At 71.8% G+C, this 55,252-nt stretch carries 53 protein-coding genes and 2 pseudogenes (1 of these 55 only partly in view); 23 read left to right on the top strand and 32 right to left on the bottom strand.

Going from position 1 to position 55,252, the window contains the following annotated elements:
• Window positions 1-308 carry the beginning of a translational GTPase TypA gene (typA, locus tag ACZ4YL_RS26535; protein WP_266380445.1) on the bottom strand. 1,597 nt of this gene lie to the left of the window's left edge, so 308 of the gene's 1,905 nt are visible here — the first part of the coding sequence; the start codon lies at window positions 306-308; the stop codon falls past the left edge of the window.
• Between the two features lie 334 nt (window positions 309-642).
• On the bottom strand, window positions 643-2,964 hold the full coding sequence (locus ACZ4YL_RS26530; protein ID WP_468119885.1) for an ABC transporter family substrate-binding protein: 2,322 nt from the start codon (window positions 2,962-2,964) through the stop codon (window positions 643-645).
• Between the two features lie 346 nt (window positions 2,965-3,310).
• On the opposite strand from ACZ4YL_RS26530, the gene ACZ4YL_RS26525 reads away from it, so the two are divergent.
• The 7 genes from ACZ4YL_RS26525 (at window position 3,311) to ACZ4YL_RS26495 (ending at window position 13,409) form a co-directional block, all read left to right on the top strand.
• The gene (locus tag ACZ4YL_RS26525; RefSeq protein WP_030011281.1) at window positions 3,311-3,535 is read left to right on the top strand and encodes a hypothetical protein; all 225 of its coding nucleotides are present in this window, start codon (window positions 3,311-3,313) and stop codon (window positions 3,533-3,535) included.
• 102 nt (window positions 3,536-3,637) lie between these two features.
• Window positions 3,638-4,462 carry a hypothetical protein gene (locus tag ACZ4YL_RS26520; protein ID WP_468119883.1) on the top strand — a complete coding sequence of 275 codons (825 nt, stop codon included), beginning with the start codon at window positions 3,638-3,640 and terminating at the stop codon, window positions 4,460-4,462.
• 1 nt (window position 4,463) lies between these two features.
• Entirely contained in the window at window positions 4,464-6,389 is a 1,926-nt protein-coding gene (locus ACZ4YL_RS26515) for a fumarate reductase/succinate dehydrogenase flavoprotein subunit (protein ID WP_468119881.1), read from the top strand.
• A complete protein-coding gene (locus ACZ4YL_RS26510; protein WP_468119879.1) occupies window positions 6,386-7,162 on the top strand; it encodes a succinate dehydrogenase/fumarate reductase iron-sulfur subunit in 777 nt (258 codons plus the stop codon). Before ACZ4YL_RS26515 ends, ACZ4YL_RS26510 begins: the two co-directional genes overlap by 4 nt.
• Window positions 7,163-7,206: 44 nt before the next feature.
• Window positions 7,207-10,320, top strand: coding sequence for a protein kinase domain-containing protein (locus ACZ4YL_RS26505; RefSeq protein WP_468119877.1), 3,114 nt, complete (start codon window positions 7,207-7,209; stop codon window positions 10,318-10,320).
• 220 nt (window positions 10,321-10,540) lie between these two features.
• Complete coding sequence (locus ACZ4YL_RS26500; RefSeq protein WP_468119875.1) at window positions 10,541-12,652, top strand: TPM domain-containing protein; 2,112 nt, start codon at window positions 10,541-10,543, stop codon at window positions 12,650-12,652.
• Between the two features lie 37 nt (window positions 12,653-12,689).
• A complete protein-coding gene (locus tag ACZ4YL_RS26495; protein WP_468119873.1) occupies window positions 12,690-13,409 on the top strand; it encodes a PspA/IM30 family protein in 720 nt (239 codons plus the stop codon).
• On the opposite strand, the gene ACZ4YL_RS26490 is transcribed toward ACZ4YL_RS26495, so the two are convergent.
• The 7 genes from ACZ4YL_RS26490 to ACZ4YL_RS26460 form a co-directional block, all read right to left on the bottom strand.
• Window positions 13,406-13,714, bottom strand: a complete 309-nt coding sequence (locus ACZ4YL_RS26490; protein ID WP_468119871.1) for a hypothetical protein — start codon at window positions 13,712-13,714, stop codon at window positions 13,406-13,408. The two genes, ACZ4YL_RS26495 and ACZ4YL_RS26490, sit on opposite strands and share 4 nt — an antisense overlap.
• Before the next feature lie 92 nt (window positions 13,715-13,806).
• On the bottom strand, window positions 13,807-16,425 hold the full coding sequence (locus ACZ4YL_RS26485; protein WP_468119869.1) for a SpoIIE family protein phosphatase: 2,619 nt from the start codon (window positions 16,423-16,425) through the stop codon (window positions 13,807-13,809).
• 200 nt (window positions 16,426-16,625) lie between these two features.
• Window positions 16,626-17,054, bottom strand: a complete 429-nt coding sequence (locus tag ACZ4YL_RS26480; protein WP_468119867.1) for an ATP-binding protein — start codon at window positions 17,052-17,054, stop codon at window positions 16,626-16,628.
• Window positions 17,055-17,207: 153 nt separating this feature from the next.
• Window positions 17,208-17,618: a (deoxy)nucleoside triphosphate pyrophosphohydrolase gene (locus ACZ4YL_RS26475; RefSeq protein WP_033218473.1), complete on the bottom strand. Its 411-nt coding sequence runs from the start codon at window positions 17,616-17,618 to the stop codon at window positions 17,208-17,210.
• A 39-nt stretch (window positions 17,619-17,657) separates the two neighbouring features.
• On the bottom strand, window positions 17,658-17,843 hold the full coding sequence (locus ACZ4YL_RS26470; RefSeq protein WP_030012541.1) for an SPOR domain-containing protein: 186 nt from the start codon (window positions 17,841-17,843) through the stop codon (window positions 17,658-17,660).
• A gap of 442 nt (window positions 17,844-18,285) precedes the next feature.
• Window positions 18,286-19,038, bottom strand: coding sequence for a GntR family transcriptional regulator (locus ACZ4YL_RS26465; RefSeq protein ID WP_468119864.1), 753 nt, complete (start codon window positions 19,036-19,038; stop codon window positions 18,286-18,288).
• A 137-nt stretch (window positions 19,039-19,175) separates the two neighbouring features.
• Window positions 19,176-20,351, bottom strand: coding sequence for a DUF4190 domain-containing protein (locus tag ACZ4YL_RS26460; RefSeq protein ID WP_468119862.1), 1,176 nt, complete (start codon window positions 20,349-20,351; stop codon window positions 19,176-19,178).
• A gap of 238 nt (window positions 20,352-20,589) precedes the next feature.
• Here ACZ4YL_RS26460 and ACZ4YL_RS26455 point away from each other — a divergent pair, with 238 nt between their 5' ends.
• The 3 genes from ACZ4YL_RS26455 to ACZ4YL_RS26445 all read left to right on the top strand — a co-directional run bounded on the left by ACZ4YL_RS26455 (window position 20,590) and on the right by ACZ4YL_RS26445 (window position 23,654).
• The gene (locus ACZ4YL_RS26455; protein ID WP_468119860.1) at window positions 20,590-21,684 is read left to right on the top strand and encodes a pyridoxal-phosphate dependent enzyme; all 1,095 of its coding nucleotides are present in this window, start codon (window positions 20,590-20,592) and stop codon (window positions 21,682-21,684) included.
• A 159-nt stretch (window positions 21,685-21,843) separates the two neighbouring features.
• Window positions 21,844-22,665 (top strand): isocitrate lyase/phosphoenolpyruvate mutase family protein, encoded by an 822-nt coding sequence (locus ACZ4YL_RS26450; protein ID WP_468119858.1) that lies wholly within the window; start codon window positions 21,844-21,846, stop codon window positions 22,663-22,665.
• Window positions 22,666-22,709: 44 nt separating this feature from the next.
• On the top strand, window positions 22,710-23,654 hold the full coding sequence (locus ACZ4YL_RS26445) for an EamA family transporter (RefSeq protein WP_468119856.1): 945 nt from the start codon (window positions 22,710-22,712) through the stop codon (window positions 23,652-23,654).
• A 23-nt stretch (window positions 23,655-23,677) separates the two neighbouring features.
• Here the strand turns inward: ACZ4YL_RS26445 and ACZ4YL_RS26440 are convergent, their stop codons facing one another.
• The 4 genes from ACZ4YL_RS26440 to ACZ4YL_RS26425 form a co-directional block, all read right to left on the bottom strand.
• A complete protein-coding gene (locus ACZ4YL_RS26440; protein ID WP_468119854.1) occupies window positions 23,678-24,469 on the bottom strand; it encodes a trypsin-like serine peptidase in 792 nt (263 codons plus the stop codon).
• On the bottom strand, window positions 24,466-25,560 hold the full coding sequence (locus tag ACZ4YL_RS26435) for an alpha/beta hydrolase (protein ID WP_468119852.1): 1,095 nt from the start codon (window positions 25,558-25,560) through the stop codon (window positions 24,466-24,468). The genes ACZ4YL_RS26440 and ACZ4YL_RS26435 overlap by 4 nt, the downstream gene beginning before the upstream one ends.
• A 163-nt stretch (window positions 25,561-25,723) precedes the next feature.
• Window positions 25,724-26,956 carry an alpha/beta hydrolase gene (locus tag ACZ4YL_RS26430; protein WP_468119850.1) on the bottom strand — a complete coding sequence of 411 codons (1,233 nt, stop codon included), beginning with the start codon at window positions 26,954-26,956 and terminating at the stop codon, window positions 25,724-25,726.
• Between the two features lie 135 nt (window positions 26,957-27,091).
• Window positions 27,092-27,529, bottom strand: a complete 438-nt coding sequence (locus tag ACZ4YL_RS26425; RefSeq protein ID WP_468119848.1) for a MarR family winged helix-turn-helix transcriptional regulator — start codon at window positions 27,527-27,529, stop codon at window positions 27,092-27,094.
• A gap of 79 nt (window positions 27,530-27,608) precedes the next feature.
• Between ACZ4YL_RS26425 and ACZ4YL_RS26420 the strand changes: the two genes are divergently transcribed.
• Window positions 27,609-28,637: an SMP-30/gluconolactonase/LRE family protein gene (locus ACZ4YL_RS26420; protein ID WP_468119846.1), complete on the top strand. Its 1,029-nt coding sequence runs from the start codon at window positions 27,609-27,611 to the stop codon at window positions 28,635-28,637.
• Window positions 28,638-28,643: 6 nt separating this feature from the next.
• Here ACZ4YL_RS26420 and ACZ4YL_RS26415 read toward each other — a convergent pair whose 3' ends face one another.
• From ACZ4YL_RS26415 to ACZ4YL_RS26380, 8 genes are all read right to left on the bottom strand, one after another.
• Window positions 28,644-29,843 (bottom strand): FAD-dependent monooxygenase, encoded by a 1,200-nt coding sequence (locus tag ACZ4YL_RS26415; RefSeq protein ID WP_468119844.1) that lies wholly within the window; start codon window positions 29,841-29,843, stop codon window positions 28,644-28,646.
• 96 nt (window positions 29,844-29,939) lie between these two features.
• The gene (locus ACZ4YL_RS26410) at window positions 29,940-30,515 is read right to left on the bottom strand and encodes a hypothetical protein (protein WP_468119842.1); all 576 of its coding nucleotides are present in this window, start codon (window positions 30,513-30,515) and stop codon (window positions 29,940-29,942) included.
• Entirely contained in the window at window positions 30,512-30,892 is a 381-nt protein-coding gene (locus ACZ4YL_RS26405) for a PadR family transcriptional regulator (protein ID WP_373040886.1), read from the bottom strand. Before ACZ4YL_RS26405 ends, ACZ4YL_RS26410 begins: the two co-directional genes overlap by 4 nt.
• Window positions 30,893-30,943: 51 nt before the next feature.
• On the bottom strand, window positions 30,944-33,115 hold the full coding sequence (locus ACZ4YL_RS26400; protein ID WP_468119840.1) for a DEAD/DEAH box helicase: 2,172 nt from the start codon (window positions 33,113-33,115) through the stop codon (window positions 30,944-30,946).
• A gap of 142 nt (window positions 33,116-33,257) precedes the next feature.
• Window positions 33,258-34,616: a DUF4407 domain-containing protein gene (locus tag ACZ4YL_RS26395; RefSeq protein WP_468119838.1), complete on the bottom strand. Its 1,359-nt coding sequence runs from the start codon at window positions 34,614-34,616 to the stop codon at window positions 33,258-33,260.
• The gene (locus ACZ4YL_RS26390) at window positions 34,606-36,330 is read right to left on the bottom strand and encodes a hypothetical protein (protein WP_468119836.1); all 1,725 of its coding nucleotides are present in this window, start codon (window positions 36,328-36,330) and stop codon (window positions 34,606-34,608) included. The genes ACZ4YL_RS26395 and ACZ4YL_RS26390 overlap by 11 nt, the downstream gene beginning before the upstream one ends.
• Entirely contained in the window at window positions 36,327-38,666 is a 2,340-nt protein-coding gene (locus ACZ4YL_RS26385) for a hypothetical protein (protein ID WP_468119834.1), read from the bottom strand. Before ACZ4YL_RS26385 ends, ACZ4YL_RS26390 begins: the two co-directional genes overlap by 4 nt.
• A gap of 87 nt (window positions 38,667-38,753) precedes the next feature.
• Window positions 38,754-39,605: a hypothetical protein gene (locus ACZ4YL_RS26380; RefSeq protein ID WP_468119832.1), complete on the bottom strand. Its 852-nt coding sequence runs from the start codon at window positions 39,603-39,605 to the stop codon at window positions 38,754-38,756.
• A 286-nt stretch (window positions 39,606-39,891) separates the two neighbouring features.
• Between ACZ4YL_RS26380 and ACZ4YL_RS26375 the strand changes: the two genes are divergently transcribed.
• Entirely contained in the window at window positions 39,892-40,428 is a 537-nt protein-coding gene (locus tag ACZ4YL_RS26375) for a Pycsar system effector family protein (RefSeq protein ID WP_468119830.1), read from the top strand.
• Here ACZ4YL_RS26375 and ACZ4YL_RS26370 read toward each other — a convergent pair.
• From ACZ4YL_RS26370 to ACZ4YL_RS26355, 4 genes are all read right to left on the bottom strand, one after another.
• Window positions 40,408-41,112: a Crp/Fnr family transcriptional regulator gene (locus tag ACZ4YL_RS26370; RefSeq protein ID WP_468119828.1), complete on the bottom strand. Its 705-nt coding sequence runs from the start codon at window positions 41,110-41,112 to the stop codon at window positions 40,408-40,410. The two genes, ACZ4YL_RS26375 and ACZ4YL_RS26370, sit on opposite strands and share 21 nt — an antisense overlap.
• Before the next feature lie 327 nt (window positions 41,113-41,439).
• Window positions 41,440-41,694, bottom strand: a complete 255-nt coding sequence (locus ACZ4YL_RS26365; RefSeq protein ID WP_468119826.1) for a Txe/YoeB family addiction module toxin — start codon at window positions 41,692-41,694, stop codon at window positions 41,440-41,442.
• Window positions 41,691-41,972 carry a type II toxin-antitoxin system Phd/YefM family antitoxin gene (locus ACZ4YL_RS26360; RefSeq protein ID WP_267032894.1) on the bottom strand — a complete coding sequence of 94 codons (282 nt, stop codon included), beginning with the start codon at window positions 41,970-41,972 and terminating at the stop codon, window positions 41,691-41,693. Before ACZ4YL_RS26360 ends, ACZ4YL_RS26365 begins: the two co-directional genes overlap by 4 nt.
• A gap of 186 nt (window positions 41,973-42,158) precedes the next feature.
• Window positions 42,159-42,368 carry a hypothetical protein gene (locus ACZ4YL_RS26355; RefSeq protein ID WP_468119824.1) on the bottom strand — a complete coding sequence of 70 codons (210 nt, stop codon included), beginning with the start codon at window positions 42,366-42,368 and terminating at the stop codon, window positions 42,159-42,161.
• A gap of 130 nt (window positions 42,369-42,498) precedes the next feature.
• On the opposite strand from ACZ4YL_RS26355, the gene ACZ4YL_RS26350 reads away from it, so the two are divergent.
• Together ACZ4YL_RS26350 and ACZ4YL_RS26345 are read left to right on the top strand one after the other, a co-directional pair.
• Window positions 42,499-42,768 (top strand): type II toxin-antitoxin system Phd/YefM family antitoxin, encoded by a 270-nt coding sequence (locus ACZ4YL_RS26350; protein WP_468119822.1) that lies wholly within the window; start codon window positions 42,499-42,501, stop codon window positions 42,766-42,768.
• Window positions 42,761-43,024 carry a type II toxin-antitoxin system RelE family toxin gene (locus ACZ4YL_RS26345; protein WP_468119820.1) on the top strand — a complete coding sequence of 88 codons (264 nt, stop codon included), beginning with the start codon at window positions 42,761-42,763 and terminating at the stop codon, window positions 43,022-43,024. Before ACZ4YL_RS26350 ends, ACZ4YL_RS26345 begins: the two co-directional genes overlap by 8 nt.
• Window positions 43,025-43,298: 274 nt before the next feature.
• On the opposite strand, the gene ACZ4YL_RS26340 is transcribed toward ACZ4YL_RS26345, so the two are convergent.
• Both ACZ4YL_RS26340 and ACZ4YL_RS26335 read right to left on the bottom strand, forming a co-directional pair.
• On the bottom strand, window positions 43,299-43,766 hold the full coding sequence (locus ACZ4YL_RS26340; protein ID WP_468119818.1) for a hypothetical protein: 468 nt from the start codon (window positions 43,764-43,766) through the stop codon (window positions 43,299-43,301).
• Window positions 43,763-44,311 carry an ArsR family transcriptional regulator gene (locus ACZ4YL_RS26335; RefSeq protein ID WP_468119816.1) on the bottom strand — a complete coding sequence of 183 codons (549 nt, stop codon included), beginning with the start codon at window positions 44,309-44,311 and terminating at the stop codon, window positions 43,763-43,765. The genes ACZ4YL_RS26340 and ACZ4YL_RS26335 overlap by 4 nt, the downstream gene beginning before the upstream one ends.
• Before the next feature lie 321 nt (window positions 44,312-44,632).
• Here ACZ4YL_RS26335 and ACZ4YL_RS26330 point away from each other — a divergent pair.
• Window positions 44,633-44,713, top strand: a pseudogene (locus ACZ4YL_RS26330) (CPCC family cysteine-rich protein); the annotation flags it as partial.
• 52 nt (window positions 44,714-44,765) lie between these two features.
• On the top strand, window positions 44,766-45,848 hold the full coding sequence (locus ACZ4YL_RS26325) for a hypothetical protein (protein WP_468119994.1): 1,083 nt from the start codon (window positions 44,766-44,768) through the stop codon (window positions 45,846-45,848).
• A gap of 103 nt (window positions 45,849-45,951) precedes the next feature.
• Here ACZ4YL_RS26325 and ACZ4YL_RS26320 read toward each other — a convergent pair whose 3' ends face one another.
• Together ACZ4YL_RS26320 and ACZ4YL_RS26315 are read right to left on the bottom strand one after the other, a co-directional pair.
• Window positions 45,952-46,518 carry a hypothetical protein gene (locus ACZ4YL_RS26320; RefSeq protein WP_468119814.1) on the bottom strand — a complete coding sequence of 189 codons (567 nt, stop codon included), beginning with the start codon at window positions 46,516-46,518 and terminating at the stop codon, window positions 45,952-45,954.
• Window positions 46,519-46,756: 238 nt separating this feature from the next.
• Window positions 46,757-47,065 (bottom strand): annotated as a pseudogene (locus ACZ4YL_RS26315) (hypothetical protein); the annotation flags it as partial.
• A 54-nt stretch (window positions 47,066-47,119) separates the two neighbouring features.
• Between ACZ4YL_RS26315 and ACZ4YL_RS26310 the strand changes: the two are divergent.
• Complete coding sequence (locus ACZ4YL_RS26310; protein WP_328927440.1) at window positions 47,120-47,389, top strand: type II toxin-antitoxin system Phd/YefM family antitoxin; 270 nt, start codon at window positions 47,120-47,122, stop codon at window positions 47,387-47,389.
• The gene (locus ACZ4YL_RS26305) at window positions 47,382-47,645 is read left to right on the top strand and encodes a type II toxin-antitoxin system RelE family toxin (protein WP_468119812.1); all 264 of its coding nucleotides are present in this window, start codon (window positions 47,382-47,384) and stop codon (window positions 47,643-47,645) included. The genes ACZ4YL_RS26310 and ACZ4YL_RS26305 overlap by 8 nt, the downstream gene beginning before the upstream one ends.
• Window positions 47,646-47,729: 84 nt before the next feature.
• Here ACZ4YL_RS26305 and ychF read toward each other — a convergent pair whose 3' ends face one another.
• The gene (gene ychF / locus ACZ4YL_RS26300; RefSeq protein WP_327737152.1) at window positions 47,730-48,818 is read right to left on the bottom strand and encodes a redox-regulated ATPase YchF; all 1,089 of its coding nucleotides are present in this window, start codon (window positions 48,816-48,818) and stop codon (window positions 47,730-47,732) included.
• Window positions 48,819-49,030: 212 nt separating this feature from the next.
• Here ychF and ACZ4YL_RS26295 point away from each other — a divergent pair, with 212 nt between their 5' ends.
• Window positions 49,031-49,474, top strand: a complete 444-nt coding sequence (locus ACZ4YL_RS26295) for a DUF6542 domain-containing protein (RefSeq protein ID WP_468119810.1) — start codon at window positions 49,031-49,033, stop codon at window positions 49,472-49,474.
• A 9-nt stretch (window positions 49,475-49,483) separates the two neighbouring features.
• On the opposite strand, the gene ppgK is transcribed toward ACZ4YL_RS26295, so the two are convergent.
• Together ppgK and ACZ4YL_RS26285 are read right to left on the bottom strand one after the other, a co-directional pair.
• Entirely contained in the window at window positions 49,484-50,248 is a 765-nt protein-coding gene (ppgK, locus tag ACZ4YL_RS26290) for a polyphosphate--glucose phosphotransferase (RefSeq protein ID WP_468119808.1), read from the bottom strand.
• Between the two features lie 21 nt (window positions 50,249-50,269).
• The gene (locus tag ACZ4YL_RS26285; RefSeq protein ID WP_382542278.1) at window positions 50,270-51,274 is read right to left on the bottom strand and encodes a 4-hydroxy-3-methylbut-2-enyl diphosphate reductase; all 1,005 of its coding nucleotides are present in this window, start codon (window positions 51,272-51,274) and stop codon (window positions 50,270-50,272) included.
• 106 nt (window positions 51,275-51,380) lie between these two features.
• Between ACZ4YL_RS26285 and ACZ4YL_RS26280 the strand changes: the two genes are divergently transcribed.
• From ACZ4YL_RS26280 to ACZ4YL_RS26265, 4 genes are all read left to right on the top strand, one after another.
• Window positions 51,381-52,760 carry an APC family permease gene (locus ACZ4YL_RS26280; protein WP_468119805.1) on the top strand — a complete coding sequence of 460 codons (1,380 nt, stop codon included), beginning with the start codon at window positions 51,381-51,383 and terminating at the stop codon, window positions 52,758-52,760.
• 33 nt (window positions 52,761-52,793) lie between these two features.
• Entirely contained in the window at window positions 52,794-54,080 is a 1,287-nt protein-coding gene (gene xseA, locus ACZ4YL_RS26275; RefSeq protein ID WP_468119803.1) for an exodeoxyribonuclease VII large subunit, read from the top strand.
• Window positions 54,081-54,134: 54 nt separating this feature from the next.
• Window positions 54,135-54,353: an exodeoxyribonuclease VII small subunit gene (locus ACZ4YL_RS26270; protein ID WP_189732883.1), complete on the top strand. Its 219-nt coding sequence runs from the start codon at window positions 54,135-54,137 to the stop codon at window positions 54,351-54,353.
• Window positions 54,354-54,505: 152 nt separating this feature from the next.
• A complete protein-coding gene (locus ACZ4YL_RS26265) occupies window positions 54,506-55,099 on the top strand; it encodes a malonic semialdehyde reductase (protein ID WP_301366916.1) in 594 nt (197 codons plus the stop codon).
• Window positions 55,100-55,252 lie beyond the last annotated feature (153 nt).

Raw genomic sequence — 55,252 nt, 5'->3', positions numbered from 1 at the left:
ACGGCGTCCACCATCGACAGACCGCGCTCGACCTCACCACCGAAGTCGGCGTGGCCGGGGGTGTCGATGATGTTGATCGTGATCGGGGCCCCGCCGTCCTTGGGGTGATACTTCACCGCCGTGTTCTTGGCGAGGATCGTGATGCCCTTCTCACGCTCCAGGTCGTTCGAGTCCATCATGCGGTCGTCGAGGTGCTGGTGGGCGGCGAAGGCACCGGCCTGCTTGAGCATGGCATCGACGATGGTCGTCTTGCCATGGTCGACGTGGGCGACGATGGCGACGTTACGGATGTCGTGGCGCGTGGGCACTTCGGCGCTTCTCCCGGGATCGTGGATGGCGTCGCGTACGGTCCGGCACGCGCGCCTCGGCCGGGCGAAAACCTGCCACGGCCTTACCCCATGGTACGTCGAGTGGCGGGAACCGCCTGCCGGGGGTCTGTCAAGAGGCCGGATGTATGAGTGCGGCCGAGGGTTGCGTGGGGTGCCCCGGCCGCCGATCCTGCCGGTATTCACGCGGGTCAACGGGTATGCACGACCTTGCCCGCCGGGGGATCCGGCGGGCAAGGGACTTGAGTCACATCTGAGCTTGTGACCCGTCGGTCAACCAGACAGGCACCGCTTTGTCACCACTTCTTCTCCCGCGCTACTTCTTCTTGTCCTTCGCGGTCGGTGCCTTCTTCCAGCCGATGTCCTGGTAGCGGGGGGCGCCGAGGCCGAAGGCACCGGCGTTGGCGAGACCCGGCTTGACCGCCACCAGCTCGGGGCGCTGGAAGAGGGGGATGGAGCCGGCGGCGGCCCAGATCCGGGCGTCCGCCTTGCGCATCAGCTCGCGGGACTGCTCCTCGTCCAGCTCGCCGACCGCCTGATCGAACAACTGGTCGATGTGATCGGTGCCGACCCGTGTGTAGTTCTGTTCGACGAGGAGCGAGCCGTCTGCGGCCGGCTCCGGCTTGGCGAAGATCGGCCGGGCGTCGGTGGCCGGGTAGGCCGTCGCGGGCCAGGAGTACAGGGCCAGGTCGTACTGGCCGGAGGCGATGTGGTCCTTGAAGAAGCTGTCGTCGGCCACCTTGATCGTCTCGGTGTTCACGCCGATCTTGCGGAGCATTCCGGCGATCCGCTCGCCGACCGTGCGCAGGGACTCCGAGCCGGGGCCCGCCGGGAGGACGAAGCGCAGGCTGAGCGCCTTGCCGTCCTTAGCGAGCATGTTCCCGGAGGTGCGGACGGGCTGCTTGGCGGGGGCCGGGGCCGGGGAGGCCTTGGCGGGGTCGGCCGCGTCGCCTTCGCGGGCCGGGGCCCCCTTGCCGTCGTCGGCGGCCTCCGCCCGGGCGGCCCGGGCGGCCCGGGCGGCCCGGGCGAGCAGGGACGCCCGCTGCTCGGCCCCGAAGGGGGCCGGGGCGAGCACCGGGGACGGCCCGTCCTGGGCTCCCGCCGGGGCGGTGTCGCTCTCCGGGCGGTCGGCGGCCGCCGACCTCGGCTCGCCGTTGGCCCCGTCGTCCTGGCCCACGATGTAGAGCCCGTCGTTTCCGGTGCCCGGGCCCGACGGGGTCTTCGAGTCGTCCTGCGGCGCGCTCTCCGGGCCGGCCTTGGCGCCCGCGGGCTCGGTGATCTTGCCGCCCTTGCGCCAGCCCGCGTCCGCGAGCAGGGCCTGGGCCGCGTGGGTGTCCCGGCCGCCGAGCGCGTCGCTGTTGTCGGCGTACGCCCGCTGCCCGGCCAGGGCCAGGTGGCTGCCGACCGGCTTCGCGGGCAGGCCGAGCGGCCCCAGGACGGCCTCGGCCAGCGCCTTGCGGTCCAGGGCCCGGGCCACCGCCCGGCGCACCCGCTCGTCCGCCAGCGGGCCGGAGGCCCCGTTCATCGCGAGCTGGGTGTAGGCCGGCTCCAGGGACTTCCGTACGGTGAAGGCCTTCAGGGCCGCCTGCTCGTCCGCGTACCGCTTGACCGAGGCGAGGTGCTTCTGGCGGCTCTCCGTCTCCGCCGCCGCCTTCTCCTCGTCCGCACCGAAGGCGGTCGCCCACGACAGCGTGGCCTGCGCCGGGGTCAGCGCGGCCTCCGGGCCGTGGGCCGGGGCACCGCCCGTGCCCGGGCCGTTCTTGGCGGCCGCGTCCCGGCGGGCCAGTGCGATCCGGTCGGCCCCGGCCCGGTCGATCTCCGCCAGATCGAGCTTCCCGGCGGCCAGCGCCGCCGGGCGCTCGGCCCGCGGGACCGCCGTCAGGACGAGCGTGTCCAGCTTGGCCTGCCGGCCCCACCAGCGGGCGTTGCGGGTCAGGGCGGCGGTACCGGTCTTCTTGTCGATCGCGCCGAGCGCGAAGGGTCCGGCGGTGATCTTGAGCGCGCCGCGGGCGCCCTCGTTGAAGGCGTCCGGGGTACCGGTGACCTGCTTGGGGTAGAGCGGGGTGAAGAGGGAGCGCCAGTCGGCGTACGGCTTGTTGAAGGTGACCCGGACCTCCAGGTCGGTCTTGCCCTTCTCGATCTTCTCGATCCGCTCGTAGCCGGCGTTGCGCGCCGTCCAGTACGCCGAGTCCTTGCCGTTCAGGGCCCGCCACTGCGCCACGAAGTCTGCGGCGCCGATCTCGCGCCCGTCGCTCCACACCGCCTTCTGGTTCAGCTTGTACTGGACGACCTGCTTCGGCTCCCGCTCGATGACCTCGGCCTTCTCCAGGTAGTCCGGGTTGACCACCGGCCGCCCCTTGGCGTCCAGCACGAAGAGCTGGGGCAGTACGGCGCCGGCGATCCTGTTGGTGGTGGCGTCCGCGTCGGCCTGGAAGGTGTTGAGGGTGTCCGGGAGCGTGTCCACCGCCCAGCGCAGCACACCCCCGTCCGCGACCTTGTCGCGGGTGGTCGTGGCGATGTCCTGTCCTGCGGCGGCCTGGCCGCCCTCGTCGTCACCCGCGCCGCAGCCCGTGAGCAGCGGCAGTGCGAGGACTCCCGAGGTCAGGAGCGCCAAGGACCTGCGCCTTCTCTGGGACATGGGTGGTACCTCCGGGGCGGGGCGTGGGGGAAGCATGATCACGTTCGGCGGTATATGGAGCTGATCACACCGGTTGCCGGAACCCACTGAAATAGACGGTCCGCCGCACCCCTCGCAGCCGCCTCTCGCCACGCCGCGAACCCCACCCGTGCGGACCAATCCCGCTTGCGCGACAGGAGGCGTTCCCCCGGGAGAGGGATGAGAATGGGGGGCAGGGAGGGGCGCACGGTTCACGCCTGCGCGCCTGCAATCGCTGCACGTCCCTTCACAACGGGGGACGGGAAGCGCGACACTCGCAGGCGCACATGAGCGTTGCCACCGCACCTGGCGGAAGTGAGGGCAAATCATGTCCCTGCAAGACGATCTGAGTGCCGTACGGCGCAACCTGGACGAGCTGACGCGCAAGGTCGAGCGGCTGGAACAGCGGGCTGCCCGGCAGAAGCCGTCGACGACGGCGGCGGGTCCGGACCCGTCCCGGATGGTGACGGTCCCGGACACCCCGTACGACAGCTCCCTGTGGACGGACTCCGACGACGAGGGCCTGGGCGCCCGCGACCGCCGCGCCCCCTGAGGCAGCCCGTCACGGACACGCATCCACCCACGCCCCGTCCGGTCCGGCCGTCCGCGGCCGGACCGGACGGGGCACCCCTCATCACTCCTCCCGGAGTCTTCTTTGGCCACAGGCACGGAACGACCCCAGCAACGGCCCGGCGGCGTCCACGACGCCTCACGGGCCGCGATCGCGGCCCGGCACCTGCGGACCGACCGGTGGTGGCTGGCCCCCGCCGGCACCGCGGCCGGGCTGTTCGCCTTCATCGTCTACTCGACCTGGCGGGCCTTCGCGAACGCCGACTACTACGCGGCCCCGTACGTCTCCCCCTTCTACTCCCCGTGTCTCGCGGAGAACTGCGTCCCGATGAAGGGCGGGCCCAACTGGGAGATCTTCGGCAGCTGGTGGGTCCTCTCCCCCGCCCTGCTGATCCTGATCTTCCCGCTCGGCTTCCGGCTGACCTGCTACTACTACCGCAAGGCCTACTACCGGGGCTTCTGGGCCTCGCCGCCCGCCTGCGCCGTCGCCGAACCGCACACGAGGTACACCGGCGAGACCCGCTTCCCGCTGATCCTCCAGAACGCGCACCGGTACTTCTTCTACGCGGCGGTCCCGGTCGCGGGCATCCTCACGTACGACACGGTGCTGACCTTCCGCGACGAGCACTACGCCTGGGGCCACATGGGCCTCGGGACCCTGCTGTTCCTGGTCAACATCACGCTGATCTGGGCCTACACCCTGTCCTGCCACTCCTGCCGCCACATCATGGGCGGCCGGCTCAAGCACTTCTCGAAGCACCCGGTGCGCTACCGGCTCTGGGGCTGGATCAGCCGGCTCAACGCCCGCCACATGCAGCTGGCGTGGGCCTCCCTGATCAGCGTGGCCCTGTGCGACTTCTACGTGTACCTGCTGGCCAGCGGCGCGTTCACCGACCCGAGGATCTTCTGAGATGGCTCAAGTGGAACGGCAGCAGTGGGACGTGGTCGTGGTCGGCGCGGGCGGCGCCGGGCTGCGCGCCGCGATCGAGGCCCGCGAGCGCGGCGCCCGTACGGCCGTGATCTGCAAGTCCCTGTTCGGCAAGGCCCATACGGTGATGGCGGAGGGCGGGATCGCCGCCTCCATGGGCAACGTCAACGAGGGCGACAACTGGAAGGTGCACTTCCGCGACACCATGCGCGGGGGCAAGTTCCTCAACCAGTGGCGGATGGCGGAACTCCACGCGAAAGAGGCCCCGGACCGGGTCTGGGAGCTGGAGACCTGGGGCGCCCTCTTCGACCGGACGCCCGACGGGAAGATCTCCCAGCGCAACTTCGGCGGGCACGAGTACCCGCGCCTCGCGCACGTCGGCGACCGCACCGGCCTGGAGCTGATCCGCACGCTCCAGCAGAAGATCGTCCAGCTCCAGCAGGAGGACTTCAAGGAGTACGGGGACTACGAGGCCCGGCTCAAGGTCTTCCAGGAATGCACGGTCACCAGGGTTCTGAAAACCGAGTCCACCAGCGGCTCCGCCGCGGAGCAGCGGGTCTCGGGGACCTTCTGCTACGAACGCGAGTCCGGCCGCTTCTTCGTGCTGGAGGCCCCGGCGGTCGTCCTCGCCACGGGCGGGATCGGCAAGTCCTTCAAGACCACCTCCAACTCCTGGGAGTACACGGGCGACGGCCACGCGCTGGCCCTGCTCGCAGGCGCGCCCCTGCTCAACATGGAGTTCGTGCAGTTCCACCCGACCGGCATGGTCTGGCCGCCGTCGGTCAAGGGCATCCTCGTCACCGAGTCCGTGCGCGGCGACGGCGGGGTGCTGCGCAACTCCGAGGGCAAGCGGTTCATGTTCGGCTACGTCCCCGACGTCTTCAAGGAGAAGTACGCGGAGTCGGAGGCGGAGGGCGACCGCTGGTACGAGGACCCGGACCACAACCGGCGCCCGCCCGAGCTGCTGCCGCGCGACGAGGTGGCGCGGGCGATCAACTCCGAGGTGAAGGCGGGCCGCGGCTCCCCGCACGGCGGGGTCTTCCTCGACGTGTCCACCCGGATGCCGGCCGAGAGGATCAAGCGGCGGCTCCCGTCGATGTACCACCAGTTCAAGGAGCTGGCGGACGTGGACATCACGGCGGAGCCGATGGAGGTGGGCCCGACCTGCCACTACGTGATGGGCGGGATCGCGGTCGACTCGGAGTCCGCCGCCACCGTCGGGGTGCCGGGGCTGTTCGCGGCGGGTGAGGTCGCGGGCGGGATGCACGGCTCGAACCGGCTCGGCGGCAACTCCCTCTCCGACCTGCTGGTCTTCGGACGGCGGGCCGGACTGCACGCGGCGGAGCACGCCGCGGCCAGCGGTGAGCGCCCGGCGGTCGCCCAGTCGGAGATCGACGCGGCGGCGGCGGAGGCGCTGGCCCCCTTCCACGCCGCCGAGGGCGCGGAGAACCCGTACACGCTCCACCAGGAACTGCAGACGACCATGAACGACCTCGTCGGCATCATCCGGCGCGCGGGCGAGATGGCCGAGGCGCTGGAGAAGCTCGCGACCCTGCGCGTACGGGCCTCCCGGGCCGGTGTCGAGGGACACCGGCAGTTCAACCCCGGCTGGCACCTCGCCCTGGACCTGCGGAACATGCTGCTGGTCAGCGAGTGCGTGGCCCGTGCGGCGCTGGAGCGCACCGAGAGCCGGGGCGGGCACACTCGCGAGGACTGCCCGTCGATGGAGCGCGACTGGCGTCCGGTGAACCTGCTGTGCCGGCCGGTGGACCCGCCCCCGGCGGACCCCGCAGCCGACCGGATCGCCCTGGTCCGCACGCGCACCGAGCCCATCCGTCCCGACCTGCTCGCGCTCTTCGAGAAGGAAGAGCTGGTCAAGTACCTCGCCGAAGAGGAGTTGCACCAATGAGTACGTACGACGCGAGCTTCCGGATCTGGCGGGGCGACGCGGAGGGCGGGGAGCTGCGCGACTTCACCGTCGAGGTGCACGACGGGGAGGTGGTCCTGGACATCGTCCACCGGCTCCAGGCCACCCAGGCCTCGGACCTGGCGGTGCGCTGGAACTGCAAGGCGGGCAAGTGCGGCTCGTGCAGTGCGGAGGTCAACGGCCGGCCGCGGCTGATGTGCATGACGCGCATGTCGACCTTCGAGCGGTCCGAGACGATCACGGTCACCCCGCTGCGCGCCTTCCCCGTCGTCCGGGACCTGGTGACGGACGTGTCCTTCAACTACGCCAAGGCGCGGGAGGTCCCGGCCTTCGTACCGCCGGAGGGGGTGGCCCCGGGCGCGTACCGGATGCAGCAGATCGATGTGGAGCGCTCGCAGGAGTTCCGCAAGTGCATCGAGTGCTTCCTGTGCCAGGACACCTGTCACGTGGTGCGTGACCACGAGGAGAACAAGGGCGCCTTCGCCGGGCCGCGCTTCCTGATGCGGGTGGCGGAGCTGGACATGCACCCGCTGGACGCGGCGGCGGAGGCGGGCCTGGACCGCAAACGCACCGCGCAGGAGGAGCACGGGCTCGGCTACTGCAACATCACCAAGTGCTGTACGGAGGTCTGCCCGGAGGGCATCAAGATCACCGACAACGCGCTGATCCCGCTGAAGGAGCGGGCGGTGGACCGTAAGTACGACCCGCTGGTGTGGCTGGGCAGCAGGATCCGGCGCCGTTCCGATCCCGCATAGCCCGTTCGCGATGGACAATGCTCCCTGGAAGAACGTCGGTTGACGTGGCGTCAGGGGGCTTCGCGGTGCGGATGGGGGACGTGCTGGCCGGCCGGTACCGGCTGGACCGGCAGCTCGGGCACGGCGGCATGGGCCAGGTGTGGCGCGGGCACGACCTGACGCTGGACCGGTCCGTGGCGGTCAAGGTACTGCTGGAGGCGGCGACGAGCGACGAGGTCGTCACCCGCTTCCGGCGCGAGGCCACCATCGGGGCGCGGCTCCAGCACCCCGGGATCACGGTGGTGCACGACGTGGGGCAGCAGGAGGGGCGGCTCTTCATCGTGATGGAGCTGCTCGCGGGCGAGGACCTGGGGTCGGTACTGGCCCGCGAGCGCGGCGGGCTGTCGGTCGCCGCCGCGCTCGGGATGGCCGCCCAGACGGCGGAGGCCCTGGCCGCCGCGCACGAACAGGCGGTGGTGCACCGGGACCTGAAACCGGCCAACCTCTTCCTGCTGCCCGGCGGCCGGGTCAAGATCTGCGACTTCGGCATAGCGCACTCCTCGGACGCGACGGCGGGCTGGACGGTCACCGGCCGGATGTTCGGCACCCCGGCGTACATGGCCCCCGAGCAGTGGCGGGGCGAGCACGTGGACGCCCGGTGCGATCTGTACGCGCTGGGGTGCGTGCTGTACGCCCTGCTGAGCGGGGAGCCGCCGTTCGGGGCGGCCGAGCAGATGTACGTCCTGATGCGCAGGCACATCGAGGACGCCCCGCGCCCGCTGGGCGTCTCCCCCGAACTGAACCGGCTGGTCCTGGCGCTGCTGGCGAAGGCCCCGGCGGACCGGCCGGAGTCGGCGGAGGCGGTCGCCAAGGACCTGCGGGGGCTGATCGGAGCGGGCGGCGCCACCCCCGCGTACGTGCCCACCGTGATCGACCCGGCCACCTCGGCCCCGGACGCCGCAGCCCCGGACGTGCCGGAGCCCGCCTGGGAGTTCGTACGGGAACTGCTGCGCGAGGCGGAGGAAGCGGTGCGCGCCGCGCCCCGCGGCAGGGAGCTTCGCGTGATGGCCCTGGCCGTCGCCGCCAACGCCGCGGCGTGCTTCGACTCCGGCCTGGCGGGCCGGCTGCTGGCGGACGCCGAGGCCTGTGCCTGGACCGAGGGCGGCGGCGACGGGGCCCGGATCGCCGGGATGCTGACCATACTGGCCCGGTACATCGCCGCCCGGGCCCCCGCCCGCACCGAGCGGCTGCTCACCGAGGCCGAACAGGCCCTCTTCACCGTGTTCGGATCGAACCGCGAGACCCCGCTGCGCAGGGTGGCCGAGGAACTGGCGGGGGTCGCCCCCGAGCGCGGTGTCCACATGGCCCTGCACCAGTTGGGGGACCCGTCCTCGGGGAACCGCGTCTGGGCCCGCGCCGCCGTCGCCGTCGCCCGCACCGACCCCGGGCTCGCCGAGAGATACCTGGAGGAGATCCGCGACGCCGAGCTCCGCGCGGCCACCGAGGCGGACGTCTTCGGAGGGGTCGCCGACCCGGACCTGCCCGGCGCGCTGCGCCTCGCCGAGGGCATCCGGCAGCCCGGAAGGCGCGCCCTGATCCTGGCCCGGCTCGCCCACACCCACGCCGCCGCCGGGGACGTGAAGGGCGCCGCCGAGGTCCTCGACCGTGCGGAGCGGACCTTCTCCCGTGCCGCACGGGAACGGGCCGCCGCGCTGCGGGAGGCGGCCGCCGGGTTCGCCGAGCGGGGGCAGCTCGTCCAGGCCGAGCGGCTGCGCAGCCAGGCGGAGAACATGCTGCGGACGGACGCCGAACCCGTCGGCGACCCGGAGACCGACGTGGTGCTGGGCGCCCTGGCCGATGCCCGCCGCCTGCTCGCGCAGGGCCCCCCGGCGGCCCTGGACCCGGCGAGCGCCCGGGAACAGGCCGCCGAGGCGCGGGCCGCGCACCGCCAGGGGCCCGAGCGGGCGCTCGCGCTGGCCGGGATCGCCCGGCTGTGCGTGGCGGGAGGGCCGGCCCCCTGGCTCCCGGAGGTGGCCGCGGATCCCGGCACCCCGCCGGACCGGCGCCCGGTGCGCGCCGCGGGCGCCGACGTCCCGCTCCGTCCGGACCGGCTGCAGGCGCTGTCCGGAGTGCCCCGGTGGTTCACCTCGGCCACGCCGGGGTCCGTCCGCCCGGCCGGGCCCAACGTGGCCTGGCTGGCGGGTGAGTACGTGGGCTCCGTACGCGCCGACAACGGGGCGACTCTGTGGACGGCGGCCGCCGACGCGGGCGTGCCGGCGCCCCCGCCGGCCGGGCCGCGGACGGTGGCGCTGGCGGCGGACCCCTCGGGTGCCACGGTCTGCGTCGCGGTGCAGCTGCGGGACGGGCCCGGAGTACGGCTGCTGGCCCGGGAGCCGATGAACGGCAGGGTGCGGTGGTGGCGTGACCTGCCCGGAGAGACCGCCGTGAACGCGCCGGACCCCGCACGGTTCGCGATGGCCGGGAACCTGGTGCTCTACGGGGGCCGGGAGGCGGTGACGGCCCTCAGCGAGCTCAGCGGGGAGGAAGTCTGGCGCCACCCGGGGCCCTTCACCCGCGGGCTGACGATGACGGTCGGAGAGAACTGCCTGGTCCTCGCCGACCAGGACCGGCTGACGGGCCTGCACCTGCCGAGCGGCGCCCCGCTGTGGCCGGGGGCGGCGGCCGGGGCGCCGGCCGTGTCCGTCGGCCCGGTCCACGTCGTGGACGGTACCTCGCTGCGCGCGCTGCACCAGGGCAAGGGCCTGCCGCTGTGGTCCTTCGAACTGGGCGTCCCGGCGTCCGGCGTGCTGGTCGAGGCGGGGGTGGTGTACGCGGCCGGGACAGGTCCGCAGACCCAGGGGGACGCGGTGTTCGCCATCGACGCGGACTCCGGCCGGGAGCTGTGGCGCAGGCGGGTCACGGCGCGGAGCGATGCCCGCGACTGCGTGCTCGAACTGCTCGGCATCCGTGCGGGACTGCTCTACGTGAAGTCGGCGACCGGCAGCACCGGGCTGCTCCGCCGGCAGTCCGGGACCCCGTTCCTGACCGCCCTGGACCTCGCGACCGGCAAACCGCGCTGGCGCTGGGAGCACCCCGGCATCGGCCGCCGCGACGCGGTCGTGCACGGGGGCAGTGTCGTCCTCCCGCTGCCCGAGCTCACGGCGATCGCCCTGCCGTGAGCCCCGGGCGGGCGGCCCGGACCTCAGTTCTGGGCGTGGTCGATGACGTTTCCGTCGGAGCAGTCGTCAGCGTAAGGCGGCGCGGCGAGGCCGAGGGCGGCCACGGTGAGCGCGGCGGCGGACATGATCTTCTTCATGGCCTGCCAACGACGGAGCCGGGGTGGGTCACTGGTGATCACTCCGGGTGCGGAGCCGGAAACGCGCCCATAATCTCCCAAATGTGACTCCGCCGAGAAGCAGGCCGCGAAGCAGGATCTTCGTACGGGCCGGGCTCGCCCTCTGCGCCGCGCTGCTGGCGGTCGGCGGCTGGGGCGCGGCCGGGGCGGCGCCCGCGTGGGCCGAGGATCCCGTCACCCTGTCCCAGCAGGGGCAGATCACCGACCAGGTGGGGGCCCTGGGCGACCGGAAGGGCGCCGTCACCGCCGCGCTCGACAAGCTGTACGCCGACCGCAAGATCCAGCTCTTCGTCGCCTACGTGCGGGACTTCTCCGGGCGCTCCGCCCAGAGCTGGGCCGACGCCACCGCGCAGCGCAACGGCCTCGGCCAGAACGACGTCCTGCTGGCCGTGGCGACCGGGGCCCGCCAGTACGCCTATTCGGCCGATGTCGACTCCGGTTTCACCGAGCGGCAGCTGGCCACCGTCGCGCAGACCGCCATCGAGCCCGCCCTGAAGCAGAACGACTGGGCGGGCGCCGCCATCGGTGCGGCCAACGGATACAACGCCGTCCTCGGCGGTCAGCCGGTCCCCGTGCCCACCATCACCCCCGGCCCGGCGGATCCCGGCGGCAAGGCGAGCGGCGAGAACGGGGCCGGGGACTTCGTGCTCCCGGTGGTCGCCGTCGGCGCGGCCGGGGCGCTGGCGGCCTACGCGTACACCCGCCGCAAGCGCAAGGACGCCGCCGGGGGCGGGCGCGGTACGACGACCGGGCCGGGCTGGCCCGAAGGGGCGCCGGACCGGCTCCCGCTGCCGGAGCTGGACGCCAGGGCCACGACCTTGCTGGTGGAGACCGACGACGCGGTCCGCACCAGCACCGAGGAACTCGGTTTCGCCTCCGCCCAGTTCGGCGAGGAGGCGGCCCGCCCCTTCGTCGCGGCCGTGGCGTACGCCAAGGACGAGCTCACGCACGCCTTCCGGCTGCGCCAGCAGCTCGACGACGCCTACCCGGAGGACGACGCGACCCGGCGCCGGATGCTGGACGAGATCGTCGCCCGGTGCACCGAGGCGAACGGGCGGCTGGACGCCGAGTCGGAGGACTTCGACCGGCTGCGGGACCTGGAGAAGAACGCCCCGCAGGCCCTGGCCTCGGTGGAGCAGGGCTACCTGGACCTGACCGGGCGCGCGGCCACCGCCGAGGCGACGCTGACCGCGCTGGCCGGGCGGTACGCGGACTCGGCGTCCGCGCCCGTCGCCTCCAACGCCGAACAGGCCAAGGACCGGCTGCTGTTCGCGGCGACCAGTCTGGGCCTGGCGCACGCGGCCCTCGACGCGGGCGGGAACGGCACGGCGGCCGTGCACGTACGGGCCGCCGAGGGCGCGGTGGACCAGGCGGCGACCCTGGTGGACGCGGTCGAGCGGCGGGCGCAGGAACTGGCGGAGGCGGCCGGGAAGCTGCCGGGCGCGCTGACCGAGACGGACACCGACCTCGCGGACGCCCGCGGGCTGCTCACCGGCACGGCGGAGGGCACCTCGACGGCGGACCTGCGCGGGCGGATCGGCCGGGCGGAGGCCGTACTGGCCGACGTACGGCGGGAGGAGGCGGCCGGCCGGTACGACCCGATCGACGCCCTGCGCCGCATCGAGGAGGCCGACGCGGCCCTCGACGAGGCGCTGGCCGGGGCGCGGGAACGGGAGTCGGGGCGGCAGCGGGCGGTGGCCCTGCTCGACCAGGCCATGCTGGCGGCGCGCAGCGCGATCGGCGCGGCGACGGACTACGTCACCACCACCCGGGGCGCGGTGGGCAGCCAGGCCCGCACCCGGCTGGCGGAGGCGGGCCGGCACCTGGAACGGGCGGTGTCCCTGGCGGCTGCCGACCCGGCGGGGGCGCTGGCGGAGGCCCAGCAGGCGGACGCGCTGGCGCGGCAGGCACAGCAGCTGGCGGAGCAGGACGTACGGGCGTACCAGGACCCGTACGCGGGCCGGCGGTCCGGCGGCCAGGGCGGCGCCGTCCTGGGCGGGATCATCCTCGGCGAGATCCTGCGGGGCGGCGGGGGCGGTTTCGGTGGCTTCGGCGGCGGGGGCGGCGGTTTCGGGGGCGGCGGGGGCGGCAGCGGTCCCGGCTCCTTCGGCGGCGGCGGAACCCGCGGCCGCATGGGCGGCGGCGGCCGCTTCTGAACGGCACACACATCGGCCCTGACCAGGAGAGACCACGATGAGCAAGCAGACCGTCCTCGGCCGCGTCACCCAGCTCGCCAAGGCCAACATCAATGCGCTGCTGGACCAGGCGGAGGATCCGCAGAAGATGCTGGACCAGCTGATCCGCGACTACACGAACAACATCTCGGAGGCGGAACAGGCGGTCGCGACGACGATCGGCAATCTGCGGATGCTGGAGGCGGACCACAAGGAGGACGTGGAGACGGCCGCCGAGTGGGGCGGCAAGGCCCTGGCGGCGAGCCGGAAGGCGGACGAACTGCGGGCGGCGGGATCGGCCGCGGACGCCGACAGGTTCGACAACCTCGCGAAGGTGGCGCTGGGCCGGCAGATCCGGTCCGAGAAGGAGGCGGCGGTCGCGGAGCCGACCATCGCCGCCCAGACGGAGGTCGTCGACAAGCTCAAGTCGGGCCTGGAGTCGATGCGGAACAAGCTGACGGAGCTCCAGGCGAAGCGCGACGAGCTGGTCGCCCGGGCGAAGACCGCACAGGCGCAGAACACGATGATGGACGCGGTGAAGAACATCGACGTGCTGGACCCGACGAGCGACCTGCACCGCTTCGAGGAGAAGGTGCGCCGGGAGGAGGCGATGGCGCTCGGCAAGCAGGAGCTGGCCGCGTCCTCCCTGGACGCCCAGTTCGAAGCCCTGGACGACCTCGGCAAGACCTCGGAGATCGAGGCCCGCCTGGCCGCGCTCAAGCAAGGCCGCGCAGCCTAGGGGGTATCCGCGAGCGCGAGCAGTTCCAGCACGGAGGCGGCACGCCAGAGGGCCTCCTCGTCACCGGCCATCTGGTCGATGAGCGGGCCGATGGGCAGGCCGAGGTCCCGGACCAACCGGGCGTGGTAAAGGGCGCGGTGGTCGCACTGGCTGTCCCAGCGCCATTCGCGGCGGATGCAGTCGTACACGTGCGGAGCCGCGGCGGCGGGATCGTCAAGGGCGCGGAGGTGGCCGAGGCCGCGGCCGCGCTGGAGGAGCCCCTGGAGGGAGCCGGGCGGCGCGTACGCCGGGGTGTCGTCGGTCATCCCCGGGCACGATTCCCTACGACTCCCCCTGCCGCCAGCGGTTTTCCCGGACGGCAAGCGCGGCCCGCTCGGGCCGCGCGGCCCGCGCCGTCCTATCCGTACATGCTCAGCAGCTGCTCCGCCGACAGTTCGGTGACGGCCTCCGATGCCGCGCCGGGCAGCGGGAGTTCGAACCAGACCGTCTTGCCCCGGTGGGTGCGGCGCGTGCCCCAGCCCGCCGACAGCAGGCCGACCAGCTGGAGGCCGCGGCCGCCCTCGTCGGTGTCGCGGGCGCGGCGCCGCCGGGGCTGGACCAGGTTCGCGTCCCAGACCTCGCAGACCAGCGTGCGGTCCAGCAGCAGGCGCAGCCGGATCTCGCCCTCCCCGTAGCGCAGGGCGTTGGTGACCAGTTCGCTGACCAGCAGTTCGGTCGTGTCCAGCAGGCCCTCCAGGCCCCAGGCCGGGAGCTTGGCCCGGGCCAGCTCGCGGGCCCGGCCCACCGAGCGGGCCTCGCGCGGCAGTTGCCAGTCGCCGACCGCGTCCAGCGGCAGGCCCTGCACCCGTGCCATGAGCAGGGCGATGTCGTCCTCGCCGTGTCGGGTGTCGAGGGTGTTCAGCACGTGGTCGCAGACGTCCTCCAGCGGCCGGACCGGATCCGCGAGGGCCGCGCGCAGTCCGCGCAGCCCCTCCTCCAGGGGATGGTCGCGGGATTCCACGAGCCCGTCCGTGTAGAGGGCCAGCAGTGCGCCCTCCGGCAGGTCGACCTCGACCTCCTCGAAGGGTTCGCCGCCCACGCCCAGCGGCATCCCGGGCGGCACCTCCAGCAGCAGTGCGGGCCGCGGGACGCCGGCCTCGTCCGGGGGTTCGACCAGCACGGGCGGCATGTGGCCCGCGTTGGCGATCGTGCAGCGCCGCGTCACCGGGTCGTAGACCGCGTACACGCAGGTGGCCAGGTAGACCTCGGAGCGGTCGGCGTCCCGCGAGTGCAGGGCCGCCCGGGAGGCCTGCTGGGAGCCGCCGGGGGCGCCGAGGCCGCGGGCGATCTCGTCGAGCGCGGTCAGTACCTCCGCCGGTTCGAGGTCCAGCAGCGCGAGGGTCCGTACGGCGGTCCGCAGCTCTCCCATGGCCACGGCGGCCCGCAGGCCGCGGCCCATGACGTCGCCGACGACCAGCGCGGTGCGGTGCCCGGGGAGCTCGATGACGTCGAACCAGTCGCCGCCGACCTCGGTGGCCGCGTTGCCGGGGAGGTACCGGCAGGCGATGTCGAGGCCGGCCGCCTCCGGGTCGCCGGGGGGCAGCAGGCTGCGCTGCAGGATCAGCGCCCGCTCGTGCTCGCGCCGGTAGAGACGGGCGTTGTCGATGCACACGGCGGCCCGTGCGGCCAGTTCCACGGCGACCGCGCGGTCCCGTTCGCCGAAGGGTTCGCTGCCCTTGGTCCGGGAGAACTGCGCGAGCCCGACGACCGTGTCGTGGGCGACCATCGGCACGACCAGCGTGGACTGTACGAGGTCCTCCGGTCCGCCGCCCTCGATCAGCCGCGGCCGCGCCGTACGCAGGGCCAGCGCGCCCGGCGACGCGGCCGGGTAGCGGTGGATGTCGCCGACGGAGACCAGTGCGCCGGGACCCGACAGCGGGGCGTCCGAGACGGCGGAGGCGAAGGCCACCCGGCGCAGGGCGGCCGAGGGCGTCCGCGCCGGGCCCTGGCCGGGCAGGCTGGGCACGCCCGGGCCCTGCGGCCGGGCGGGCCGGTCGTCGTCGCCGAGCAGCAGGCCCTGGTAGAGGTCGACGGCAGCCAGGTCGCAGAAGCCGGGGACGGTGACGTCGAGGAGTTCGCGGGCGGTGGTCTCCAGGTCGAGGGAGTTCCCGATGCGGTGCCCGGCCTCGTTGAGGAGGGCCAGGTTGCGCCGGACCCCGGCGGCCTCGCGGGCGGCGAGGTGGCGGCGGGTGACGTCGGTGCCGATCCCGGCGACGCCGATGGGGCGCCCGCTGCCGCCGTGGACGCGGTAGAGGTTGATGGACCAGTGGCGGTTCTCCCGGCTGCGGGGGGTGGCGCCGGTGATCCGCAGATCGGTGACCGAGTCCCCGGTGTCCAGCACCCGGCGCAGGGCTTCGGTCATGCGGTCGGCCTCGTGCGCCGGCAGGTAGTCGTGCACGGTCTTGCCGCGGTGCTCCTCGGCGGCGCCCCCGAAGACGGTGGCGAACCGGCGGTTGGCCCGCTGCACGGTGAGGTCCGTGCCGAAGAGCAGGAAGCCGAAGGGAGATTGGCCGAATATCGCTTGTGAGGCCGCGAGGTCGGATTCGATCCGGCGCAGCGCGCGTACGTCGACGACGACACACAGCGCGGCCCGTTCGGCGGTCTCGGTCTGGGTGGGCATCACATAGATCTCGGCCACACCGTGCGCGCCGTTCCCGCCCGGGATCCGGAAGGGGATCAGGCCCGTCCATTCCTTGCCGTCGAGGATCTCGGCGACCTTGCGGTGCGCGTCGGGACGCAGCTCGGGCGGCATGAAGGCGTCGACCGGGTCGCGTCCCACGGCCTGGGAGGCGCTCAGGCCGAAGAGTTCCTCGGCACGCAGGCTCCATTGGTCGATGAACCCGTCGGGCCCGATCGAGAAGGAAGCGACCTTTATGTAGTCATATATCGAGCCAGGCGGACTGCTGTGCCACAGGGCGTCGTGCCATGTCTCTCGCGGCACGTCGGTCTGATGTGCCTGCGCAGGTATCTCGCTCACGCGACCGTCCCCTCCAGCTCACCGCAACCGGACCGGCCATGACCGAAGTATTCAGCACCACGGCCCCGGACGGCACGGCGTTCACGATCACAGCACGGTCTCGATGATTTCGAGCCATGTCGCGCGATCTCCTCCGAGCCCCTCCCCCTGGCTGCCGCCGGGAGGCGTTCCCGAAAGGTCACACGCCACCGTTCACCTTGTTACTCACCAGGAATAGCCAATTCGAACCACACTGTCTTGCCCGATTTCCCGTGCCGGGTCCCCCAGCGCTGCGAGGAGATGGCGACCAGGTGCAGGCCACGGCCCCCCTCGTCGTCGTGGTTCGCGACCCGTTCGCGGGGCGGATCCGGAAGCGGATCGGAAACCTCCACGAGGAGCGCGGGGCCGCCCGCGGGGCCCCCGACGGCTGGATTGCGCCGTTCCAGGCGGACTCCGATGGGGCCGGAGGCGTACCGCAGGGAATTGGTGACGAGCTCGCTGACCAGCAGGACGGTCACATCGCCGACGGCCTCCAGGCCCCAGTCGTGCAAGGTGCCGCGGACGGCGTGGCGGGCGGTGCGGACGGCGCCGGGCTCGGCGGGGAAGGCCCACTCGGCACACTCACCGTCTGTGTCGATCACGCCGATCACTTCCCGGGCCAGCAGCGACCCCAGTCCGGTTCGTCGGGGACGAAAGGGGGACGAGATAGGGATTAATAGCGACATACCCGATATTCGGGGCGTCGTACCACTCGATCCCCGCCCACCGGCGCACTGTGGCGCAGACGGCCTAGACCGCGAGCGTCACGCGCCCCCGCCACCGTCCTGGCGCAGCCGGCGCCCCGCCTCGGCGACCGCGGGGCGGTCCTGGTCCAGCCAGTCCACCGACTCCAGCTCCTCCGGCCCGAGCCAGCGCAGCTCGTCGTGGTCCTCCAGCGGGGCGGGCACTCCGGAGAGCAGCCTGGCGGTCCACACGTGCAGGACGAGCCCGGGCCGCAGCGGCCACTCCCCCGGGATCCGCTCCAGCGGCTCGGCCTCCACGCCGAGCTCCTCGCGCAGTTCGCGCACCAGCGCGTCGGGGACGGACTCACCCGGTTCGGCCTTCCCGCCCGGCAGCTCCCAGCGTCCGGCGAGCTCGGGCGGTGCGCTGCGGCGGGCGGCCAGCAGGCGCCCCTCATGACAAAGGGCTCCGCCCACGACCACGCGTACCGTCATGGGCGGAGCCTATGTCAGCGTCGCAGGGCGCTGCGACGCTCAGTTCATCGTGGCGGTCTGACCGATCCGCTCGACCCAGTAGAGCTGCTTGTGTCCTCGGTCCTCGAGGCTGTCGGCGACCTTCTGGGCCTCGGCCCGGGTGGCGTACCGGCCCACCCGGTAGCGGTTGCCGTTGTCGTCCTCGCGTATGACCAGCCACGGAAGCAGCGCACCGCTGTCGTTCATTGCGTTTCACCCTCCGCCGACGTATCTGTCCGGGAAACCGCATTGCGCATATGCCCGAGCTTACGCCCGACCTTTACGGAGCGGATACGGTTTTTCACGAAGAGGTACCTCACAGGCGTACGCATCCGGCCACGCGTACGAGTGGGCCGTGCGCGCCGGTCCGAACGGGGCGCACCGGAGGCCGGGGCGGGGCCGCGGCGGCGCCGTGCGGCGGGCATCCGCGCAGGTGGCGCGGAGGAAGCGGCGGGGCGTCCAGCGCGGTCCCGGCCGCAGTGCGCAGGGAGCGGGTCCCGGCATGCGGACCGAACGGTCCGGGGACGCCCGGGGCCGGGACGGCGCAGGCGTCCGCCATCGCGCCGAAACCCGCCGGGTCGCGGGCGTCGCGCCGGGCGCGCGCGAACCCCCGGGCGGCGCCGGGGGGTTCACACTGCGGCGGGAGCGGTCACCTCACCGGGAGGTGGTACGCCAGGCGGTAGCGGTCCGCCGGGACCACCACGTCGGCCGTCTCCACGGCACGGCCGGAGGCGTAGTAGGTGCGGCCGATCACCAGCACCACGTGCCCCGGCACCCCGCCGAGGAGCATGATCTCCTCCGCCAGACCGGGCCGTGCGCCGACCTCCTCGACCACGTTGTCCACGACGACGTCGATCGCGGCCATCCGGTCGACCACTCCGGAGCCGCCCAGCGGCCCTTCCTCCGGCAGCATCACCGGGGTCCGGCCGGTCACGGCCAGCGGTTCCCAGGAGGTCGACAGCATCATCGCCTCCCCCCCGTCGCGGAAGACGTACCGCGTCCGCATCACACGCTCGCCCGGATCGATGCCGAGCCGCTTCGCGATCTCCGCGGGCGCGCCCGTCTGCTCACTGCTCGACTCCCACGTGCCGCGCGCGGCGGCATCCGCCTGCTCCTGCCGGAACGGCGTCGAGGCGCCGCCCGTGCGATAGCCGGCGCGGGCGACCCGCCGCGGGACCGGCTGTTCCCGTACGTACGTGCCGGATCCGGACCGGCCCTCGACCAGTCCCTCCGCCATGAGGACCTTGCGCGCCTCCAGGGCCACGGTGTCGGAGACCCCGTACTCCTCGCGGATGCGTGCCTGAGAGGGGAGCCGGGCGTGCGGGGGCAGAGAACCGTCGACGATCTTCCGTCGCAGGTCCCCGGCCACGCGCAGATAGGCCGGCTGCTCACCGAAAGTCACTGGCCACTCCCATCAGGTTGACAGACAGCTACACCCTGGCAACCGGCGGTTGAAGACTGCAAGCAAGGGCCAGAGTTTCACTCGAAGTGATGAAGCCAGGTCACTCAAACCCGTTACCCTGCGTTACCTCAAGGACGTCACGCCGATTCGGCCGACGGCCCCCCGCCGGTCCCGTCGTCCCGGTCCTCCAGGTCCTCCTGGCTGTCCCGCAGCCACTGCGGAATCACCGTCGAAAGCCCGTACGCACCGCGCAGCGCCTGCTCCGTCTCCATGGACATCGCGGCCAGCGCCCGGTCCCACTGCTTGTCGAACTCCTCCGGCGTCCTGGCCTGCGAGGCGCGCTGCCACTGCGCACGCGCCGCCTCGATCTCCCCCAGCTGCGCCGGAGCGGCCTTCTCCAGCCCCGCCCGGGCCGCCTCCCCCTGGAGGAGCTTCGCCTCGGCGCCCAGCACCGCGTGCACCTCGCGCGCCCATGCCTGGTACGCGGGCAGCGCGTCCTCCACGTCGTCCTCGGGAGGCCGGCTCATGACGAACTCGACGGTGTTGGCGGCCCGCAGGAAGGCCGACTGCTCGGGCTTCAGCATTCCGGCGTCCTTGCGCAGGCTGCCCCGCCACTCCTCGTCGGTGGTACCGATCACGCAGAGCAGCGTCCGGTCCCCCTCGCTCCAGGACCGGCGCGAGGGCGCGTAGTAGAACATCTCCGCGTACTCGGGCAGCGCCCACGTGTCCATCGCGTACTCGTCCTGGGCCTTCCAGCAGGCGTCCTCGGACGCGCGGCCGGCCTCGCCCGGCCCGGGAACGTCCGGCGCCTCCAGCACCTTGGACGCGGTGACCTCACCGTGGTGCACCTGCGCGCAGTCGATCCGGTACGTCACGGGCCGCTCGTCGATCAGGTCCCCGCCGGGAACGTTGAAGCAGTCGCCCGCCCGGAGGTCGTCGAGGTCCGTGAGCTCGCCCTCGACGTCGGAGAACTCGCTCAGCGACTCGAACCGGTCGTCGGCGGCGCCCAGGACCCGCTCGGCGGTGAACACCAGCGCGCCGGTCATCACCACGGACACCACCAGGCCCACGATCGCCAGGGCCTTGCCCCGGTCCCCCCGCTTCGCGATCTGCACGAGGGCCGCGATGCCGAAGGCTATGCCGAGCGGCGGGAGGCACAGCAGCCCGGACAGCAGCGAGGCGAGTGCGAAGCCGTTGAGCGCCGGCGGCTGCTGGCCGTGACCGGGTGGCGGACCCCATCCCCATCCCTGCTGCGGGGGCGGCGGGGGCCAGGAGTGGCCCGGTCCGGGAGGAGGACTCGGCGGGGTGCTCACGGGGGCGGACTCCATCGCAGGGCGGCATCGCGGGGCGCGCCGCGGAAGGCGCGAACGAATGCGCGAAATAGTACGCAGCCGGGGCCCCCGGCCGGCCGGTCGCCCCCACGGTCGCGCCCGGCCCGGCCGGCGCCCGCGGCTCCTGCGCCGTGGTGCGTGACGCCGACCCCGGTAACGATCACCGACGCGTAACATCCGTGCCGTACACCGGCCATGACCGAGCAGAGGTGTTCCACACATGACGCACGCACTCCCCGGCTACATCTGTTCCGAGGACGGCACCCGCGCGGACGTCCGGACCGCGCCCTGGGCGTGCCCGGTCTGCGGCGGACCCTGGGACCTCGATTTCACGCCGGACCCGGCCGCGGCACTGGAACCGGCCGCGGGACCGAACTCGCTGTGGCGGTACGGGTCCGTGCTGCCGCTGCCCGGGGCGTTCTCCGTATCGCTGGCCGAGGGGCACACCCCGCTGGTCCCGCTGGCGGAGCGGATCCACGCCAAGCTCGACTTCCTGATGCCCACGCGGTCCTTCAAGGACCGGGGCGCGGTGATGCTCGTGGAGCTCGCCCGGCGGCTCGCGCCGCAGCGGGTCGTGGCGGACAGCAGCGGCAACGCCGGGACGGCGGTGGCCGCGTACTGCGCGCGGGCCGGACTGGCCTGCGAAATCTTCGTACCCGAGGGCACGTTGGAGAAGAAGACGGCCCGGATGCGGTCGCACGGCGCGGACGTCCGGGTGGTCCCCGGTGGCCGCGAGGCCGCCTCGGAGGCAGCCCGGGCCGCGGCGGACGCGCCCGGGGTCTTCTACGCGAGTCACGTGTTCAACCCGTACTTCCTGCACGGGACCAAGACGTACGTGTACGAGGTGTGGGAGGAGCTGGGCGGCCGGCTCCCGGAGACCCTGGTGGTTCCCGTGGGCAACGGCACCCTGCTGCTCGGGGCCGCCCTGGCCGTGGAGGAACTGGCCCGGCGCGGGGTCAGGCCGCCGACGCTGATCGCGGTCCAGGCGGAGGCGGTGTCCCCGCTGGCGCAGGCCTTCGCGGCGGGCGCCGAGGAAGCCGCCCCGGTGGAACAGCGGCCGACCCTGGCCGAGGGGATCGCGATCCCGGCACCGCCCCGCGCCCGCCAGATCCTGGCGGCGGTCCGCAAGTCCGGCGGCACCGTCCTGACCGTCCCGGACGACCGGCTGCAGGAGGCCCAGCGGGACCTGGCCCGCCGCGGCCTCTCCGTGGAGCCGACGGCGGCGGCCTGCTGGGCCGCGGTGGGCCCGTCGGCGCCCGGGGATCCCCTGCAGGGCCGCACCGCCGTGATCCCCCTGTGCGGCGCGGGCGGATAGACGACGGGCGGACGTGGGCGGACGTGGGCGGACGTGGGCGGACGTGGGCGGGGGCAGGCGAAGGCGGGCGGAGGCGGGCGGCGCCGCACCCGCGCCCCGTCCCACGTCCATGTCGGAATTCCGCGAGACCGAACGCACCCGGTCTGGTGAACTGACCCCATGACCACCCATGTTGATCTCGCCGCCAAGGCCGCCGCGTTCGCGGCCCTGCACACCCCCGCCGCACCGCTCGCCCTCGCCAACGCCTGGGACGTGGCAAGCGCCCGCATCGTCGCGGCCGCCGGCGCCCCCGCCGTCGCCACCACCAGCGCCGGCGTCGCCTGGTCCCTCGGCTCCCCCGACGGCGACGCGCTCGCCCGGGACCGCGCCCTCGACCTGGTCGCCCGCGTGGTCGCCGCCGTCCCCGCCGTGCCCGTCACCGCCGACATCGAGGGCGGCTTCGGCGCCGACCCGGCCGCCGTGGGCGAGACCGTGACCGGGGTCCTCGACGCCGGCGCGGTCGGCATCAACATCGAGGACGGCCACCGCGACCCCGCCGAGCAGATCGAGCGCCTGGCCGCGGCCCGCGCCGCGGCCGACGCCGCCGGGGTCCCGCTCTACATCAACGCCCGCATCGACACCTACCTCCGGGGCTTCGGCGAGGACGCCACCCGCCTGGACGACACCCTCGCCCGCGCCGCCGCGTACCTGCGGGCCGGAGCCACCGGCGTCTTCGTGCCCGGTGTCCTCGACCCGGCCACCGTCGCCGAGCTCGCCAAGGGCATCGACGCGCCCCTCAACATCCTGCTCGGCCCGGACGCCCCGGCCGTGGCCGCCTTCGGCGCCCTCGGCGTCTCCCGCGTCAGCCTCGGCTCCTGGGTCGCCGAAGCCGCGTACGCCGTGGTCCGGCGCGCCGCCGAAGAGCTGATCTCGCAGGGCACCTACGGGGCGCTCGCGCACTCCCTCCCCTACGGCGAGCTGAACGACCTGCTCAAGGGTTGAGACATCCGGAAGCGTGCATGGGCCAACCACCTTAGGATCCGAGCATGAGCACCTCAACGCCGGTCGACGGCAAGGCCTCCGGGCCGGCCACCACCGCCCGCGGCAGGATCCCGGGCGCGGTCTGGGCCGCCCTCGCCGTCGTCTACGTCGTCTGGGGCTCGACCTACCTCGGCATCCGGATCGTCGTCGAGACCATGCCGCCCTTCCTCTCCGCCGGAGCCCGGTTCATCACCGCCGGCCTGCTGCTGTCCGCCGTCGTCGCCTGGCGGTACGGTCCGGCCGCACTGCGGGCCACCCGCGCGCAGCTCGGCTCGGCGGCCCTGGTCGGGCTGCTCCTGATCCTCGGCGGGAACGGCCTGGTGGTCCTCGCCGAGACCTCGGTGCCGTCGGGCCTCGCCGCGCTGCTGGTGGCGGCGGTGCCGATGTGGGTGGTGGTGCTCCGGACGAGCACCGGGGACCGGCCCCCGCTGCGCACCCTGGCCGGGGTGCTGTTGGGTCTCGCCGGGCTCGCGGTGCTGACCGGCCCGGGGCTCAGCGGCGAGGTGCGGCTGTCGGGGGTGCTGCTGGTCGTGGTGGCCTCGGTGCTGTGGTCGCTGGGCTCGTTCTCGGCGCCGCGGCTGAAGCTGCCGGCCAACCCCTTCACCGGCAGCGCCTACCAGATGTTCGCGGGCGGGGTCGCCGCCGTGGTCGTGGGCCTGCTGCGCGGCGAGCACCGCGGCCTGGACCCCGCGGCGTTCTCCACCGCCTCCTGGCTGGCCCTCGGCTATCTGACGGTGGTCGGCTCGCTCGTCGGTTTCACGGCGTACGTGTGGCTGCTCCAGGCCGCGCCGCTGTCGCTGGTGTCCACGTACGCGTACGTCAATCCGGTCGTGGCCGTGGCGCTCGGCACGCTGATCCTCGACGAGGCCCTGACCTGGCCGATCCTGGTCGGCGGGGCGATCGTCGTGGCGGCGGTGGGCGTGATCGTCAGTACCGAGCGAAGGACGTAGCAGCGGTGGCGGCGCGGGCGCACTCAGCCCCGCGCGGCCCGCTCGTACAGGGCTTTCGCGTGCTCGTCGAAGAGCGCGGCCGTGGAGTCCACGTCCGTGTCCCCGCCGCTGAGCACCCCGATCAGGTGCCCGGCCCGGTCCGGCCCGCCCCGGTCCGCGATCCAGGGGCTTCCGCTGGTCCCCGTCCAGAACCCGGCGCAGCTCATGTAGAGCATGTCGGGGTCGTCCTCGTCGTGGCGGGTCTGGGTGGTGCAGGAGACGGGCTTGTTCTGCGGGTTGTGCTCGGACTCCGGGTAGCCGACGACGGTCACGTCCCGCTCGTACCCCGAGGTCCACTCGGGCTTCGGGGCCTCGGCGCCGCCGCCGACCGCGTCCTGGATGCTGCGCCCGTCCTCGTCCGGCTCGATGGTGAGGAAGGCGAAGTCGGCGGTGTCCTCGCCCCATTTCGTCCAGCGGTCGTCCACGTGGATCGACCTGACCTTCCACACCCCCAGCGGCTGGGTGCCGGCGCCCTCGCCGGAGAAGGCCGGGGCGAAGGAGAGCTCGCCGATGGCCAGCCCGTCGTGGGCCACCTCGCCCGGCTGCCCGTCCTCGCCCGCGGGGGCCACGCAGTGCGCGGCGGTGGCGACGACGTTGCCCTCGGGACTGTCGACGACGCTCGCCGTGCACCAGTGCTCGCCGCCCGCCATGAGTACGCCGACGGTGGGGAAGGGGAGCACCGGAAGCTCGCCGGGCACTTCGAGGAACGCGACGGCGAACACCGCCGCGATCCCCGCCGCGGCGGCCGCCGAGGCCCCCTTCACCACCGTGCTCATCGCACGCCGGGATCGGGTGTCGGTCCCTTCATCACCTTGCTGATCCACTCCAGGGAGCCCTCCCTCATGCCGCGCACGTACGACTTTCCGTTGTGCTCACCATCCTGGATCACCTGCAGCGAGGTGTGCACGGGGCCCTTCCCGAAGTCGTTCATGAACTTCTCGGCCTTGTCGCGGCCGCTCTCCGCGGTACCGATCTGGAAGTTGATGTAGACGTCCGGACCGCCCGCCGCGATCAGCTTCGCGGCGAGCTTTTCCGGGTTGTCGGCGTCCATGGCCTGCGTGTTCCCCTGCCACAGCGGGGAGTCGGGGACGATGTCGACGCCGCTCGCGATGGCCGCCTTGAACTGGTCGGGGTGCTTGAGGACGTGCTTGAAGGCGCCGAATCCGCCCGCGGAGGAGCCCATGAAGGCCCAGCCGTCGCGGGAGGTGAAGGTGCGGAAATTGGCCTTCGTGAAATCCGGGATGTCTTCGACCATCCAGGTGCCCATCTTGGGCTGGCCGGGGATGTCCGAGGCGTCGAAGTGGTGTTTGGTGTCGGCGTTGTGCACCGGCATGATCAGGATGAAGGGCAGGCTGGTGCCGGCCTTGGCCCCGTCGCTCACGGCCTTCTGGAGGCCGAGGCCGGGACCCGTACCCCAGTAGTTGGTGGGGTAGCCGCGGCCGCCGGGCAGGGAGATCAGGACCGGGAAGCCGCTCTTGGCGTACCTCGGGTCGTCGTACTCCTTGGGCACCCACACCCACACGTCACCCGTGAAGCCGGACTTCTTGCCGGTGAGGGTGGTGCGGCCGATCTGGGTGCCGTCCGGCAGCCGGGAGGTACGGACGAACGAGGCCTTCGGCCCGGTCGGCATCTGCACCTCGGGCGGCACCGCGGGCGGCAGCTCGGCGGCCGCGCCGGCCTTCTCCTGGGTCTGGCCGAAGGAGACAGGATCCCCTATGTCCGAGAAGAGGCCGTACTTGTACGCTGCCGTTCCGCCCCCGGCGAGGGTGAGCGCGAGCCCGCTGCTGATCAGGATCAGGCGCAGGCGATGGGGGCGACGGCCGCCCTCGGTCACAGGGCTGCCGTCGCCTTGCTGGTCTTGCTGCACGGTTTTTGTCCCGTTCCTTCTCCGGCGCCCACCAGGAGCGCGGGTCGGACCGATCGGTCCCCCTTACACCCTTTACAGAGGTATGAACGACGGGATGGGTTGCCTGGGACGGGGGTGACGTGGCGAGCACCACGCGGCCGGCCGGGACGCGCGGCCGGCCCGGTCAGCCGGCTTCGGGCTTGGGCCCCTTCAGGACCTTGCTGACCCACTCCAGGGAGCCTTCCTTCATGCCCCGGACGTAGTGCCAGCCGTTGTGCTCACCGTTCTGAATGTCGCGGATGGTCATCTTGATCGGTCCCTTGCCGAACTGCTGCTGGAACTTCGTCATCCGCTCCTTCCCGCTCTCCTTGGTGCCGATCTGGAAGTTGATGTAGACCTCGGGGCCCTTGGCGTCGATCAGCTTCTGGGCGAGCTTCTCCGGGTTGTTCGCGTCCATCTCGGCCTGGTGGCCCTTCCAGAGCGGGGAGTCCGGGACGATCTCGCCGCCGCTGGCGATCACGGCCTTGAACCGGTCCGGGTACTGCAGGACGGTCTTCATGCCGACGAAGGCTCCGGAGGAGGAGCCCATGAAGGCCCAGCCGTCACGGGACTTGTACGTACGGAAGTTGGCCTTGACGAAGTCCGGGATGTCCTCGGCGATCCACGTGCCCATCTTGGCCTGGCCGGGGATGTCGGAGCCGTCGTAGTAGTACTTGGCGTCCGGGTTGAGCACCGGCATGATCACGACGAACGGCAGGCTGGTACCGGCCTTGGCGCCGTCGCTGACGGCCTTCTGGAGGCCGAGGCTGCGGTCGGCCCAGTAGTTGTCCGGGTAGCCGTTGCCGCCGGGGAGCGCGATGAGGACCGGGAAGCCGCTCTTGGCGTACTTGGGGTCGTCGTACTCCTTGGGCGCCCACACCCATACGTCACCCGTGAACCCGGACTTCGCGCCGGCGAGGCGGGTCTTGGCGATGATCGTGCCGTCGTCGAGCTTGGTGGTCTGCTTGAAGCCGGACTTGGGGCCGGCCGGCAGAGCCACGTCCGGGTCGCCGGAGGGTGTGGCGGCGGCCGCCGGGGCGCTGGGGTCCGGCTTGCCCGTGGCCGGGGGCGGGGTGTTCTTCCCGAAGTTCACGTCCTCGCCGTTGCCGGAGAACCAGTCGAGCTTCCAGGCGGCGAAACCGCCGCCGCCGAGCAGGAGCGCGAGGGCGACCGTCGCGCTGATCCATATTCGGCGCCGGGAGCGCTTCGGCTCCGGGGTCCGGGCGGGGGCGGGCTGCTCGCCGTACGGCTGGTGCTGCTGCGGCGGCGGGCCCGGGTACCCGGGGAAGTCCTGGTGCCCCTGGTACTGCTCCTGGGGCGGGTACTCCTGGTACGACGGCTGCTCATCAGGCCGCGGGCGCTGCGGGTACTGGTGCACGAACTTCGCTCCGAACGGTCATGACTGCCCCCGAGGGCAGAACGGCTGGGCATCCCCTAGTTCTGATGTGCGAAACCCCCGCACAGTTCCAAAACAGAGCAAAATCATGCCAGGGATCTCGGCCGGCCGGCCGTCTCAGCGCTGGGCGTCGAGGGCCGCCGCGCACCGCCCGAGCAGCTGGATCAGCAACTCCCGTTCCTCGCGGGTGAATGCGGCGGCGAGCGCCCGCTCCACCCGCACCGCGCCGGAGTCCGCCAGCTCCATCGCCGTGCGCCCCTCGTCCGTGAGCCGGGTCTCCAGCACGTTGCCGTGCAGCTCGTGCGGGGTCCGCTCGACGAACCCGCGCTCCTGGAGGTTCTTCAGCACCGTGTTCATGGTCGGCGGCGTCACCCCGCACAGGCGGGCGAGCCCGGCCGCGGAGATGCCGGGCTTCTCGGCCAGCCAGAGCAGCACGGCGTACTGCGGAACCGTCACCGCGGCCGGCTTGCACGCCGCGCTCTTCGCCGCGAGAAGCGCCTGCTCAGCACGCTTGAGATGGGACCCGATGCGCTCCTCGGGGGCCATGGAGGTCATACCCGCATCCTACGGCCACCCTTGCAGACATTAGAGCTCTCACATACCTTCGTCTTCACCCGTTCAGTAGAGGACACCCATGAAGACGACCTCATTCCTGCCCGCCCCCCTGGCTTCCGCCCTCACCCCCGCCGTGACCGCAGCCATGGCCATGGCCATGACCCTCACCCTGGGAGCGGCCCCGGCGCAGGCGCACACCCCGGCGGGCGACGCCCGGATATCCACGGCCTTCGTCCTGCCCGGCGGGAAGGTCTACCCGGAGGGCATCGCCACCGACCCCCGCACCCACACCGTCTACGTCGGCTCGTACGCGGACGGCACCGTCTACCGGGCCCGTCCCGGCCGGCCCGAGGCCGAGGTGTTCCTGCCTTCCGGCACCGACGGCCGCCGCACGGCGAACGGCCTGCGCGTCGACGCCCTCGGCCGCCTGTGGGTCACCGACTCCACCGCGGGCGTGGCGGTCTACGACACCACCAGCGGGTCCCGCCTGGCCCACTTCGAGGTCGCCGGGGGAGCCGGAGCCCCTGCCCACTTCGTCAATGACCTGGCCCTCACCCCGGACGGCACCGCGTACCTCACGGACAGCGTCCGCGGCGTGATCTACCGCGTGACCCCGGAGCAGCTGGCCGCCGGGAGCGGCGCCCTGACCGAGGCCTACGACCTCTCCCCGGCCCTGCGCCCCCGGCCGGCGGGCGGCTTCAGCCTCAACGGCATCGTCGCCGACCGGGCGGGCCGTTACCTCCTCACCGTCGACATGCCGGAGGGCGACCTCTACCGCGTCGACCTGCGCACCGGCGCCGTCCGTCGCGTCGACCTCGGCGGCGGCGACCTGAAGGCCGCCGACGGCCTCGACCTCTCCCCCGACGGCACCCTGCGCGTGGCGCACAACGCCACCAACACGCTGACCCGCTGGCAGGTCCGCGCGGACGGCACCCGCGCCCGCCTGACCCGCACGATCACGGACCCGTCCCTGCAGATCCCCACGACCCTCGCGCACACCCCGGGCCGCACGCTGGTGGTCCGCTCCCAGTTCGACAAGGGCGGCCCCATGTCCCCGGGCTCGGGCACCCCCACCACGTTCACGGTCGCCGCGGTCCGCGGCCTGTGACCGGCGTCAGTACCGCTTGAGCGTGATGGCGGTGGCGGCCCGGTGGATCGGCTCGACGGCCTTGGCCATGAGCCGGTCCCTGCCCGGGAGGCGGCCCAGCAGCGACAGCACCGCCATGGACATCCGTACCTGCCCGGCGCTGCGCAGCACCATCCGCTTGATGTTGGCGGGCCCGAGCTTCTGGTTCCGCTCGACGAACGGCCGCATCTCCCGCTCGTACGCGGCCAGCGCGGCGGAGTACCGGCCGCCGGCCGCCGCCAGCTCGCCGGCCAGGACGTACGCGCCGACCAGCGCGAGGCTGGTGCCCTGCCCCGATGCGGGCGAGGCGCAGTAGGCGGCGTCGCCGAGCAGCACCACCCGGCCGGCCGACCAGCGGTCCATCCGGACCTGGCTGAGCGAGTCGAAGTAGAAGTCCGCGGCTCCGTCCATGCCGTCGAGCAGCCGGGGCACCTCCCAGCCCTCGGCGGCGTAGGCCTCGGCGAGCAGCCGCTGCTGCCGGGCCCGGTCGCGCCGGTCGTACTCCAGCGGCCCGGAGGCGAAGAGGAACATGGCCTTGGCACCGTCGTCCCGGGCCGTGCTGTAGGTGAGCGCGGTGCGGCCGGGGCCCACGTAGGTGAGCTCCCACCGGTCGAGCCCGAGGTGGTTGGGCACGCTGAAGACGCAGACGTAGTGGCCGAGGTCGTGGACGAATCGCTCCTCGTCGCCGAACACCAGCGCGCGGGTGGCGGAGTGCAGCCCGTCCGCGCCGACGACGAGGTCGTAGTCCTCCACGCGCCCGCTCTCGAAGGTCACCGTCGCGTGCGCCTCGCCGTTGTCGACGGCGGCGACGGCGTCGCCGAAGAGGTACTCGACCTCCCCCTCGGCCGACTCGTGGAGCAGCCGGTTCAGGTCGCCGCGCAGGATCTCGGCGTCCTCGTCCTGCCGGCCGCCGAAGGTGTCCCCGTCCATGCTCGCCACGCGCTTGCCGGCGGCGTTGACGATCGAGCCGCCCCGTACGTCCGTACGCAGCTTGCGGATCTCCTCCCGCAGCCCCATGCGGGTCACCACGTCCAGGGCCGCTCCCCGGATGTCGACCTTGTAGCCGCCGTCGCGGATCGCGGGGGCCCGCTCGACCACGGTCGGCCGGAAACCGTGCGCGCGGAGCCAGTAGGCCAGCGCGGTACCGGCAATTCCGGCTCCGGATATCAGGACCCTTGCGTTCGTCATCGTGGTGGCACTCTCCTTGCGTCGCAGGCAGGGCGTGTGATCACCAGATCGTGCCAACCCTGCGGCGCGCGGACCAGACGTACCGTCAAGTAATCTTCAGCGAGGCCGAGTTGCGCCATTCTTGGCGTTCCGGCGGGCCCGCGAGTCGGCGAGTATGTACGGCACCGCGGGCAGCAGCAGGACCGGCGCGACCCACAGCGGGAGCGTGAACAGCACCCCGTCCCCGGTCAGCCACTTGGTGAGGATCATCACGGGCAGACCGACCGCGAAGGAGAGCAGCCAGTGCTGGTGCATGGGCATGCTGCCCCGCCGCAGCTCCCAGGCGACCGTGATCGAGCCGATGGCCGCCCAGAAGGCGAGGTAGTCGGCGGTCACGGGCAGTTGGGCGGTCCACCGGATCAGGTGCGAGAAGACCGGCAGGCAGCCGAGGACGAAGCAGGCCATGGCCATCGTGCGCAGGGCCCGCCGGGCGAACGGGGCACGCTCGCGCGCCCAGGCCGCGGCGAAGGCCCGTACGTCCGGGCCGACGACGTCCTGCGCGGTGCGCCCGGCGGCCTCCGCGTCCTCCAGGTGTGCGGAGAGCTCGTCCAGCATCTCCCGCATGGCCGCTTCGCCGACGCCGCGGTACTCCCAGTTGCTGCGGCAGGCGGCGAGTATCTGCTCGTTCGTCATGGTGCGTCTTCCCCCGTGGGTTGCGTACCGGCGCTCAGGATCCGGCCGACGGGGCCGGCGAAGGCCTGCCAGTCGGCCCGCCCCCCGGTCAGCTCGGCGCGCCCGGCCTCGGTCGGTCGGTAGTACTTGCGCGGGGCGCCGCCGCTGGGGGACGGGGCACGGTACGAGGAGATGAGCCCCGCCCGCTCCATCCGCGCGAGCAGCGGATAGATGCTGCCGTCACTGACGAGGTCGAGCCCGCCTTCGGCGAGGGCTTCGGCGAACTCGAAGCCGTAGCGGGGCCGTTCGGCGATGAGGGACAGCAGACAGAGGTCGAGCACTCCGCGCAGGAGCTGACTGCGCCGTTGGTCTGCGGTCGCGGCCGGCTTCTTTGTCATGCGGTACAAGATAGTCACCGACTCCCTTGCACCGCAAGACAATCAGGTCCCCTAGGACGGCCTGCGGGCCGTTCCCAGCCGCGTCTGCTCCTCCTCGACGATCCGGCGGGCCATCGCGACGTCCGACACGTCGACCGCGTCCGGTGTGGACTCGGCGACGGCGCTGCGCCGTGCGTACGCGTCGAACAGGCGGCTCTTGTTCTTCAGGATCCGCACCATCCGCTCGTCGACGCCGCGCGTGGCGAGCAGCCGGTGCACCCGGACCGGACGCACCTGCCCCATCCGGTGGGCCCGTGCCACCGCCTGATTCTCGATGGTCGGCTTGACCTGGGGCTCGCAGATGATCACGACGGAGGCCGCCTGCATGTTGAGTCCCACGCCCGCCGCCTCGATCTGCGCCACCAGCACCGCGTGACCCGGCGCGGCGGCGAACTCGTCCACCACCTGCTGGCGGCGGGCGGGCGGCACGTTCCCCGAGAGCGGACCGAGCACCTGGCCGGCGCCGGGACCGGGCGCGGCCTCCAGGGAGTCCTTCACCACCCCCAGGACATCCCTGAAGTTGGAGAACACCACCACCTTCAGCCCGTTCTCGGCGGCGTCCTCGACGATCTCGCGCAGCCGGTTCAGCTTCGCCGACTTCTCGGGGTGCGCGTACGCCGCCCTGCGCATCGCCATGAAGTTGCCGGAGCGCACGGCCTCGCGGTAGGCGGCCTCGTCGGAGGCGCTCAGCTCCTCCCACTCGTCCGTGTGCTGGAGCGCGGGCAGTTCGGTCAGGACGTCCTGCTGATTGCGGCGCAGATAGACCGGGGCGACCGCCTTCCGGAAGGCCTTGGAGCCGGCCACGCCGTCCCGGTCACCGACGGCCGCGGCCAGATCGGGCTGGAGGATGTTCACCAGGCTGCGGAACTCGGAGACCCGGTTCTCCATCGGGGTCCCGGTCATGAACAGAACGCGGTCGCAGCGCCCGGACCATTCGGTCACGGCCTGCGCGCGCCGGGTCTTCGGATTCTTCACGTAGTGCGCCTCGTCCACCACCAGCATCCCGATCTCGCCCCCTCCGGGCGTGGGAAATCCGCGCAAGGCGTCGAAGGTGGTCACCGCGACCCCGCCCCGGCCCTTCCAGTCGGCGAACGCCTCGTGCCGGTCGGGGCCGTGCAGGCACATCACGCGCAGCTTGCTGCGGGCCTCGATCTCACGCGTCCAGTTGATCAGGACGCTGGCCGGGCAGACGACCATGAAGTGGCTCTGGCCTTCGGCAGCGAGGTGGGACAGGGCGGCGATGGCCTGGATGGTCTTCCCGAGCCCCATCTCGTCCCCGAGGATCACCTTGCGCTGCGCCAGCGCGAAACGCGCCCCGAAGGACTGGTAGCCGCGCAGCGACACCCTGCGGTGCGTGTCGTCGAGCTGCTGGCGGCGGACCCGCTCGGCGACCTCGTCGGGCAGGAACCCTTCGGCGGCGGCCGCGTCGGGGCTGCGGCCGGCGATCTCCGCGAGGAGGCTGTAGTACTCGGCGGACCTCAGCTCGAAATCGACCCAGGCCGCCACCTCGGTCGAGGGACCGCGCAGCAGATCCACCGAAGCCTGCGCGAGCAGCTCGGGCACCGCGCCCTGCGCCGCTTCCTCGGTCAGGCCGCGGACCTCGGCGACGGCGCCGAGCGCCCGGTCCCGCTTGGCCTGCCCCGCCAGCAGCATCCGCAGCCGCCCGGCGGCCGGCCTGGCCTCGGCGAGCAGCGGGCCGAGCCGCTCCGCGAGCACCGCGGCCGCGTCGAGGGCGCGCTGCGCGTCGGGGCCCGCCTCCACCAGTACGTGCAGGGCCATGACGAGCGCGGTGGTCCGGGGCTCCGGCCGGTCCACGTCGATGTGGACGGCGATGGTCTCCCGGACGGCGTCGGAGATCTGGCGTGCCGCCGCGATGACCTGATCGGCGGTCCGCTGCCCCACACCGGGGATCTGGCGCAGCCGGTACGACCCGGCGTCGAGCACCTGCCCGACCGAGCGCAGCCCGCTCCGCTCGACCTCCCCGAGCCTCAGCCGGCCCTCGGTGACCTCCTTCAGCCGGGCCACGGGGATGGCCTCCAGGGCCTGTTCCGCCGCCGCGTCGTGGATCGGCTTCAGGGCCTCCCGGACGGCGTCGACGGCCTGCCGGTGGTCACCGACCACCGCCTGCGCGGCCTCGTACAGCCGCTCTCCCCCGGCGACCGCCGCCCGCTCCCTGCGCCCCATCCGGCCCCGGCCTCTCTCTCCGTGTGCCCGCATCCTCCCACCGCCGTCCCGCAACGCCGAAAGCGCCGGTACCGGCCGGATGCGACGGTGACCGGTCGCCGCGACCACCGGGATGGTCGGAGCAACCGGTCACCGTCGGGCGTCACTCGCCCAGGAGCCGGGCGGTGCGGGCGTCGAGCTCCTCGCGGACCATGCGGGCGTGCTCGGTGCGCGCCTTGTAGTGGTCGTGACCCAGCCGGGCCTTGTCCTCCTCGGCCCACACCTCCGCCGCGTACTGCCGGACCTCGTGGTCGATGGCGTCGACCCGGCGCTGCGCCTCCTGGTCCTCCAGGTGCATGCGCTTGTTGGCCTCGCGCCGCTCGGCGAGCCTGCGGTCGTACTCGGACGGGCCGCTCATCAGCTTGGCGAGCACCGGCATGGCGTCGACCAGCAGCAGCACGGCGTGCAGCAGGAACATCATGAAGAGCGCGAATCCGTCGGACCAGGCCACCGTGGACAGCGCGTCGGCGCGCAGCAGCAGTCCGTCGTGCTGCTGCGACTTCTGCCGGTCGGCGACCTTGGCGTCGATCGCCTCCTTGACGTCCGCGCGGTAGGAGGTGCCGGTCCTGATCAGCTCCTCGGACAGGAGGTTGCCCTTGCCGACGAGCTCGGCGCGCTTCGCCTCGTACTCGGCGATCTTGCCCGTGGCCTTGTACGTGCCGGTGTCGGCGCGGGCGCGCTCACAGGTCTCGGTGGTGTCCCAGCCGTTGCCGCGCCAGATCCAGCGGTCCTTGGCGCACTCGCGGCGCTCGGTCTCCAGTTTCCCGCCGAGGGTGTCGTTGTAGGTCTTGATCTGCTCGTCGAGGCGGGCGGTGGCGGCGGTGTTGTCGGCGATGTCCTCCTTGATCGAGGCCGGCGCGCCCGGCACCGTCAGATGGAAGTCGCCGCACTCGTCGCGGTTCGTCGTGTCCTGGCCGTCGAGGGGGTTGCAGGCGGTGAGGTCACCCCGGAAGTCGGCGAGGTCGCGCTCCCTGCTGACCGCCATCTCCTGGCGTATTTCCCGGTCGAAGATCTGGAACAGCAGCGGCTCGGCGATGGTGAGCCCGAGCACCACGGAGAGGAACAGCCGGGGCACCAGCATGCGGACCGCCCGACCGCCGGTGTAGCCGTGGGTGCTGGAGACCAGCCAGCTGTCCAGGGCCAGCACGATCCACGCCCACACCACGCCGACGACGACGGCCACCGCGACCGGCGTGCCCTCGCGGATCGTGGAGATGGCCATGGCCATGGAGGCGCCGCCGAGCAGCGCGGTGTTGAGGACGATGGCTCCGTACCACGTGTAGCGGGCGCGCTCGGCGCTCTCGCGGTCGAGGATCTCCTCGCGGATGCCGATCAGACGGCGCAGGAGCACGGCGGGGCCGCGGCCGCCCCAGGCCCGGTGGGCGCGGTGGGCGGGCCGGGTCTCGGCCGCCCATGCGTCGTACTCCTCCTCGGGCGGGCGTACGGGGGTGTCAGCGGCCACGCTCCTCCCTCCCCGCTTCACCGAGGTCGTCGTCGGCGATCAGGGGGCGGCGCGCGGAGCGGGCGCCGTCGTCGTCGCCTGCGCCGTCGCGGTCCCGGTCGGTGCCGCCGTCGCGGGCGGACCGGCCGGTGCGCTCGCCCCCGTCGCGGTACCGGTCGTCCGTGTACCGGTCGTCCCCGTACGGATCGTCGCGCCGGCCGTACTCCTGTCCGTACTCCGGGCCGTACTTCTCCTTCCCGTACGGGTCCTCCTCGTCGTACGACCGGCGGCGCTCGTCGGAGCGGTCCCCGGACGACGCGCCGGTGCCCTCCTTCAGCTGCGGGGTGTCGGCGGCGCCAGCCACCTGCGCGGCTGCGGGCGGGTCCTGGTCGAGGAGGCTCTGCCCGGTGCTGAGGCGCTCGACGAAGGCACGCGCGTCGAGCGGCGCGTTGTCGAGGAGGCCGCGGTTGATCAGCTGGCGGCTCAGTTCCTGGTTGATGTTGTCGCGCCGGTCGGCCCGGTGACGCCGCTCGGCCCGGTCGGCCAGCACGTCCTCGCGCTGGTCCGCCCGCTGCCGCAGCCGGTCGTCGCGGTCCGCGGTCCGCTGCTCGCGCTGCTCCTCCCGGGCGGCGTCGAGCGCGGCGCGCTGATCCTGGCGGTCGACCTCACGGTGGCGGTCCTCGCGCTCCAGGCTGTAGCGGAGGTCCTCCCGTTCGGCATGGCGCCGCCGTTCGGCGTTCTCCCAGTGGCGCTCCTCGTCCTCGCGCTGCCGCTCGCGCCGCAGCCGGTCGGTCTCGCGCTGCCGCTCGGACAGGTCGGAGTACCCGATCTCGCCCCGGCGCTGGGCGAGGATGTCGGTGTTGGCCGGGTCGGTGCCGAAGTCTTCGAGGTCCTTGAGCGCCTCCGTGCGCTCGAACTCGTTGTCCTTGCGCTTGAGGTTGTGGGTGTAGTGCTGGTCCTCGGCGTCGGTCCGCTGGGTGTACGACCGCCGGAGGTCCTCCAGTTCCTGCTGGTGCCGCATTTCGAGCGACTTGCGCTCGGCTTCCATCGCCTTGCGTTCCTTCTCCCGCTCGTGCTCCATCTGCTCGCGTTCGCGGCGCACGGCCTCCTTCACGCGGTCGTGCTCGCGTTCGCGCCGCTCCTCGTCGGCACGGCGCTGCTGGTCGGCGAACTCCTGCGGGGTGAGCACGGTCAGGTACGGGTCGCCGACGGAGAGCCCGGCGATCCGCGGCGGTTCCATCTCCAGGTACGAGATCAGGCGCGCGGTCAGCCGCCGGGACACCTCCTTGCCCGCTTCGAGCGGCCACTCCTGGGTGACGTCGGCGAGTCCGGGCAGCGCCCGGAGATACCCGAGCAGCCGGGACTCCACGTCGACGACGCCTTCGCGGACGACGGCCACGGGGTCGGTGACCGTGCAGTGGAAGGCGACCTGGACGGTGAAGCCGTCGGTCTCGGCGGACGGTACGTCGGTGCCGACGGTGACGGGCACGGCGGTGCGGCAGTCGACGACCGTGACCGAGCCGGCGTTCAGGACGGTCTCGTCGCCGGGCCTGCGGACGCCGTGGTCGGTGAGGTACTGGTCACCGGTTCGGTAGACGAGGACCTGGTGGGCGGAGACGCGGGGCAGTTCGTCGTGCGAGCGGGTCGGCTGGTTCCAGAAGCGGCGACCGGTGCGGGGCGCGGGAGCCAGCACCCGCTCCTCGACCAGGGGATAGGTCCTGCGGATCGTGGTCATCGTGGGTGGGTGTCCTTCACACGGTTCAAGGCGCCGAGCAGGGTCGCGACGCAGTCGGGACCTGGGGCGCGAGTGGGACGGGAGTCCGCGAGTCGGCCCAGCTCGCTTGTCAGCAAGGGGTGTTCGACCTGCGGAAGCGCGGCGGCGAGGGCGTGACCGAGTCGCGCGGCCGCAGCGGTGGGGTCGGAGGTCACGGCGTGCAGGCCGCGGACCGTGACGAGCAGAGCGGACAGGGCGTTGCGGCGCAGCGGCCGGTAGCAGAGGATCGCCGCCCACAACTCGGCGACGACGTCGGCTTCCTCGGGCCGGTCGGCGACGTAGCGTGCGACGGCGGGGCGGCCCGAGAGCCGCTCGGTGGCGGTGAAGATCCAGAGGGTGGTTTCGAGGACGAGCAGGCCGGTCGCCGAGTAGGCGGCGGACCGGGTGCGCTGTTCCTTCCTGATCCGGTGCGCCAGGGCGTCGAGCACGATGCCGGCGTCCTCCTGGCAGTCGACGAGCGTCAGGAACAGCTGCGCCCAGGCCCGCAGCCCGTGTTCGCGTTCCTCCCGCTTTTCGAGGGCGCTGGTGCGCAGCACCGCCCAGAGCCACTTCACCGCGTCGGTGGGGAAGGTGACGCCGAGCTGGCCGCTGAAGGCGAGGAGCGCGGTGCCCCGCAGGGTGGGGTGGGTGGACTGGGCCCAGGTGCGGGCCAGTGTGAGCGCGGCGGCCGCCTGGGTCTCCTCCAGGCACATGTACCAGAGGACGTACACGGCGAGGGTCTGCCCGGTCTCACCGCTCTCCCCGCGCGCCCACGGGTCGAGGTAGCTCTGCACGACCTCGTCGAAGGCGATGTGCCCGAGCAGCGTGAGTCCGGAGGCGATGGAGAGCTGGAGGGCGGGGTCGGGGTCGGCCCCGACGAGCGCGTCCAGCCAGTGGCGGACCGCGTCCCAGTACTCGGTGGGGTGGTCGCGCCACAGCGCCTGCAGCACCCAGCGGCGCAGCTCGGCGTCGGCGAAGACCATGACCTCCCGGGTGGTCGCGCCGTAGGTCTGCATCTCGGTGGTGATCAGGGCGTTGCGGGAGAGCGAGCGGCGCCGGTCCACCGGGCGGGCGCGGCGGCGCTGCTGCGGGTCCTGGCCGTCCGGGGCGGCGGCCTGCCCCGTGGCGTCGGGGGCCGACGCCCCGCCGGCGGCAGCCCCGGTCCGGGTCCCGGCCGCGGCCGCGGCCTCCGGCGTGAAGTAGACCGGTCCGAGGAGCCGTTCGAGGAGGTCCTGGAGCGATTCGAAGGCGCGCCGTCCGATGCCCGGGGCGAAGGCGAGGGTGGTGACCTCGGCGATCTCGCGCAGGCTCCGCTCCTCCTCGGCGCCGAACCACTCCTGGACCGCCTGCGGCGCGCTGCCGCTGTGCTCCTTCCACGCCTGGTCGGGGTCGGCGCCCGCCGCGATCCGCTGTGCCGCGTCGGCGACGACCGCGAGGGGGCAGCGGGGCGGGATGCCTGCCACGGCCCGGTCGACGATCTCCTGCGGGATACGGGCCTGGACCAGCCGGGCCCGTACCACCTTGTCCAGGAGCGGGGGCCGCCACGGCAGATGGCGTACGGCCTTGGGGGAACGGCCGGCCACGCCGTGCACGGTGGTGATCACCAGATGGGCGCGGTGGCGGCGCAGCTGGTCGCGCACCCGGCGCCAGTCGAAGTCGGAGGACGGACCGGCGTCGTCCGCGGTGGTACCGGCAGCTCCGGTGGCTCCCCCGGTTCCGGTGGTTCCGGTGCGGTCGAGGACGACGTAGCCGACGCCCGCGTCGAAGGTGCGCTCCGCGAGCTGGTCGAGGCCGATGTCGGGCGAGAGCACCACGTAGTCGGCGGAGGGTCCGACGGTCTCCCGGAGCAGGGCGACCGCGCCGGAGCGCTTGCCCGTGCCCTGGGGGCCGGTGAGGACGACGATGCCGGTACGGGACAGCTCGTGGGCGGCTTCGTCGAAGCAGTCGGGCCGGATGTAGGAGCGCAGCAGCGCGTCGATCTCGTCGGCGTCGAGGAGGCCGGTGGCGCGGGCCCGCCCGGGCCGCTCGGCGGCGGTGGCGATGCCGAAGTGGGCGCGGCCGTGGTACTGCGGGCCGTAGAAGTTGTTGTAGACGCGGTAGTCGCCGTCGGAGGAATCGACTCCGGAATCCGCTCCGGAATTGGCTCCGGAATTGGCTCCGGAATTGGCTCCGGAATTCACTCGTGAGGGTGACGGGGACGTGGGTGTGGACGGGGTCGGGGTCGGCGGCGGGGTCGGGGCCGCGGGCGACTCGGGGGCGGGGCGGGGATCGGCGGTGCCGTTCGCCTCGTCGGTTAACTGCCGGGGTTCGCCGGACACGCCGTCTCCTTCCCCACCACTTCCGTGATCCTCCGTGAGCCGATCCGTGGATCTCACGTGTGCACCCCGTCTCCCCGTCCGCTCAAGTCACTTGGAGATGCCGAAGACGACGTTCCCGTTGATGACGGTTCCGTACAGATTGTTGGTGGCCGAGTCCCCTGCGCCCGCGGCGGCCGCTGTGGAACCGGAACCCGAACCGGAGGGAGACCCGGAGTCGGTACCAGAACCGGTGTTGGAGCCGGTGTTGGAGCCGGAACCGGAACCGGATCCGGGACCGGGGCCCGAACCGGGGTCCGGCTCACCGAGGTCCGGCTCACCGGGGCCCGGCTCACCGAGGTCCAGCGTGTGGACGTCGTACCCCGACACCCACAGCCAGGCCCGGCCCCGGTACTCCTTCTTCTCGACGACGACCTCGCGGAACTCCTCCGGCCGGAAGTTGGTGTACCCCTGGGCGACGAGCTCCGTGAAGACCGGCGCGGTCAGGGCGACGGCGAGCGCGGCGTCCGGGGCCGCGGCGAGGGCCCGGCGCAGGGGATCGCTCTCCAGGATGCGGGAGACCTCGACGGGGCCGGGGCCCACGAAGCCGTTGGGGGCCTCGGACGCCGGACCGAAGTGCACGGCGGCACGCAGCGCGAGCCGCGCGCCGGGCACCCGGTCGCGGTTGTGGGCCCGCAGCCCGGCGTCCAGCCGGCGCATGAACGGCTCGACGAGCGCCTGCTCGTCGGAACCGGCCGGGAGCACGGCGAACTCGGAATCCCCGGCGGCCTGCCGTACCCAGGAGGCCCGGTCGAGCCCGGCCGCCTCGGCGGACTCGGAGAGAAGCCGGGGCAACACTGTCTGAATCTCGCGCTGTCGCGCGGTGTCCGCGCTGCCGTAACCTCGCGCGTCGACGGCGAGCAGAAGCCGCCTGCCGAACCCACCCATCGCACCTACGGACATCCCGTCCTCCTCGTCCGTGACATCGGGAAGCACAGCATGCCGCACCTCCAACTCACTCGCGAATCAGAAGAGTTACGAGGTTGAGAGCGATGCGGCATGCCGCTCCCGGACCGACGCCCACCCCCGTGGAGCGCCGGTCACCCTGCCAGTCGTACACGGGAACCGGCCACTTGCACCCCGTGGAAATACGGGATCTCGCGCAGTCGTCCGATCCCGTAGAAGTGCCTGGTCCGCCCAGCGGGCGGGCGGCTCAATGGAACTCCATCCGAGCCGCGTTGGAGGTTCCGTGACATCCACCCCGCCCACCGCACCCACGGCGGCACCCGCATGTGCCGCGGGCGCGCCCGGCTCCGCCGCGCGCACGATGCTGACCGTCCTGCAGACGACGCACCAGCACGCCGATGCCAAGGCCGGCATCCTCTCCGCCGTGCAGGCGGCGCTCGTGGGGACGGCGGGCGCGTGGAGCGAGGCGGCGCTCGACGGCTTGCGGCGCGGCGGCCCGCTCGGCTGGCTGGCGGGGGTACTGCTGGCCCTCTTCGTCTGCGGCCTCTTCGGCGGCGCGGCCTCGCTCGCGCTGGCGCTCCGGCCGCGCGTCTGGCGGCCCGCCGGCCCCAACGACTACAGCTTCGTCCGGCCGGCCGCCGCCTCGGACCCGTCGCCGCCCGTCACGGCCGAGGACGAGCGGCAGCTGCACGCTGTGATCCGCTTCCTCTCCGACGTGGCCCTGCGGAAGTACCGCTGTGTCACGGCCGCCGTGGTGTGCACCGCGGTGATGGGAACCACCGCCGGTCTCTGTCTGCTGCTACGGCCTCTGCTCGGCTGATCCCCGGGGCCGGCCCGGGGCGGGCGGCGCCACGGGCTCGGCGAGTTCGGCCACCCGGGCGAGCCGGGCGAGGTCGTGCACGGTGGTCGTCCGGTATCCGGTGCCGAGCAGCCCCTCGTCCCGGAGCTCGCGCAGTCCCTTGTGCACGGTGGTCTCCGCGGCGCCGGTGAGCGCGGCGAGTTCGGGCTGGGTGAGCTGGAAGCCGATCACATGACCGCCACCCGCCTCGGGCCGCCCGTACGCCACGGCGAGCTCGACCAGAAGCCGCGCGAGGCGCACCTTGACCGGATACCCCCGGAATTCGAGCCGCCGCCGGTTGGCCCAGCGCAGCCGGTCGGCCACGATCCGGGTCAGCGCCATCGCCACCTCGGGCCGCCGCAGCATGAGCCCGTGCAGGGCCCCGGGCCCGATCACCCGCGCCCGCAGCGGCCCGCAGGCCACCACGCCGGCCGACCGCGGCGCACCGTCGAGGGCGGCCATCTCGCCCACACTGTCCCCGCCGACCCGAACGGCGAGCAGCGACTCCTGCCCGTTCTCGACGGTCGCGGTGACCTTGGCGAACCCGCTGAGGATCACGTACAGATGCCGATCGGCGGCGCCCTCGGTGAGCAGCACGCCGCCCGAGTCGAGGGTCAACTCCGGACCCAGCCCGAGTAATTCCGCCCGCGCGGGAGCGGATAACACCCCGAGCAGACTCCGACCCGGCCATTCCCACTGCCCACCCGGCCCCACGCCCACCACTCCGCCCTCCGCACCCACACCCCGCGCCCGCCCAGGCTAGGCCCTCCCCCACCGAATGCCCCCACGCACGCTCCGCTGTTTGCACATGGGCCACTCGATACGCTGAGCGCATGACGCAGCCACTGCTCGCAGAGTCCATCCGTGACGTGCGTGCACACCTGGCGCGGACCGCGACGCCGTGCCCACAGTGACCTGATGGTGGCCGCCGCCGACGCGCCGGCACCATCCCGCACGGGAGGGGCATCCCAACGCACACCGAGCACTCAGCGATCAGTAGTGATACCGGGCTGCGAGGATGACGGTCCCTTTGTCCGTCACCAGGTAGACGAGGCGGTGCTCGTCGTCGATCCGCCGCGACCACACGCCAGGCAAGTGGTACTTCAAAGGCTCGGGCTTGCCGATCCCCGAGAAGGGGTCACGCCTGACGTCCTCGATGAGCTTGTTGATCCGGGCGAGCACCTTGCGGTCGTTCTTGAGCCAGGACGTGTAGTCCTCCCAGCCCTGACCCTCGAAGACGAGCCTCACGCGGCACCCGCACCTGCGTCCGCCGAGTCCGGATCGATCAGCTCACGCTCCGACACGTTGATGTGCGCCAGGGCGTTTTCGTACGCCTTGAGCAGCCGACGGGCGTTCGCCGGGGAGCGCAGCAGGTACGAGCCCTCACGCAGCGCCGCATAGTCCTCGGCCGAGACGAGCACGGCGTTGCCGTGCTTGGAGACGATCTCGATGGCCTCGTGGTTCTCGTTGACCTTCTTGATCAGCGGAAAGAGTTCCTTGCGGGCTTCGCTCGCGGTTATGGACATGGCCTCACCCCTTCCCTCAAGTGGTACCTGATAACGTACCACTCTTGACGCCCATCAGTCGGGTCGAATGGCTGACGGATAGCCGGATTTCCCAGCACCATCCCCGCACGGGAAACAGCAAGGGGTCGACCCCTGCAGGAGTCGACCTCTTCTGACCTGCATGTTCGCCACGTCGGAGACGTGGCGTCACGTCCCGTCGATCCATACGCCCGGCGCCGGCTCGAAATCGAGGACCGGGACACTGTGGATCCCCGAGATTCGATACTCCACAGTGGGATCGGGGAAGGCCTCCCTCAGGGCCGTCTCGAAGGCCTCGGCAGTGGCACGCCAGGCTCCGCCGTCGCCCCGGGGCGGGTAGAAGGCGAAATTGGTGCGGATATTCCGCTCAGTGGGCACGGTCTTCCTCTGCCTCACGGCACGTATCGCGTCGAGCCCGGCGTACCCGACATCGCCATCATGGACTGCCAGTAGGCAGCGGCATCCTCAGCCGTTGTGTACACATGGGACACTCGGTACGCTTGTGCGCATGACGCAGCCGCTGCCCATCGAGTCCATCCGCGACGTGCGCGCACATCTGGCCGAGGTCGTGGAGCGCGCGGACCGCGACGACGTACCCACGGTGATCACGCGCCGGGGCAAGGAAGTCGCCGCGGTGGTCTCCATCCAGGTGCTGCGCAAGTACCAGGAATGGGAAGAGCGCGAGATCAACCGGATCATCGACGAGCGCATGGCCAACCCTGCTCCCGGCATCCCGATCGAGGACATCATGAGGGAGACGCTGGCGCGCGGTGAGTGAGTACCGAACCGTCTTCCGCCCCGAGGCGCAGGCCGAGCTTCGGAAGATCCCTCGCGACATGGCACTGCGCATCCTGGCCAAGCTGACCGAGCTGGAGACCGACCCCCTCGGCTTCAACACCACCGCACTCGTGTCCCAGCCCGAGCGTCGCCGCCTGCGCGTCGGTGACTATCGCGTCGTCTACACGATCGACAACGGAGAGTTGGTGGTCTGGGTCGTTCACGTGGGACACCGGTCCACTGCTTACGAGACCTGATTGCCGCTGACCCCACGTCAGAATATCCAGCACCCATCCAGCACGGTGACGACGAAGGGGTCGGACTCGACTGAGCCCAACCCCTTCTGACCTGCATGTTTGCCACGTCAGAGACGTGGTGTCACGTCATCCGCTCAGACGTTGAAGCGGAACGTGCAGTGCAGGGCTCTCACCTGCGAAAACGCGGTTCTGGGCGGGCCAAGTCAGCACGGAATCAGCACGGGAAAACAAGGTCGACGCTCCCACCCCGTGGCCGAGCCGGCAGATCAGAGCTTCAGTAACGCGGCATGTTCGGGATCGCCTTCTCCGCGAGTTCGATGAGCGCCTCCACCTTCGCCAAGTCGCCCGCAACCTCCTCCGGCGTCACAGCGGGGGCCTCCGATGACCGGTACTCGACTTCGTTGCGCCGGGCGCGCATGCGGTTGAAGGGTCGCAGCATGGACCCGAGCGGCGGGTCGAGCTGTGCCCGCACGGCCTCGTAGATGACGGTATGTCCACCACGACTGGTCGCGCGCAGTCCCTGGTTCTGCAATACCGCGGCCAGCGCCCTACGCGCGGCGTCATAGGCCAGTGTGTACCCACCCTCCGGGTCCGTGGCCGCCAACTGCCGCGCGGAGCCGACATGCGTACGCGCCCGGGCCAGTTCCGCTTCGGCGGCCTCCCGAGAAGCTGGGACTCGTTCGAGTCCGCCACTGGCGATGAGCGCGTCAACCGTCGACCGCCCTTGATTCCAGCGCGTCATTGCGCCTCCAAGTCAAGGTTCAGCTGTACCAGCGGACGTTCGCGAACGCTGGTGAGGAACGGATCGTCCGTCCGGGCCTCCCACGCTTCGACGGAGACCCGATGAACGTTGACCTCACGACGCAAGCGCCGTGACGCCTCCTCGGCAAGGTCGAAGAGCGCGTCGGCATCGGGGGCACCCACAACGAGGACATCCACATCAGCAGGCGGCAGCCCCGGCTCACCGTTGTACCGAGCGGCCCACGAGCCGTAGATATAGGCGCGCTCCACGCCTTCGAGGCCGGCGAGCGCATCGGTGAGCACGGACACGGGGCCGAAGGAGACGGCCATGAGCTCGCTCAACGGACGGTACAGCGGAGTATCTGTGCGGGCCTTGACGAGGCGACTCCGCCCCACTCGCCGATCGGTCAGAATGCCACCGCCAGCCAGCCGGTCAACCTCCCGCAGGACAGCGGTGGGCGTCACGCCGACCTCGGCCGCGAGTTCAGTGATGCCGTACTCACGGTCCGGATGCAGGAGCACCAGCGCGAGGAGCTCGCCTTGCATGCGAGACCGGAGGATGGGGAGCAGGCTCGGCGACATTTTCATTGGGCGCAGGATATCAAGCGTCTAACGAAAGTAACACTCTGCACTGACATGGTCACCAGAGCGGCTTGAGAGGCTGCCGCAGGGTGCCCAAAAGTCAGCACCAGGTCCGCACGGGAATGCAGAAGGGGTCGGACTCACCGGAGTCCGACCCCTTCTGACCTGCACATTTGACGAAGGACGGGACGACGGCCGGCACGCAGGCATCTTCCCTCTCGCGTCGGCGGCCGGTGCCGCTGAAATCCATGGCCCGCCGTCCGGCACATCGGCAAGACTGCACAGATGAGCAGCCGATACCCGTGTCCTTGCTGCGGGCATCGCGGGCTCGACGAGATTCCCGGCTCCTACTCGATCTGTCCTGTCTGCTTCTGGAGGGGGTACCACCCTCTCCTGCTCACCGGAAAGGCACTCCCGAATGACGCTGCGCAAGGTGCTGACAGGTGTGGTGACGGCAGTCCTCTGCGGCACTGCCGTCTCCTGCACGGCCGGGGGCGACGACAGTACTTGGACCGCGCCCGCCAAAGGCCAGGCCGCCGCGCTGCTGGACTTCTCCGACGAAGGCCGGGACGCGAGTCTCAGGACGGTGGCGTTCTACGGCTTCAACGGTTTCCCGGGCGGTATGACGACCGGCCAAGACGGCAGCGTCTACGTACTTGGACAGAAGCTGGTCCGGATGAAGCGCGACCGGACGGTGTCGACGGTCGAATTCGCCCGTGAGAAGGAGGGCGCCGCCACCGGCGTCGTGGCGCTGGCCGACGGCTCTCTTGTGCTCGGCATCGAAGGACAGGTGAAGAAGCTGGCGCCGGACGGCGGCGTGTCGGTCCTGGCCGGCGCTTCCGGGTCCGCCCGCACGACGGGGACGCCTGTTCCGGTGTCGGCACCCGCCGCCGGATTCCGCTTCAGCGCTACGCCGAGCCCGTTCGGGGCCAGGCCCGACGGAACCATTCTGATCGCGGATCACGATGTCTTGTGGGCGCTCAAGGACGGCACGCTCAGACAGCTCTACCGCACCACCGCGACGTCTCCGGATGGCGAGCCGCTCCTGCTCGGCTGGGACAACGCGGTCGACGCGTCCGGCACGGCGTACGTGTCCCCTGAGGTGCCTGAGCGCGTGCCGGGACGTCTCGGCGATGTGGTGGCGATCAACGCCGACGGCCTGTTGAGCAAGCCGCTGCTACCCTCGGAGATCCCCGGGCTGCCGGGATCCCCTGCCGCGCTGAAGGTGACGTGGCTAACCGGCGACGGCGCGAGCGGCATATTCGCGCAGGTCTATGACGCGTCGGGCTCCAACGGCGCGGTCCTGCACCTCCATTCCGGGAGGGCCGATGTCCTCACGCGTGAGAAGCCCGGCATCAGCTCCGGCAGCCCCTGCCGTATTCAGCACCCGATGGACGCGCTGCAACTGCAGTGTGCACTGCCCCCAGGCATGACCTATCGGTCGGGCAGCCTCATCCTCGGCGGAAACGGGGACTACGTCCTGGAGATCCGGGTCACCTGACCCATCCGGAGATCGAGGGCCGGCGTACAAGGCTGAGGACCCTCGCGGACAACAAAACGGGGCGAGGCGGCTGCCCTGGACGGGATGACGTTGCCTCAGAGGCTCACTTCTCCGTCTTCGGCCAGTAGAAGGAGAGGTCGATGGACGTCGGCTTCTCATCGTCGAAGGAGTACAGCAGGGATGCGTCGATGTATGGCGTTCCCGGCGTGTGCTTCGCGGGAGACATGCCGCTGGTGGACATCACGTCCTCGTGTCCGGCCTCGCGGCCGCCGGTCCGCTGCTTGTACCAGCGGTCCACGTTCACGGTGTCCATCGACAGCTCCTTGGCCAGCTCCTTCGCGGCCCGGTAGGCGTCATCGGTGCTCATCTTCGGATAAATGATGTGCACCGAGTCGACAGTGCCGGTGTCCGGGTCCGCGTCGAGCCGGAGCATGCGCTTTCCGGTGAGGTGAATTCCGCCGGAGAACGTGATGTCGTACTCGGCCGAGGAGATTTCCCAGGAACTCCGGCTCTTGCCAGACCAGTTGACGTCCGATTTGGTATGACTGTGACTCAGGTCCCATTTCACGGAACTGGGATCCTCCCGGGCCATGTACAGGTAACCAAGAAGAAGCAGTGCGGCCGAGACGGCCGCGAAGGTGATGACGAGGGGCCGGGCGCGGTACGGCATCCTGGATCAGCCCTCGCCGTTGAGCGTGATGCGCCGGAACTCCTTGGCGCGCTCGTTCAACGGCAGGGCGATGTCCGTCGTGGTGGTAGATCTCCGAGTAGCAGGGCGGGCAGGATGGTCTTCTGCTCCCGCGCGAGGAGATCCTGGTTCCCGTCGGAGATGCGCTTGGGGTCTGCTGAATTGACCCCTTTCATGCGCCGGCAGATCTGGCATCGATCAGACCTTCCCGTTGGAGGGGTCAGGCGTACACCTTCTGGACGTTGGCGTCGTTGGGGCCGAGTCCCTTTGAAGTGTCCCAGGTGGCGGGGTCGACGTCCGCCGCGATCATCGCCCTGGCCATCTGGCGGGCCATCGCCGTGTCCGAAACGTCGGCCGCGTCCGGCTTCGACTCGGCGACCGCGCTGCGGCGTGCGTACGCGTCGAACAGTCGGGTCTTGTTCTTGAGCATCTCCAACATCCGCTCGTCCACCCCATGGGTCGGTTTGATCCGAGACTCACAGATGATCACGACGGAGGCGGCCTGCATGTTGAGCCCCACCCCCGGCGCCGACCGTAGCCCGAAGCCGTTGTGTACACATGGCACACTCGGCACCCTTGAGGCATGACTCAGCCGCTGCCCATAGAGTCCATCCGCGACGTACGCGCTCACTTGGCCGAGGTCGTCGAACGGGCCGACCGCGACGACGTGCCCACTGTCATCACCCGTCGCGGCAAGCAGGTCGCCGCCGTCGTGTCCATCGAGGTCCTGCGCAAGTACCAGGAGTGGGAAGAGCGCGAGATCAACCGCATCATCGACGAGCGCATGGCGAGCCCGGCCGCCGGCATCCCGATCGAGGACGTGATGAGGGAGACGCTGGCACGCAGTGAGTGACTACCGCACGGTGTTCCGGCCCGAGGCCCAGGCCGAGCTGCGCAAGATCCCGCGTGACATGGCGCTTCGCATCCTGGCCAAACTGACAGAGCTGGAGAGCGACCCCTTCGACTTCAACACCACCGCACTCGTATCCCAGCCTGAGCGCCGCCGCCTACGGGTCGGCGACTACCGTGTCGTCTACACGATCGACAACGGGGAGCTGGTGGTGTGGGTCGTACACGTCGGACACCGCTCCACGGTCTACGACACGTAGCTGCTCCAGGTTCTGCGGACTGTTGCGGACAACACACCGGCCTGACCCGCGTTCTCGCAGGTCAGGCCGCCTGCGGGTATGCGATCAAACGTTGAAGCGGAACTCGACCACGTCGCCGTCCTGCATGACGTAGTCCTTGCCCTCCATGCGGGCCTTGCCCTTGGCGCGGGCCTCGGCGACCGAGCCGCAGGCGACCAGGTCCGCGAAGGAGATGACCTCGGCCTTGATGAAGCCGCGCTGGAAGTCGGTGTGGATCACGCCGGCCGCCTCGGGGGCCGTGGCGCCCTGCTTGATGGTCCAGGCGCGGGTTTCCTTCGGGCCGGCCGTCAGGTAGGTCTGCAGGCCCAGGGTGGCGAAGCCGACGCGGCCGAGGGTGGCGAGGCCGGGCTCGTCCTGGCCGACCGACTGGAGGAGCTCCAGGGCTTCCTCGTCGTCCAGCTCGGAGAGGTCCTGCTCCAGCTTGGCGTTGAGGAAGATCGCCTCGGCCGGGGCGACGAGCGCGCTCTGCTCGGCCTTGAAGGCGTCGTCCGTCAGCTCGTCCTCGTCCACGTTGAAGACGTAGAGGAAGGGCTTCGTGGTGAGCAGGTGGAGCTCGTGGAGGAGGTCGCCCTGCTCCGTGCCCTTGGTGATGCCCTTGGAGAAGAGGGTGTCGCCCGCTTCGAGGATCTTCTTGGCCTCGACGACGGCCGCGAGGACCGCGACCTTCTCCTTCTGGAGGCGGGACTCCTTCGTCAGGCGCGGTTCGGCCTTCTCGATGGACTGGAGGTCGGCGAGGATCAGCTCGGTGTTGATCGTCTCGATGTCGTCCTTCGGCGAGACCTTGCCGTCGACGTGGACGACGTTCTCGTCCTTGAAGGCGCGGATGACCTGGCAGATGGCGTCCGACTCGCGGATGTTCGCCAGGAACTTGTTGCCCAGGCCCTCACCCTCCGAGGCGCCGCGCACGATGCCCGCGATATCGACGAAGTCGACCGTCGCCGGGAGGACGCGCTGCGATCCGAAGATGCCCGCGAGGACGGCCAGACGCTGGTCCGGGACACCGACGACGCCGACGTTCGGCTCGATGGTGGCGAACGGGTAGTTGGCCGCCAGCACGTCGTTCTTGGTCAGGGCGTTGAACAGGGTCGACTTGCCGACATTCGGCAGGCCGACGATTCCGATCGTGAGCGACACGTTGGCGACTTCCCGTAGCTGGAGGGGCGGCGGCCCAGGAGTGGGCCACCGGACAGTTTACTTTCCGATGAGTGGCGGTGGATGTACGCGTGTCCGGGGCCCGATCCGAGCTGCTCCCCGCCTAGTTTGGTGGGGTGGAGCAATACAGGACGCGATCGGCCCCTCACCAGCAGCGACCGCCGGCCCAGCGTCAGGGACCCCGGCCCGCCTCGGTGCCCGCCCAGGCCGGCGGCGGTCCGCGGCGGTCCGCGCTCGCGCGGCGGATGCCCCGGCCCCGGCTGACCGGCCTCGGCGGCGGGCTGTTCGCGTGCGCCGCCATGGTGCTGGTGGGCGGGATCTGCTGGCTGCTGTTCGGTTCCTCGCTCTTCGTCTACGGGCTGCTCTTCCTGCCCGTCGCGGCCGCCACCGCGCTCTGGGTACGGCCCGCCGACCTGATCACCGCGCCGATCGGCGTGCCCATCGCCTTCGCCGCCGGAGTGTGGCCCATCTCGGGCGGCTCCGGCAGCATCGGCGGGCAGCTGATGGGGCTGGTGTCCGCGCTGTCCCTGCACGCCGGCTGGCTCTACGCCGGGACGCTGGTGGCCGCGCTGATCACCGTCGTCCGCAAGGCCGTGCTCATCGGCAGGCGACGGGTGCCCCGGCGCATCGCCCAGTGAGCGCCGGCCCTACTTCTTCGCCGATTCAGCCGCCTTCGCCGCCTTCGCCGCCATCGCCGCTCCCACGATGCCGGCGTTGTTCTGCAGCTTCGCCGGGACGATCTCGGCCCGCACGCCCTCGATCAGCGGCAGGAACTTCTCCGGCTTGCGGCTGACCCCGCCGCCGATGATGAAGAGGTCCGGGGAGAAGAGCATCTCCACGTGCTGGAGGTACCTCTGCACGCGGTGTGCCCAGCGGTCCCACGTGAGGCCGTAGTCCTCCTTGGCCTTCACCGACGCCCGCGTCTCCGCGTCGTGGCCCTTCAGCTCCAGGTGTCCGAGTTCCGAGTTCGGGACCAGCCGCCCGTCCGTGAACAGGGCGCTCCCGATGCCCGTCCCCAGGGTGAGCAGGAGGACGGTGCCGCCCCGCCCGCGCCCGGCCCCGTACGTCATCTCGGCGACGCCCGCCGCGTCCGCGTCGTTCAGCACGGTGACCGGCATGCCGCGCAGCTCGCGCGCGATCAGCGCCGCCGCGTCGACGCCGATCCAGGACTTGTCCATGTTGGCCGCCGTACGGATGACGCCGCCCGTGACCACGCCCGGGAAGGTGACCCCCAGCGGCCCGTCCCACTCGAAGTGGCGCACCACCTCGCCGACGCAGCCGGCCACCCTCTCGGGGGTGGGCGGCTGCGGTGTCAGTACTTTGTGGCGCTCCTGAGTCAGGTCGCCGCGCTCCAGGTCCACGGGAGCGCCCTTGATCCCGGTTCCGCCGATGTCCACGCCGAAGATCTGCATGGACATACCGTACGAAACGAGTTACTTGTCGGCGACCAGTTCGGCAGCCTCGGCGCGCAGGTCGCGGCGGAGTTCCTTCGGCAGCGAGAAGACGATCGACTCCTCTGCGGTCTTGACGATCTCCACGTCGGCGTAGCCGCGTACCGCCAGCCACTCCAGGACCTCCTCGACCAGGACCTCCGGCACCGACGCGCCCGAGGTGAGGCCGACCGTGGTGACGCCCTCCAGCCAGGCCTCGTCGATCTCGCTCGCGAAGTCGACCAGGTACGCGGCCTTGGCGCCGGCGTCCTTGGCGACCTCGACGAGCCGGATGGAGTTCGAGGAGTTCTTCGAGCCGACCACGATGACCAGGTCGGAGTCGGCGCCCATCACCTTGACGGCGGCCTGCCGGTTCGAGGTGGCGTAGCAGATGTCGTCGCTCGGCGGCGAGACGAGCAGCGGGAACTTCGTCTTCAGCGCGTCGACCGTCTCCATGGTCTCGTCGACCGAGAGGGTGGTCTGGGAGAGCCAGACGACCTTGGACTCGTCGCGGACGGTGACCTTCTCCACGTCGTGCGGGCCGTCGACGATCGTGATGTGGTCCGGAGCCTCGCCGGAGGTGCCGATGACCTCCTCGTGGCCCTCGTGACCGATGAGGAGGATGTCGAAGTCCTCGTTCGCGTACCGGATGGCTTCCTTGTGCACCTTGGTGACCAGCGGGCAGGTCGCGTCGATCGTCGCGAGCTTGCCGCGCGCCGCCTCCTCGTGCACCACCGGCGCCACGCCGTGCGCGGAGAACATCACGATGGAGCCCTCGGGCACCTCCTCCGTCCGCTCGACGAAGATGGCCCCCTTCTTCTCCAGGGTCTGGACGACGTACTTGTTGTGCACGATCTCGTGGCGGACGTACACCGGCGCACCGTACTGCTCAAGGGCTTTCTCGACGGCGATCACGGCTCGGTCCACGCCCGCGCAGTAGCCGCGGGGCGCGGCGAGCAGGACACGGCGGGAAGCAGGAGCGGGGGCGGGAGCAGTCATGTGCTCCATCGTACGGGGGTCTCCAGGAGGCCGGGCGTCCCCCGTACGGCACACACTTGCCCGAAAGCCCCTTCCCGCGCGTACCGCGCGCACCTGCCCCCACCCCGGAGGACGGATGGCTTCCGTTACGGATTCCACTGCGGCCGCGCCCACGGCGCTGCGGCGGAGCCTCGGCTTCCGGGATCTGGTCGTCTACGGGCTGCTGTTCATCGCCCCCATGGCCCCGGTCGGGGTCTTCGGCACGCTCGACGCGAAGTCGCACGGCGCCGTCGCCCTCGTCTACCTCTGCGCGACCGTGGCGATGGCCTTCACGGCCTTCTCCTACGCGCAGATGGTGCGGGTCGCCCCGCAGGCCGGCTCGGTCTTCACGTACGCCCGGAAGGGTCTGGGCGAGGGCCCGGGGCTGATCGCCGGGTGGATGGCGATGCTCGACTACCTGCTGATCCCGGCGGTCGCGTACCTCTTCTCGGGGATCGCGATGAACGCGCTGGTTCCGGAGGTCTCCCGGTGGGTGTGGACGGCCCTGGCCGTCGTGATCACCACCTTCCTGAACCTGTGGGGGGTACGGGCGGCCGCGCGCGTGGGTTTCGCCGTGCTGGCCATGGAGCTCGTGGTGCTGCTCGTCTTCGTGGTCGCCGCGGTGACCGTGCTGGTCCAGGGCGGGGCGCGGCGCGGCTGGCTGTCCCCGCTGACCGGTGACGGCTCGCTCGGCTTCAGCACGGCCGCGGTGCTGGGCGCGGTGTCGGTCGCGGTCCTGTCCTACCTCGGCTTCGACGCCATCGCCTCCTTCGCCGAGGAGGTGACGGGCGGACCGGAGCGGGTGGCGCGGGCGGTGCTGTTCTGCCTGGCGCTGGCCGGGGTGCTGTTCATCGCCCAGAGCTATCTGGCGGCGCTGCTCATGCCCGTGTCCGCGGCGGAGCTGGCGGCCGAGCCGGCGCTGCAGGGACCGGCCTTCTACGACGCGGTGGAGTCCGCGGCCGGCTCGTGGCTGCACGACCTGGTGGCGGTCAGCAAGGCGATCGGGGCGGCCTTCGCTGCGCTGGCCGGGCAGGCGGCGGCCGGCCGGCTGGTGTTCGCGATGGCCCGGGAGCGGCGGCTGCCCCGGGTGCTCGCCCGAACCTCGGGCGGTACCCCGCGGCCCGCGCTGCTGGTGGCGGCGGCCATCACGCTGGTCGCGGCCGTGTGGGCGGCCCGGCGCGACGACGGGCTCGACCAGCTGGTGTCGGTGGTGGACGTGGGGGCGCTGGTGGCCTTCACCCTGCTGCACGCCTCGGTGGTGGGCTGGTTCGTGGTCAAGCGGCGCGAGGGCCCGCCGAACTGGTTCAAGCACCTGGTGATGCCGGTGCTGGGCGCGGCCGTGACCGTCGCGGTGGTCTTCGAGGCCTCCTGGACGGCACAACTGGTGGGGGCGGTGTGGCTGGCGGTGGGTCTGGTCGTGCTGCTCGTCCAGCGCGGCCGCCGGGACCTGCCCGGCGACACCGGCACCGGAGCCTGACGCACTGTCGGCGGCGCCGGATAGCCTGCGTGCATGGGTCTGAATACGTCGGCCGAGGCGCCGCTGCCGGTAGGCCAGGTGTCCCGGCTCATCGGGGGCTGGATCGAGCGGCTCGGCCAGGTGTGGGTGGAGGGGCAGATCACGCAGCTCTCGCGGCGGCCGGGAGCGGGGGTGGTCTTCCTGACGCTGCGCGACCCCTCGCACGACATCTCCGTCAGCGTGACCTGCTTCCGCCAGGTCTTCGACGAGGTCGCGGACGTGGTCTCCGAGGGGGCCCGGGTCGTCCTGCTGGCCAAGCCCGAGTGGTACGCCCCGCGCGGGCAGCTGTCGCTGCGGGCCACGGAGATACGGCCGGTCGGCATCGGGGAGCTCCTCGCCCGGCTGGAGCGCCTCAAGCGGTCCCTGGCCTCCGAGGGGCTCTTCGCCCTGGAGCGCAAGAAGCCGCTGCCGTTCCTGCCGCAGCTGATCGGGCTGGTGGTCGGGCGGGCCTCGGCGGCCGAGCGCGATGTCCTGGAGAACGCCCGGCGCCGCTGGCCGGCGGTCCGTTTCGAGGTGCGCAACGTCGCCGTCCAGGGGGTGCACGCGGTGCCCCAGGTCGTCGAGGCGGTCAAGGAGCTCGACGCCATCGACGAGGTCGACGTGATCATCGTGGCGCGCGGCGGCGGCAGCGTGGAGGACCTGCTGCCCTTCTCCGACGAGGAGGTCGTCCGGACGGTCGCGGCGGCCCGTACCCCGGTGGTCTCGGCGATCGGCCACGAGCCGGACTCGCCGCTGCTGGACCTGGTCGCGGACGTACGGGCCTCCACGCCCACGGACGCGGCGAAGAAGGTGGTACCGGACGTCGGCGAGGAGCTGGAGCGCGTACGCCAGCTGCAGGCCCGGGGGCTGCGCGCGGTCGGCGGGCTGCTCGACCGGGAGGAACGGGGCCTCGCGCACGCCCTGGCCCGGCCGGTCTTCGTCCACCCCCAGCGGATGGTGGAGATCCGCGAGGACGAGCTGGACGCCCTGCTGGCCCGCGCCCGGCGCACGCTGGGGCACCTGCTGGACCGGGCCGACTCGGAACTCGCGCACACCCTCGCCCGGGTGGTGGCGCTTTCCCCGGCGGCGACCCTGGAGCGGGGGTACGCCGTGCTGCAGCGGGCCGACGGCCATGTGGTGCGCTCGCCGGGGGAGGTCGCTGCCCACGATGTGCTGCGCGCGCGGGTGGCGGAGGGCACGTTCACCGTGGAGGTCTCCTCGCTGGAGGCACCGGAGGTCCCGCACTCCCCCGGCTCCCCGGAGGCCCCGGAGGCCCCGGCCGCAACAGCCGCTTCGGAATAGCGACACACGGCCGCAATCACGTGGTCGCACGACACACAGAGGATGGATACGGGAATGGCAGAGGCCGGAACGGCGCTGGGGTACGAGCAGGCCCGCGACGAACTCATCGAGGTCGTCCGCAAGCTGGAGGCCGGCGGGACCTCGCTGGAGGACTCCCTCGCGCTCTGGGAGCGCGGCGAGGAGCTGGCGAAGGTGTGCCGGCACTGGCTGGAGGGGGCCCGGGCCCGGCTGGACTCGGCGCTGGCGGCGCGCGAGCCGGCCGAGGAGGAGTGACGCGGGAGGAGTGGCGGGGGGAGAGAACGACCGGGGAGGAGCGGCCGAGGAGTGATCCCGGTCACCCGGAGGCGGATTTAGTTGAAAATTCATCTACCTCCGCCGTAGAGTCTGGGACATCGCTTCACCTCCGTATGGAAGAAGGCTTTCCGATGTCTCTCGTTCTTGACTCCGCCGCGCAGGACCTGCTGTTCCGCGAGGCCCGCACGGCCAACTCGTTCACCGACGAGCCGGTCACCGAGGAGCAGGTCCAGGCGATATACGACCTGGTGAAGTTCGGTCCCACCGCCTTCAACCAGACCCCGCTGCGCATCACCCTGGTCCGCTCCCCCGAGGCCCGCGAGCGCCTCGTGCAGCACATGGCCAAGGGCAACGACGCCAAGACCGCCACCGCTCCGCTGGTCGCGATCCTCTCCGCGGACAACGAGTTCCACGAGGAGCTCCCGCAGCTGCTGCCGCACTTCCCGCAGGCCAAGGACGCGTTCTTCTCCGAGCGCCCGGTCCGTGAGCAGTCCGCGCTGCTGAACTCCGCGCTGCAGGCCGCGTACTTCATCATCGGCATCCGCGCCGCCGGCCTGGCCGCGGGCCCGATGACCGGTGCCGACTTCGCCGGCATCCAGAAGGAATTCCTGGACGCCGACCACACCCCGATCATGGTCATCAACATCGGCAAGCCGGCCGCCGAGGGTGCCTGGTTCGACCGCTCCCCGCGCCTGTCCATCGACGAGGTCATCACGACCGTCTGACCGGCGCCGCAGCCGCAGCACACGCAGAAGGGGCGTGGGGGGGGGGGGGGGGGGGGGGGAAGGAAAGTCTCCCCCGGGGGTCACCGCATGTGCGGCGGGGAGCGGCCAAGCACCCCCAAAACCCCAAAAAGAACGCCTCCTCCCCCGCAACGC

The sequence above is a fragment of the Streptomyces sp. NPDC030021 genome (assembly GCF_055574035.1).
The sequence above is the reverse complement of the archived record's forward strand: the minus strand, read 5'-3'. Positions and strand labels throughout refer to the sequence as shown.

Bases quoted from the DNA above. Each gene is read 5' to 3' on its own strand.
- ACZ4YL_RS26530 (WP_468119885.1), bottom strand. From the start codon at position 2,964: ATGTCCCAGAGAAGGCGCAGGTCCTTGGCGCTCCTGACCTCGGGAGTC.
- ACZ4YL_RS26525 (WP_030011281.1), top strand. From the start codon at position 3,311: ATGTCCCTGCAAGACGATCTGAGTGCCGTACGGCGCAACCTGGACGAG.
- ACZ4YL_RS26515 (WP_468119881.1), top strand. From the start codon at position 4,464: ATGGCTCAAGTGGAACGGCAGCAGTGGGACGTGGTCGTGGTCGGCGCG.
- ACZ4YL_RS26510 (WP_468119879.1), top strand. From the start codon at position 6,386: ATGAGTACGTACGACGCGAGCTTCCGGATCTGGCGGGGCGACGCGGAG.
- ACZ4YL_RS26495 (WP_468119873.1), top strand. From the start codon at position 12,690: ATGAGCAAGCAGACCGTCCTCGGCCGCGTCACCCAGCTCGCCAAGGCC.
- ACZ4YL_RS26490 (WP_468119871.1), bottom strand. From the start codon at position 13,714: ATGACCGACGACACCCCGGCGTACGCGCCGCCCGGCTCCCTCCAGGGG.
- ACZ4YL_RS26475 (WP_033218473.1), bottom strand. From the start codon at position 17,618: ATGACGGTACGCGTGGTCGTGGGCGGAGCCCTTTGTCATGAGGGGCGC.
- ACZ4YL_RS26470 (WP_030012541.1), bottom strand. From the start codon at position 17,843: ATGAACGACAGCGGTGCGCTGCTTCCGTGGCTGGTCATACGCGAGGAC.
- ACZ4YL_RS26455 (WP_468119860.1), top strand. From the start codon at position 20,590: ATGACGCACGCACTCCCCGGCTACATCTGTTCCGAGGACGGCACCCGC.
- ACZ4YL_RS26450 (WP_468119858.1), top strand. From the start codon at position 21,844: ATGACCACCCATGTTGATCTCGCCGCCAAGGCCGCCGCGTTCGCGGCC.
- ACZ4YL_RS26445 (WP_468119856.1), top strand. From the start codon at position 22,710: ATGAGCACCTCAACGCCGGTCGACGGCAAGGCCTCCGGGCCGGCCACC.
- ACZ4YL_RS26440 (WP_468119854.1), bottom strand. From the start codon at position 24,469: ATGAGCACGGTGGTGAAGGGGGCCTCGGCGGCCGCCGCGGCGGGGATC.
- ACZ4YL_RS26425 (WP_468119848.1), bottom strand. From the start codon at position 27,529: ATGACCTCCATGGCCCCCGAGGAGCGCATCGGGTCCCATCTCAAGCGT.
- ACZ4YL_RS26420 (WP_468119846.1), top strand. From the start codon at position 27,609: ATGAAGACGACCTCATTCCTGCCCGCCCCCCTGGCTTCCGCCCTCACC.
- ACZ4YL_RS26415 (WP_468119844.1), bottom strand. From the start codon at position 29,843: ATGACGAACGCAAGGGTCCTGATATCCGGAGCCGGAATTGCCGGTACC.
- ACZ4YL_RS26410 (WP_468119842.1), bottom strand. From the start codon at position 30,515: ATGACGAACGAGCAGATACTCGCCGCCTGCCGCAGCAACTGGGAGTAC.
- ACZ4YL_RS26405 (WP_373040886.1), bottom strand. From the start codon at position 30,892: ATGACAAAGAAGCCGGCCGCGACCGCAGACCAACGGCGCAGTCAGCTC.
- ACZ4YL_RS26400 (WP_468119840.1), bottom strand. From the start codon at position 33,115: ATGGGGCGCAGGGAGCGGGCGGCGGTCGCCGGGGGAGAGCGGCTGTAC.
- ACZ4YL_RS26390 (WP_468119836.1), bottom strand. From the start codon at position 36,330: ATGACCACGATCCGCAGGACCTATCCCCTGGTCGAGGAGCGGGTGCTG.
- ACZ4YL_RS26380 (WP_468119832.1), bottom strand. From the start codon at position 39,605: ATGTCCGTAGGTGCGATGGGTGGGTTCGGCAGGCGGCTTCTGCTCGCC.
- ACZ4YL_RS26360 (WP_267032894.1), bottom strand. From the start codon at position 41,972: ATGTCCATAACCGCGAGCGAAGCCCGCAAGGAACTCTTTCCGCTGATC.
- ACZ4YL_RS26350 (WP_468119822.1), top strand. From the start codon at position 42,499: ATGACGCAGCCGCTGCCCATCGAGTCCATCCGCGACGTGCGCGCACAT.
- ACZ4YL_RS26340 (WP_468119818.1), bottom strand. From the start codon at position 43,766: ATGACGCGCTGGAATCAAGGGCGGTCGACGGTTGACGCGCTCATCGCC.
- ACZ4YL_RS26335 (WP_468119816.1), bottom strand. From the start codon at position 44,311: ATGCAAGGCGAGCTCCTCGCGCTGGTGCTCCTGCATCCGGACCGTGAG.
- ACZ4YL_RS26325 (WP_468119994.1), top strand. From the start codon at position 44,766: ATGACGCTGCGCAAGGTGCTGACAGGTGTGGTGACGGCAGTCCTCTGC.
- ACZ4YL_RS26320 (WP_468119814.1), bottom strand. From the start codon at position 46,518: ATGCCGTACCGCGCCCGGCCCCTCGTCATCACCTTCGCGGCCGTCTCG.
- ACZ4YL_RS26310 (WP_328927440.1), top strand. From the start codon at position 47,120: ATGACTCAGCCGCTGCCCATAGAGTCCATCCGCGACGTACGCGCTCAC.
- ppgK (WP_468119808.1), bottom strand. From the start codon at position 50,248: ATGCAGATCTTCGGCGTGGACATCGGCGGAACCGGGATCAAGGGCGCT.
- ACZ4YL_RS26285 (WP_382542278.1), bottom strand. From the start codon at position 51,274: ATGGAGCACATGACTGCTCCCGCCCCCGCTCCTGCTTCCCGCCGTGTC.
- ACZ4YL_RS26280 (WP_468119805.1), top strand. From the start codon at position 51,381: ATGGCTTCCGTTACGGATTCCACTGCGGCCGCGCCCACGGCGCTGCGG.
- xseA (WP_468119803.1), top strand. From the start codon at position 52,794: ATGGGTCTGAATACGTCGGCCGAGGCGCCGCTGCCGGTAGGCCAGGTG.
- ACZ4YL_RS26270 (WP_189732883.1), top strand. From the start codon at position 54,135: ATGGCAGAGGCCGGAACGGCGCTGGGGTACGAGCAGGCCCGCGACGAA.
- ACZ4YL_RS26265 (WP_301366916.1), top strand. From the start codon at position 54,506: ATGTCTCTCGTTCTTGACTCCGCCGCGCAGGACCTGCTGTTCCGCGAG.